Annotated in this window: 51 protein-coding genes and 1 pseudogene (2 of these 52 cut by a window edge); 30 read left to right on the forward strand and 22 right to left on the reverse strand. The window is 73.3% G+C overall.

Annotation, left to right across the window (positions count from 1 at the left end; all coding sequences use genetic code 11):
* On the forward strand, positions 1-1,024 hold the 3' portion of the coding sequence (gene gdhA / locus ACIP98_RS01980) for an NADP-specific glutamate dehydrogenase (protein WP_319660341.1). 323 nt of this gene lie to the left of the window's left edge; only the last 1,024 of its 1,347 coding nucleotides appear in the window; the start codon falls outside the window, past its left edge; its stop codon occupies positions 1,022-1,024.
* 64 nt (positions 1,025-1,088) lie between these two features.
* Here gdhA and ACIP98_RS01985 read toward each other — a convergent pair whose 3' ends face one another.
* Positions 1,089-1,613, reverse strand: a complete 525-nt coding sequence (locus ACIP98_RS01985) for a TerD family protein (RefSeq protein WP_319660342.1) — start codon at positions 1,611-1,613, stop codon at positions 1,089-1,091.
* Between the two features lie 185 nt (positions 1,614-1,798).
* On the reverse strand, positions 1,799-4,210 hold the full coding sequence (locus ACIP98_RS01990; protein WP_401973212.1) for a SpoIIE family protein phosphatase: 2,412 nt from the start codon (positions 4,208-4,210) through the stop codon (positions 1,799-1,801).
* A gap of 179 nt (positions 4,211-4,389) precedes the next feature.
* Here ACIP98_RS01990 and ACIP98_RS01995 point away from each other — a divergent pair, with 179 nt between their 5' ends.
* Genes ACIP98_RS01995 through ACIP98_RS02005 form a run of 3 tightly spaced genes read left to right on the forward strand, consistent with a single transcriptional unit; the run spans position 4,390 to position 6,547 of the window.
* Positions 4,390-4,923, forward strand: coding sequence for a SigE family RNA polymerase sigma factor (locus ACIP98_RS01995; RefSeq protein WP_319660344.1), 534 nt, complete (start codon positions 4,390-4,392; stop codon positions 4,921-4,923).
* On the forward strand, positions 4,901-5,716 hold the full coding sequence (locus ACIP98_RS02000; RefSeq protein ID WP_401973214.1) for a hypothetical protein: 816 nt from the start codon (positions 4,901-4,903) through the stop codon (positions 5,714-5,716). Before ACIP98_RS01995 ends, ACIP98_RS02000 begins: the two co-directional genes overlap by 23 nt.
* A gap of 45 nt (positions 5,717-5,761) precedes the next feature.
* Positions 5,762-6,547 (forward strand): hypothetical protein, encoded by a 786-nt coding sequence (locus tag ACIP98_RS02005; protein WP_319660346.1) that lies wholly within the window; start codon positions 5,762-5,764, stop codon positions 6,545-6,547.
* On the opposite strand, the gene ACIP98_RS02010 is transcribed toward ACIP98_RS02005, so the two are convergent.
* Positions 6,537-6,896: a hypothetical protein gene (locus ACIP98_RS02010; protein ID WP_319660347.1), complete on the reverse strand. Its 360-nt coding sequence runs from the start codon at positions 6,894-6,896 to the stop codon at positions 6,537-6,539. The two genes, ACIP98_RS02005 and ACIP98_RS02010, sit on opposite strands and share 11 nt — an antisense overlap.
* 145 nt (positions 6,897-7,041) lie before the next feature.
* Between ACIP98_RS02010 and ACIP98_RS02015 the strand changes: the two genes are divergently transcribed.
* On the forward strand, positions 7,042-7,944 hold the full coding sequence (locus tag ACIP98_RS02015; RefSeq protein ID WP_319660348.1) for a radical SAM protein: 903 nt from the start codon (positions 7,042-7,044) through the stop codon (positions 7,942-7,944).
* Complete coding sequence (locus ACIP98_RS02020) at positions 7,941-8,363, forward strand: NUDIX domain-containing protein (RefSeq protein WP_319660349.1); 423 nt, start codon at positions 7,941-7,943, stop codon at positions 8,361-8,363. Before ACIP98_RS02015 ends, ACIP98_RS02020 begins: the two co-directional genes overlap by 4 nt.
* A gap of 32 nt (positions 8,364-8,395) precedes the next feature.
* Here ACIP98_RS02020 and ACIP98_RS02025 read toward each other — a convergent pair whose 3' ends face one another.
* The 3 genes from ACIP98_RS02025 to ACIP98_RS02035 are packed head-to-tail and all read right to left on the reverse strand — an operon-like array spanning position 8,396 to position 11,235.
* Positions 8,396-10,147 carry a hypothetical protein gene (locus ACIP98_RS02025; RefSeq protein ID WP_319660350.1) on the reverse strand — a complete coding sequence of 584 codons (1,752 nt, stop codon included), beginning with the start codon at positions 10,145-10,147 and terminating at the stop codon, positions 8,396-8,398.
* The gene (locus ACIP98_RS02030; protein WP_401973217.1) at positions 10,144-10,938 is read right to left on the reverse strand and encodes a serine protease; all 795 of its coding nucleotides are present in this window, start codon (positions 10,936-10,938) and stop codon (positions 10,144-10,146) included. Before ACIP98_RS02030 ends, ACIP98_RS02025 begins: the two co-directional genes overlap by 4 nt.
* Positions 10,939-10,941: 3 nt before the next feature.
* Complete coding sequence (locus ACIP98_RS02035; protein WP_319660352.1) at positions 10,942-11,235, reverse strand: CU044_2847 family protein; 294 nt, start codon at positions 11,233-11,235, stop codon at positions 10,942-10,944.
* Positions 11,236-11,611: 376 nt separating this feature from the next.
* Between ACIP98_RS02035 and rho the strand changes: the two genes are divergently transcribed.
* The 3 genes from rho to ACIP98_RS02050 all read left to right on the forward strand — a co-directional run bounded on the left by rho (position 11,612) and on the right by ACIP98_RS02050 (position 13,962).
* A complete protein-coding gene (gene rho / locus ACIP98_RS02040; RefSeq protein ID WP_319660353.1) occupies positions 11,612-12,775 on the forward strand; it encodes a transcription termination factor Rho in 1,164 nt (387 codons plus the stop codon).
* A 20-nt stretch (positions 12,776-12,795) separates the two neighbouring features.
* Entirely contained in the window at positions 12,796-13,464 is a 669-nt protein-coding gene (locus tag ACIP98_RS02045) for a histone deacetylase (RefSeq protein ID WP_401973219.1), read from the forward strand.
* 99 nt (positions 13,465-13,563) lie between these two features.
* Positions 13,564-13,962, forward strand: coding sequence for an STAS domain-containing protein (locus tag ACIP98_RS02050; protein WP_401973221.1), 399 nt, complete (start codon positions 13,564-13,566; stop codon positions 13,960-13,962).
* Here the strand turns inward: ACIP98_RS02050 and ACIP98_RS02055 are convergent.
* Together ACIP98_RS02055 and ACIP98_RS02060 are read right to left on the reverse strand one after the other, a co-directional pair.
* A complete protein-coding gene (locus ACIP98_RS02055; RefSeq protein ID WP_319660355.1) occupies positions 13,864-14,850 on the reverse strand; it encodes a sigma-70 family RNA polymerase sigma factor in 987 nt (328 codons plus the stop codon). The genes ACIP98_RS02050 and ACIP98_RS02055 overlap by 99 nt on opposite strands.
* A gap of 117 nt (positions 14,851-14,967) precedes the next feature.
* The gene (locus tag ACIP98_RS02060; protein WP_401973433.1) at positions 14,968-17,415 is read right to left on the reverse strand and encodes a SpoIIE family protein phosphatase; all 2,448 of its coding nucleotides are present in this window, start codon (positions 17,413-17,415) and stop codon (positions 14,968-14,970) included.
* Positions 17,416-18,360: 945 nt separating this feature from the next.
* On the opposite strand from ACIP98_RS02060, the gene ACIP98_RS02065 reads away from it, so the two are divergent.
* From ACIP98_RS02065 to ACIP98_RS02100, 8 genes are all read left to right on the forward strand, one after another.
* The gene (locus ACIP98_RS02065; RefSeq protein ID WP_319660404.1) at positions 18,361-19,926 is read left to right on the forward strand and encodes an ATP-binding protein; all 1,566 of its coding nucleotides are present in this window, start codon (positions 18,361-18,363) and stop codon (positions 19,924-19,926) included.
* Positions 19,927-19,949: 23 nt separating this feature from the next.
* A complete protein-coding gene (locus tag ACIP98_RS02070; protein ID WP_319660405.1) occupies positions 19,950-20,336 on the forward strand; it encodes a roadblock/LC7 domain-containing protein in 387 nt (128 codons plus the stop codon).
* Positions 20,333-20,692, forward strand: coding sequence for a DUF742 domain-containing protein (locus tag ACIP98_RS02075; protein ID WP_319660357.1), 360 nt, complete (start codon positions 20,333-20,335; stop codon positions 20,690-20,692). Before ACIP98_RS02070 ends, ACIP98_RS02075 begins: the two co-directional genes overlap by 4 nt.
* Positions 20,673-21,299, forward strand: a complete 627-nt coding sequence (locus ACIP98_RS02080) for an ATP/GTP-binding protein (protein ID WP_319660358.1) — start codon at positions 20,673-20,675, stop codon at positions 21,297-21,299. Before ACIP98_RS02075 ends, ACIP98_RS02080 begins: the two co-directional genes overlap by 20 nt.
* The gene (locus ACIP98_RS02085) at positions 21,296-22,723 is read left to right on the forward strand and encodes a cytochrome P450 (protein WP_401973222.1); all 1,428 of its coding nucleotides are present in this window, start codon (positions 21,296-21,298) and stop codon (positions 22,721-22,723) included. The genes ACIP98_RS02080 and ACIP98_RS02085 overlap by 4 nt, the downstream gene beginning before the upstream one ends.
* Positions 22,724-23,045: 322 nt before the next feature.
* Positions 23,046-24,179, forward strand: a complete 1,134-nt coding sequence (locus tag ACIP98_RS02090; protein WP_401973223.1) for a selina-4(15),7(11)-diene synthase — start codon at positions 23,046-23,048, stop codon at positions 24,177-24,179.
* A 28-nt stretch (positions 24,180-24,207) separates the two neighbouring features.
* Positions 24,208-25,560 carry a cytochrome P450 gene (locus tag ACIP98_RS02095; protein ID WP_319660361.1) on the forward strand — a complete coding sequence of 451 codons (1,353 nt, stop codon included), beginning with the start codon at positions 24,208-24,210 and terminating at the stop codon, positions 25,558-25,560.
* Between the two features lie 53 nt (positions 25,561-25,613).
* Entirely contained in the window at positions 25,614-26,048 is a 435-nt protein-coding gene (locus ACIP98_RS02100; RefSeq protein WP_319660362.1) for a GNAT family N-acetyltransferase, read from the forward strand.
* A 126-nt stretch (positions 26,049-26,174) separates the two neighbouring features.
* On the opposite strand, the gene ACIP98_RS02105 is transcribed toward ACIP98_RS02100, so the two are convergent.
* From ACIP98_RS02105 to ACIP98_RS02125, 5 genes are all read right to left on the reverse strand, one after another.
* Positions 26,175-26,666 carry an RrF2 family transcriptional regulator gene (locus tag ACIP98_RS02105; protein WP_401973226.1) on the reverse strand — a complete coding sequence of 164 codons (492 nt, stop codon included), beginning with the start codon at positions 26,664-26,666 and terminating at the stop codon, positions 26,175-26,177.
* A gap of 78 nt (positions 26,667-26,744) precedes the next feature.
* Positions 26,745-28,031 carry a S8 family peptidase gene (locus ACIP98_RS02110; protein WP_401973228.1) on the reverse strand — a complete coding sequence of 429 codons (1,287 nt, stop codon included), beginning with the start codon at positions 28,029-28,031 and terminating at the stop codon, positions 26,745-26,747.
* Between the two features lie 50 nt (positions 28,032-28,081).
* Complete coding sequence (locus tag ACIP98_RS02115; protein ID WP_401973229.1) at positions 28,082-29,287, reverse strand: glycosyltransferase 87 family protein; 1,206 nt, start codon at positions 29,285-29,287, stop codon at positions 28,082-28,084.
* 14 nt (positions 29,288-29,301) lie between these two features.
* Positions 29,302-30,636, reverse strand: a complete 1,335-nt coding sequence (mptB, locus tag ACIP98_RS02120; protein ID WP_319660365.1) for a polyprenol phosphomannose-dependent alpha 1,6 mannosyltransferase MptB — start codon at positions 30,634-30,636, stop codon at positions 29,302-29,304.
* 203 nt (positions 30,637-30,839) lie between these two features.
* The gene (locus ACIP98_RS02125) at positions 30,840-31,646 is read right to left on the reverse strand and encodes an alpha/beta hydrolase (protein ID WP_319660366.1); all 807 of its coding nucleotides are present in this window, start codon (positions 31,644-31,646) and stop codon (positions 30,840-30,842) included.
* Positions 31,647-31,732: 86 nt separating this feature from the next.
* On the opposite strand from ACIP98_RS02125, the gene ACIP98_RS02130 reads away from it, so the two are divergent.
* Positions 31,733-32,863 (forward strand): DUF2786 domain-containing protein, encoded by a 1,131-nt coding sequence (locus ACIP98_RS02130; RefSeq protein WP_401973231.1) that lies wholly within the window; start codon positions 31,733-31,735, stop codon positions 32,861-32,863.
* 214 nt (positions 32,864-33,077) lie between these two features.
* Positions 33,078-33,821: a class I SAM-dependent methyltransferase gene (locus tag ACIP98_RS02135; protein ID WP_401973232.1), complete on the forward strand. Its 744-nt coding sequence runs from the start codon at positions 33,078-33,080 to the stop codon at positions 33,819-33,821.
* Here the strand turns inward: ACIP98_RS02135 and ACIP98_RS02140 are convergent.
* Together ACIP98_RS02140 and ACIP98_RS02145 are read right to left on the reverse strand one after the other, a co-directional pair.
* Complete coding sequence (locus tag ACIP98_RS02140; protein ID WP_319660369.1) at positions 33,818-34,333, reverse strand: pyridoxamine 5'-phosphate oxidase family protein; 516 nt, start codon at positions 34,331-34,333, stop codon at positions 33,818-33,820. The genes ACIP98_RS02135 and ACIP98_RS02140 overlap by 4 nt on opposite strands.
* Positions 34,334-34,351: 18 nt before the next feature.
* Positions 34,352-35,878 carry a von Willebrand factor type A domain-containing protein gene (locus tag ACIP98_RS02145; RefSeq protein WP_401973234.1) on the reverse strand — a complete coding sequence of 509 codons (1,527 nt, stop codon included), beginning with the start codon at positions 35,876-35,878 and terminating at the stop codon, positions 34,352-34,354.
* 886 nt (positions 35,879-36,764) lie between these two features.
* Between ACIP98_RS02145 and ACIP98_RS02150 the strand changes: the two genes are divergently transcribed.
* Both ACIP98_RS02150 and ACIP98_RS02155 read left to right on the forward strand, forming a co-directional pair.
* A complete protein-coding gene (locus tag ACIP98_RS02150) occupies positions 36,765-37,664 on the forward strand; it encodes an alpha/beta fold hydrolase (RefSeq protein ID WP_401973236.1) in 900 nt (299 codons plus the stop codon).
* Positions 37,665-37,713: 49 nt separating this feature from the next.
* Positions 37,714-38,778 carry a metal-dependent hydrolase gene (locus tag ACIP98_RS02155; protein ID WP_401973435.1) on the forward strand — a complete coding sequence of 355 codons (1,065 nt, stop codon included), beginning with the start codon at positions 37,714-37,716 and terminating at the stop codon, positions 38,776-38,778.
* A gap of 14 nt (positions 38,779-38,792) precedes the next feature.
* On the opposite strand, the gene ACIP98_RS02160 is transcribed toward ACIP98_RS02155, so the two are convergent.
* Positions 38,793-39,821 (reverse strand): rod shape-determining protein, encoded by a 1,029-nt coding sequence (locus tag ACIP98_RS02160; protein WP_319660374.1) that lies wholly within the window; start codon positions 39,819-39,821, stop codon positions 38,793-38,795.
* A gap of 130 nt (positions 39,822-39,951) precedes the next feature.
* A pseudogene (locus ACIP98_RS02165) lies at positions 39,952-40,287 on the reverse strand (PP2C family protein-serine/threonine phosphatase); the annotation flags it as partial.
* 243 nt (positions 40,288-40,530) lie between these two features.
* On the opposite strand from ACIP98_RS02165, the gene ACIP98_RS02170 reads away from it, so the two are divergent.
* From ACIP98_RS02170 to ACIP98_RS02180, 3 genes are all read left to right on the forward strand, one after another.
* Positions 40,531-41,610, forward strand: coding sequence for a M23 family metallopeptidase (locus ACIP98_RS02170; protein ID WP_401973237.1), 1,080 nt, complete (start codon positions 40,531-40,533; stop codon positions 41,608-41,610).
* Positions 41,611-41,724: 114 nt separating this feature from the next.
* The gene (locus ACIP98_RS02175; RefSeq protein WP_401973239.1) at positions 41,725-43,404 is read left to right on the forward strand and encodes a hypothetical protein; all 1,680 of its coding nucleotides are present in this window, start codon (positions 41,725-41,727) and stop codon (positions 43,402-43,404) included.
* Complete coding sequence (locus ACIP98_RS02180; protein ID WP_401973240.1) at positions 43,394-45,049, forward strand: carboxypeptidase-like regulatory domain-containing protein; 1,656 nt, start codon at positions 43,394-43,396, stop codon at positions 45,047-45,049. The genes ACIP98_RS02175 and ACIP98_RS02180 overlap by 11 nt, the downstream gene beginning before the upstream one ends.
* Positions 45,050-45,099: 50 nt before the next feature.
* Here the strand turns inward: ACIP98_RS02180 and ACIP98_RS02185 are convergent, their stop codons facing one another.
* The 3 genes from ACIP98_RS02185 to leuE are packed head-to-tail and all read right to left on the reverse strand — an operon-like array spanning position 45,100 to position 48,250.
* Positions 45,100-46,098: a cation diffusion facilitator family transporter gene (locus ACIP98_RS02185; RefSeq protein WP_401973241.1), complete on the reverse strand. Its 999-nt coding sequence runs from the start codon at positions 46,096-46,098 to the stop codon at positions 45,100-45,102.
* 28 nt (positions 46,099-46,126) lie between these two features.
* Positions 46,127-47,530, reverse strand: coding sequence for a glutamate decarboxylase (locus ACIP98_RS02190; RefSeq protein ID WP_319660380.1), 1,404 nt, complete (start codon positions 47,528-47,530; stop codon positions 46,127-46,129).
* Positions 47,531-47,575: 45 nt separating this feature from the next.
* Positions 47,576-48,250, reverse strand: coding sequence for a leucine efflux protein LeuE (leuE, locus tag ACIP98_RS02195; RefSeq protein ID WP_401973243.1), 675 nt, complete (start codon positions 48,248-48,250; stop codon positions 47,576-47,578).
* Positions 48,251-48,304: 54 nt separating this feature from the next.
* On the opposite strand from leuE, the gene ACIP98_RS02200 reads away from it, so the two are divergent.
* Positions 48,305-49,078 carry a MerR family transcriptional regulator gene (locus ACIP98_RS02200; RefSeq protein ID WP_319660382.1) on the forward strand — a complete coding sequence of 258 codons (774 nt, stop codon included), beginning with the start codon at positions 48,305-48,307 and terminating at the stop codon, positions 49,076-49,078.
* On the opposite strand, the gene ACIP98_RS02205 is transcribed toward ACIP98_RS02200, so the two are convergent.
* A complete protein-coding gene (locus ACIP98_RS02205; RefSeq protein WP_319660383.1) occupies positions 49,059-49,430 on the reverse strand; it encodes a YbjQ family protein in 372 nt (123 codons plus the stop codon). The genes ACIP98_RS02200 and ACIP98_RS02205 overlap by 20 nt on opposite strands.
* A 215-nt stretch (positions 49,431-49,645) precedes the next feature.
* Between ACIP98_RS02205 and ACIP98_RS02210 the strand changes: the two genes are divergently transcribed.
* The 3 genes from ACIP98_RS02210 (at position 49,646) to ACIP98_RS02220 (ending at position 53,727) form a co-directional block, all read left to right on the forward strand.
* Entirely contained in the window at positions 49,646-50,377 is a 732-nt protein-coding gene (locus ACIP98_RS02210; RefSeq protein WP_319660384.1) for a VTT domain-containing protein, read from the forward strand.
* Between the two features lie 131 nt (positions 50,378-50,508).
* Entirely contained in the window at positions 50,509-52,107 is a 1,599-nt protein-coding gene (locus tag ACIP98_RS02215) for a threonine/serine exporter family protein (protein WP_319660385.1), read from the forward strand.
* A gap of 162 nt (positions 52,108-52,269) precedes the next feature.
* Positions 52,270-53,727 (forward strand): wax ester/triacylglycerol synthase family O-acyltransferase, encoded by a 1,458-nt coding sequence (locus ACIP98_RS02220; protein WP_401973245.1) that lies wholly within the window; start codon positions 52,270-52,272, stop codon positions 53,725-53,727.
* 61 nt (positions 53,728-53,788) lie between these two features.
* On the opposite strand, the gene ACIP98_RS02225 is transcribed toward ACIP98_RS02220, so the two are convergent.
* Entirely contained in the window at positions 53,789-54,283 is a 495-nt protein-coding gene (locus ACIP98_RS02225) for an inorganic diphosphatase (RefSeq protein WP_319139054.1), read from the reverse strand.
* 85 nt (positions 54,284-54,368) lie between these two features.
* Between ACIP98_RS02225 and dacB the strand changes: the two genes are divergently transcribed.
* The gene (dacB, locus tag ACIP98_RS02230; RefSeq protein ID WP_401973247.1) at positions 54,369-55,841 is read left to right on the forward strand and encodes a D-alanyl-D-alanine carboxypeptidase/D-alanyl-D-alanine-endopeptidase; all 1,473 of its coding nucleotides are present in this window, start codon (positions 54,369-54,371) and stop codon (positions 55,839-55,841) included.
* A gap of 54 nt (positions 55,842-55,895) precedes the next feature.
* Positions 55,896-56,621, forward strand: partial view of a zinc-dependent metalloprotease gene (locus ACIP98_RS02235; RefSeq protein ID WP_319662905.1) — the 5' portion only. Its footprint extends 447 nt past the window's final position; 726 of the gene's 1,173 nt are visible here — the first part of the coding sequence; it begins with the start codon at positions 55,896-55,898; its stop codon lies off the right edge, out of view.

The following is a 56,621-nucleotide window of genomic DNA, read 5'->3' on the forward strand; positions in this document are numbered from 1 at the left end:
CCTGGGCTTCGAGCAGATCTTCAAGAACGCGCTCACCGGCCTGGCGATCGGCGGCGGCAAGGGCGGCTCGGACTTCGACCCCAAGGGCCGCTCCGAGGGCGAGATCATGCGTTTCTGCCAGTCGTTCATGACCGAGCTCTACCGTCACCTCGGCGAGCACACCGACGTCCCCGCCGGGGACATCGGCGTCGGTGGCCGGGAGATCGGCTACCTCTTCGGCCAGTACAAGCGGATCACCAACCGTTTCGAGGCGGGCGTCCTCACGGGCAAGGGCATCGGCTGGGGCGGTTCCCACGCGCGCACCGAGGCCACCGGGTACGGCGCGGTGTTCTTCGCCAAGGAGATGCTGGCGACCCGCGGCCAGGGCTTCGAGGGCCGCAAGGTGGTCGTCTCGGGTTCGGGCAACGTCGCGGTGTACGCGATCGAGAAGGTGCGCGCCCTCGGCGGCACGGTGGTGGCCTGCTCGGACTCCTCGGGCTACGTCGTCGACGAGGACGGCATCGACCTGGAGTTGCTGAAGGAGGTCAAGGAGGTGCGCCGCGGCCGGCTCTCCTCCTACGCGGAGGCGAAGCCGAAGGCGCGCTGGTCGGAGCGCGGTTCGGTCTTCGAGGTGCCCTGCGACGTGGCCCTGCCGTGCGCGACGCAGAACGAACTGGCCGGGCAGGACGCCGGCGCGCTGGTCAAGAACGGGGTCGTGGCCGTCGCCGAGGGCGCGAACATGCCGTGCACGCCCGAGGCGATCGAGACCTTCCGCGAGGCCGGGGTGCTCTTCGGGCCGGGCAAGGCCGCCAACGCCGGCGGTGTGGCGACCTCCGCGCTGGAGATGCAGCAGAACGCCTCCCGTGACGTGTGGACCTTCGCGCAGACCGAGGCCCGGCTGGCCTCCGTCATGCAGTCCGTGCACGCCGAGTGCCGTGCCACCGCCGAGACGTACGGCGGCAGCGGGGACGACTACGTGCTGGGCGCCAACATCGAGGGGTTCCTGCGGGTGGCCGAGGCGATGACCGCGCAGGGCGTCGTCTGACGGTCTGTCCGAACACGAAGGCCCGCCGGCGCGGCGGGCCTTCGCGTGCGTGCGGGGCCGGGGTTCAGGGCGCGCCCATCTCCCGGGCGAACGAGCCGGGGTCGGTGTCGTAGCCGCGGACGGCCGGGTGGAAGTGCCACTCGCCCGAGCCGGCCCGGACGAACTCGCCGAGTGCCGCGGCGGTGGAGCCCGCGACCTCGGAGAAGTCGGACGCCGCGAGGTCGGCGTAGCCCTCGACGACCCGCACGCGGGTGCCCGCGACGTCGCCGAAGGTGATCCGGCCGTCGTGCTGCTGGATGGCTATGCCGACGACGACGCGGCCGAACGCCGGTGAGAGCCGGTCGAATTCGAGGGTCATGACCTCGTCGTCGCCCAGGCCCTTGCCGTTCTTGCTGTCGCGGTTGAGCGTGATCGTGCCGTCCGGCGAGCGGCTGTCGAAGTGCACGAGGTAGGCCGGATCGCCGTGCGGGGACTTGGCGAGGTAGGTGGCGGCGACGATGTCGAGGTCGTGGGCGGGGGTGCCGAGCGGGCTGGGGTCCCATTTGAGACGGACCTCGACCTTGCTGACGCCCTTGTTGAGGGTGCTCACTGCTGTTCCTCCGTCGGTGCGGGGTGAATCGGCGGGCGGGGACGCCGAGTTCGAGTCTCCGACGGAACACCCCCGGTTCACAAGATCACCTGGTCGGGGGGCCGGCCGCGCGAGCACGGCGGCCTGGTGAGGCCGCCGCAAAGGTAAGTGACGATACGTCAGGCAGGTGGTGAGGTCTCCGGGGATCAGGCCGACGCGAGGGACTGCTCGGCCCAGAGGGTCTTTCCGGCGGGAGTGTGGCGCGTGCCCCAGCGGTCGGTGAGCTGGGCGACCAGCAGCAGACCCCGGCCGCCCTCGTCGGACAGCCGGGCCCGCCGCATGTGCGGGGTGGTTCCGCTGCCGTCCGAGACCTCGCAGATCAGGGAGCGGTGATCGCGGATCAGCCGCAGCTGGATGGGCGGTCCGCCGTACCGGATGGCGTTGGTGACCAGCTCGCTCACCACCAGTTCGGTGGTGAACACCACGTCGTCCAGGCCCCACGAGGCCAGCCGCTCGCTCACCCGCCGCCGGGCCTCCGCCACGTGGGCGGGGTCGCCCGACAGGTCCCAGGAGGCGACGTGGTTCCCGTCCAGGGCCCGGGTACGGGCCACCAGGAGGGCGATGTCGTCGATCCGCCGTTCGCCGATCGCCTCGCCGCCGCGCATCGCCGCCAGGACCCGGTCGCACAGGTCCTCCAGGGAGCCGGCGGGGGCGGCGAGCGCCCGGCGCAGCTGCTCCAGGCGCTGGTCGACGTCGCGGCCGCGGGAAGTCAGCAGGCCGTTGGTGAACAGGGCGAGCACCCCGCCCTCGGGGACGGCGATCTCGGCGGCCTCGAACGGCAGGCTGCCGAGGCCCAGCGGCGGCCCGGCGGGCAGGTCGACCACGGTCACGGTGCCGTCCGGGAGCGCCAGCAGGGGGGCGGGGTGGCCGGCGCGGGCCAGGGAGCACACCCGGGAGACCGGGTCGTAGACCGCGTACAGGCAGGTGGCGCCCACGTCGCCGGGGATGTCGCCGATGGCCTCGCGGGCCTCGGTGTTCACCGGGCACTCCTCCGTCTCCCGCTCGGACGCGGCGTGGGTCACGATGTCGTCCAGGTGGGTGAGCAGCTCCTCCGGCGGCAGGTCGATGTCGGCGAGGGTCCGCACGGCCGTCCGCAGCCCGCTCATGGTCGCCGAGGCGCTGATGCCGTGCCCGACGACGTCGCCCACGACCAGGCCCACCCGCGCGCCGGGCAGCGGGATCACGTCGAACCAGTCGCCGCCCGCCTCGCCGCCGGCCGGCAGGTAGCGGGCGGCGGCCTCCACGGCGCTCAGCCGGGGCGGGCCCTGCGGGAGCAGGCTGTGCTGCAGGGCGAGGGCGATGCTGTGCTCGCGGGCGTAGCGCCGGGCGTTGTCCACGTAGACCGCGGCCCGGGTGACCAGGTCGTCGGTGATCGTCAGATGGCTCGTGCGGAACCGTTCCGGGCTGCCGCCGTGGCGGACCAGGGTGACCGCGCCGAGCGTCGCGCCACGGGCCCGCACCGGCGCCGCGATGAGCGAGTGCGCCCCGTACTTGCGGACCAGTGCGGCGCGCGGCGGGTCCTGCTCCAGCCACTCGGTGATCGCGGGGTCGGCGAAGGAGCGCATCACGGGCCGGCCGGTGACCATGCACTCGGTGATGGGTGAGGTGACGGGGTGCAGGTGCATGCCGCCGGGCGAGAGCACCGTCTCGGGGACGGACCGGTGCGCCGCCCGGCGCAGCGCGACCGGACCCGACAGCACGGCCGGGGGCTGCTCGCCCCGGAACACCTCGTCCAGCAGGTCGACGCTGACGAAGTCGGCGAGCCGGGGCACGATGACCTCCGCCAGTTCCCGTGCCGTGCCCTCCACCTCCAGGCTCGCCCCGATCCGGGTCCTGGCCTCGGCGAGCAGCGCCAGCAGTTCCCGGGACTCGGTCTCCTGGGTGTGGTCGAAGGCGACCAGGCCCACGGCGCGCACCCGTCCGCCGGCGTCCTTCAGCGGGTAGATGTCCACGCCCCACACGTGCGCCCTGGTCTCGCCGGGCACCCGCGACGCGTAGTGCTCCATGTAGTCGGCCACGCCGGTCGCGGCGACCTTCCGGATGCGCTGCTCGTTCTCCTCGTAGGCCGGACCGTGCAGGAACTCGGTCAGCCGCAGCCCGCGCAGTTCCGCCTCGGAGCGGCCGGTGGCCCGTTCCAGGCCCGGGTTGACGCGCAGCACCCGGGCGTCGTCGTCGAAGACCACCAGGGCGTCGGGGTTCTGCTCGAACATCCACCGCATGAGGGTGGCGTGCGCGTACGGGCCGAGGTCAGGGGGCGCCTGCTCCGGCTCGTCCGCGGGCAGGGCCAGGAACAGGAAGCCCGCCCAGCGCTCGCCGTCCAGCAGCGGCACGACCCGGGCCCGGCCGTCCGCCGGCAGCGGCAGACCCCCGCCGACGAGCTCGTCCAGCGGCGCGCCGACCGCCTCCCGTGGTGTGTACCCGAACAGGCGCTGAGCTCCTGCGCTCCAGGACGTCACGCGGCCGTCGACGTCCGTCACGGCGATGGCGGCCGACTGGTCGAGGCGCGAGCCCGCCGGTCCCGGGGGCAGCGGACCCGCCGGCGTACCGGGTCTGTCCATGGCGTATACCTGACCCTCTGCCGCATGAACGGGCACTGTCCACCATTGCCCGCGCGCGGTGCGATGGCAAGGCGAACGGAACGATCTTCGTCCCTGAGGCAACCGAACAGGTGCCCCACCCGGTTGGGCGGGTGTGAGGCCGGAATCAGGGACAGGAATGCGATGGCGAGGACAGCACGGTGAGGGACGCGGGGCCGGACTTCGAGGAGTTCGTCACCGCGCGCGGGCCGAGGCTGCTCCGGGTCGCCTGGCTGCTGACGGGGGACGCCCACCTCGCGGAGGACCTGCTGCAGACGGTGCTGGCGAAGGTCTGGCCCAAATGGCGCGGGATAGCCGGCGAGAACCCCGAGGCGTATGTGCGCAAGGCGCTGGTCAACACGCATTCGTCGTGGTGGCAGCGGCGCTGGCGGGGCGAGGTGCCGCACGGCGAGGTGCCGGCCGGTGCGTCGGCGGGCGACCCCTTCGCCTCCGTCGACCTGGAGCAGTCGCTGGCGGCCGTGGTACGGCGGCTGCCGCCGCGGCAGCGGGCCGTGGTGGTGCTGCGCTACTTCGAGGACCTGAGCGTGGAGGAGACCGCCGCGGTGCTGGGCTGCCGGCCCGGCACCGTCAAGAGCCAGGCGGCCAAGGCGCTGAGCATGCTGCGCACGGAAATCGCGGCGGTGCCCGGCCTGACGGAAGGGGGTGAGCGGCATGCGCAACGGGACTTCGCGTGATCGCGAGCAGGAACCGGGCGCCGAGGACGAGTGGGAGCTGAGCGTGCTCCTGGAGCGGACCGTGCCGCAGCCCCTCGCCCCCACCGACCGGATGGCCCAGGTCAGGCGCCGGGTGCAGCGGCGCAGGCGGCGCCGGATGGCGGCGCTGTCCACGGCCGCGGTGGCGGCCGTCGGCGTGGGGGCGCTCACGGTGACCGGCCTGACCGGGGGCGCCGCCGACCCGCACCGGCGGACGGTCGCGACGCCCGCCGCCGCGGGGACCGCCACGTCCGCGGCCACGCCGCCGCCCACGTCCACGTCCATGCCGTCGGCCGGCACGGACGGGGACGCGTACACGACCGTCCACCTCAAGGACCTGTACGGGCTGACGCTCCGGCTGCCGCGCGGCTGGAAGGGCTTCACCACCCTCGACCAGGACGCGATGATGATCGGCTTCGTGTCGCAGCAGCCCATGCACCAGCAGGCCTCCTGCGGGACCACCCCCGACCTGGGGTACTCGGCCTGCCCGCCGGTCGGAACATTGGGCAGGGGCGCGGCGCTGATCTACATCCACAAGACGATGTACACGAAGACGGACGGCAAGGCCGGGTTCGACGTCGTGGAACCGGGTGCGCCCGGCAAGGGCTGCCAGGTCCTCCACGGCGACGCCGAGATGCAGGCGTGGGGCGGAATCCCCACGACGAAGGACCGGCCCCTGCTGCTCAACGTCGACGTCTGCCTGCGAGAGCCGTCCCAGGACACCGTCGCGGCGATCCGCAAGGCCCTCGAGACGGCGCGGTTCCCCCAGGGCTGATCGCCCTTCCCCCCACCACTTCGTTCACCCCGAAAGGCCTGGCCAATGCCCAACCGCGTGCCGCGCGGCGGTGCCCGCTCCGCGATATCCCTGCTCGCCGCTGTCGCGGCCGTCGCCGCCGGAGCGGGACTGCTCGCCGGCTGCGGGACGCCGACCGCCGCGGTCTCGCCGGCGGCGCTGCCCGTGGCGGCCTCCGCCTCGCCGGCCGTGCCATCCGCCACGCCGACGCCGACGCCGGTCGACACCACTGTGCCGGGCCTGGGCCCGCGCACCCTGAAGGCCGTCCCGGCCGGCGCCCGCCAGGTCGTCGTGGTCACCGGCGCGGGCAGGAACTCCTCCGTCTCCCACGTCGTGGTCCACGAACGCCGGGCCGACGGCAGCTGGAGCGACGGCCCGACCTGGTCCGCCCACAACGCCCGCGACGGCTGGACCACCGACCACCACGTCGGCGACCTGCGCTCCCCCGCGGGCGTCTACGGACTCACCGACGCGGGCGGCCTGCTCCCCGATCCGGGCAGCAAGCTCCCCTACGACCACTCGACGGGGTTCTTCATCTCCGGCAAGGGCTTCAGGGGCGAGTCGCTGGCCGGCTCGTTCGACTACGTGGTCGCCATCAACTACAACCGGCAGCCCGGCACCACACCCCGCGACTGGACCCGCCCCCTGGGCGCCTCCCGCGGCGGCGGCATCTGGTTCCACGTCGACCACGGCGGCCCGACCCAGGCCTGCGTGAGCCTGCCCCGTCCCGACATGCGCGAGCTGCTGCGCACCCTGGACCCGGCCCTGCACCCCGTCGTCGTCATGGGCGACACCGACTGGCTCAGCCGCTGAGCCGCGCCGCGTGCCCGGCCTCGTCCTCCCGGACGGCGCTCGGGCCGGACGCCCGCACCTCCCACCGCGTGTCCGGGGCCGGCTCCCGGCCCAGCGTGCCCGCCGCCAGCGCTGCCTCGATCCGGGCCCGCACCTCCGCCTCGTCCGCCGGCTCCGCCGCGAACAGCACGCGCAGCCGCACGCCCTCGTCCTCCCCGGGCGACACCGCCGTGTGATGCGCCGCGAGCGGGCACGGCCCCTCGTGCTCCCAGCCACCGCACAACGCCACGGTGATCGCGCCCCCGGGCGCCCTCTCGTCCCCACCGGGCCCCAGAACCACGACCGCTTCATGGGCGAATGCCTCGCGCATGGGCCCAGTATGGGCCGGGGGCGGGTGCATGTAACACCCTTGTCAATGCCGCGCCGCGACTCCCCGCTGCGGTTACAGTGGCCGCGAAATCACTGCCCGGCGAGCGGAGCGGCCGGGTCTGCCGAGGGCAGGAGAGCGCCGAGCCATGCCAGCATCCCCCCTGAGGCTTCCGGCGTACGTGGACTTCCGCCCGCTCGGCAGGTGCAATCTGAGCTGCCCCTTCTGTTTCGGGCCGCGCCATGAGGTGCCGACGATGTCCCGGCAGGACGCCTTCCGCGTCGCGGACGTGCTCAGGGAAGCGGGCGTGCGGGGCATCGTGGTGTCGGGGGGCGAGCCGACGCTGCTGCCCTATCTGGCGGAACTCCTGGCCGAGCTGGGCCGCGCGGACCATCCCTCGGGCACGGACGCTCCCCGCGTGGTGCTCTCGACGAACGGTCTGGCGCGACTGCCCGTCATGCGCCGTGTCCTGCCGCACCTGTCGTGGATCGCCCTGCCGCTGGAGTCCGCCGACGCCCGCGAGCACGCCGCCCTGCGCACCGGCGTCGCCCCGCACCGGGAGCGGGTGCTGGCGCTGCTGAAAGAGGTGCGCCGGAGTTACGACGTGAAGGTGAAGCTGGGCACGGTCATCACCCGGCGCAATCTGGGCGGTGCGCCGGACGTGCTGCGGCTGATCGAGGACGACGACTGCCTGCCGGACGTGTGGAAGATCTACCAGATGTCCGAGACCAACTACGGCGCCGACAACAGCGACTGGCTGTCGGTCTCCGAGTGGGACTTCGAGGAGGCGCTGTCGCGGTGCGAGAAGGCCGCGGCGGACCGCGGGGTGACGCTGGAGGTGTACCGCAACAAGACCCGCAGCGGCAGCTACCTCTTCGTCGATCCCGACTGCCGGGTTGTGGTGATCAAGGACGGGGCGGAGCACCGGATCGGCCACCTCTTCGAGGAGAGGGAGGCCGTCGCACGGGGTATCGGTGAGATGGTGGAGTCCGACAGCAACGCGGACAACTTCACCCGGACCTACCCGGACCTGCCCGGAGGCGTGACGTGAGCGGAATCGCGGAACCGACGGTGCGTGTGGGCGTGCAGACGATCCTGCGGCGCGAGGGCGCGATCCTGCTCGGGCTGCGCGTGAACACCTTCGGGCACGGCACGTGGGGGCTGCCCGGCGGCCACGTGGAGCTCGGCGAGACGCTCCTCGAGGCTGCCGCACGGGAGTTGAAGGAGGAGACGGGCGTCGCCGCGCTGGAGATGCGCGTCGCGCACGTCACCGACCCGGACCCGGTGGCCAACCACCACATGCAGATCGGCGTGGAGGTCCTGTCCTTCAGCGGCGAGCCCGTGGTGCGTGAGGCGCACCGCTGCGGCCGCTGGGAATTCTGGCCGCTGGACGCGTTGCCCGAGGCCCTGTTCGTGGGGTCGGCCGGTGTGCTGCGCGCCGCCCGGCGGGGTCTGTTCCACGTGCCGTAGCCCGTTCGCGGCGGACCTGCGCCCGCCGCCGCTCAGTCCGCTTCGCCCGCGGGCGGGGCGACGGGCTTGGCGGCGGTGTCGTCGGTGAGGGTGCTCAGGAGCATGCGCAGCCGCTGCTTGTGCTGGAACTCGTGTGCGCGGAACTGCTCCAGGGTGCTGGCCAGTTCCCATTGCGTCTCGAAGGTGTCCACGCTGAGCGCGTAGTAGCGGCTGACCTTGCCGAACTCGATCTCGAAAGCCCCCATGCCGCGTTGGGTGCGGTCCTCGGGATTGGCCGTCATGTAGGGCTCGAAGAAGCCGGCGTCGGAGGTGAGCAGGGTGGTGCCCGAGATGTCCATGGGGGTGAGCCGCAGTTCGATCCGGTCCCCGTAGACGGTGCGCAGCCGCTCGTACTCCTTGATGACCTTCCGGAACGTGCGCTTGTAGTAGTCGCTCGCCTCGATCAGCTCGATGACGTTCTCCGCGGTCGGCTTCTCCCAGGCCGCCTCGCGCTTGATGAAGACACCCAGGTTGTTCCAGGGGCTGCTGACGATGACGTGGAAGTGGACCCGGTTCTCCAGGGCCTGGACGATCACCGGCATGAAGCGCTGCGGCGAGTCGAGGAAGTACGAGGCGCCCGCGTGGGCGATCAGCCGGACGAGGTGCTTCTCCCTGGCGATCGCGCGCGATTTGGCGTGGTTGCGCTGCGTGTTGTTCCGCGGTGTGTACGTGGCGTCGATACGCTCCACCAGTTCGACGACCTGGGTGGAGTCCCCCCGCATCCGGGCCAGGTTGGACAGCGCGGCCTGCGTCTGGGGGTGGTCGCGGCCCAGCGTGGCCGAGGTCTGCTGGGCGACGGTCTCGAGTATCGACTCGGCGCGGGCGCGCCGTTCCTCGGAGGGGGCGGACAGGCCGGCGGCCTCGAACTCCGCGGCGGCCAGGTTGGCCAGGGCGGTGAGGGTCTGCGGGTGGTCCGCGCCCAGACCGGCCGAGATCCGCTGGGTCACGGTCTCCAGTACGTCCACCGCCCGCTCGGCGCGGTCGGTGTCCCGGGCGGCGCAGGCGGCGTCGAATTCGGCGCGGGCCAGGGTGGCCGCCGCCTCCAGGGAGCGCCGGTGGTCGGGGCCCGCGACGTCGAGCAGGACGCGGGTCCACCGCTCCAGTTCCTTCACGGCCGTCTCCAGCCGCTCCCCGCGGTCCGGCCCCCGGACCGCCCGGGCGGCACCGACCATGACCGAGGCGATGAGGAGACGGGTGTCCACCTGCGCGGCCTCGTCGGCCGGGCCCTGACGGTCGGCGGCCTCGCGCGCCTCGCCGGCCCAGCGGGCGGCCTGCCGCACGTCCCCCGTGCGCATGCTCACCACCGCCAGGTTCGTCAGCGCCTTGACCTCCTGCGGTCCGGCCGGCGCGCAGGTGCGGGCGGTGTCCAGCGCGGCGCCGAGGCTGTCCCGCGCGTCGTCGAGCCGTCCGTAGGCGGCCTGCAGGACGGCCAGGGCGTTCCAGTCGTCGGGGCGCACGGTCTCGCCCTGCTCCTCCGCGTCCGTCAACCGGTCGCGGGCCAGGTCGATCAGCGAGACGGCCGGGTCGTGCAGGGAGATCCGCCGGAGCAGAGCCGACAGCCGGATCAGCCGGGACGCGAAGCCGGCGGTGGATCCGTCGCCGTCGCCCTCCCCGTCCGCGCAGTCCTCGCTGTGCAGTTGGGTGACGTAGCCGAGCAGGGCGGTCTCGTGGTCCTGGCGGTGCGCCCCGTCGTCCTCTGCCGCGCGCACGGCTACGGCCAGGGCCTCGTCGAGGTTCTCGATCACGGGAAGACCTTGGTCGCGGGGAACGGCCCCATGGCCGTCACGTACTGGAGGTCCATGAGGTCGGGCGCCGCGGCCGGATCGTCGAGCTCGCTCCAGCGGGTCCGCTCCTCGATGGCGAAGGGCCCCTCGGCGGACCGGTCGCCGTCGGGGCGCAGCAGGTCCAGCAGGCGGACCAGTTGGAGTTCCGGGAAGCGCTTCATGGCCTCGGCGATCGTCGTCGCGTACAGAACGTTGGTGCTGTGCTCGGGCGGCCGCGGTTCGAGGAGCTGCTGGATGCGCTCCATCATCTGGACGGTGAGGATGCCGAGCACGGCGCGCGTCGGCGTGGGCCGGGTGACCGGCCCCCCGGAGTAGCCGGAGAAGTCGCCGAGCAACTGGTTGCAGCGGAGCTGGAGGACTCTGATCTCGGTGCTCGCGGCGGAGTCGAACGGACGCGACGGGTGGTCCACCACGCCGTTCAGGTACGGGTCGTTCTTCTCCGGCCGGTACGTACCCTCCCAATGGTCTCCCATCGCGGCTTTGTCGAAACACACCGCAGGCAGCGGTGGTGTCCCGGGAAGCCGCATCTCCAGCAGGGCGAGATCGGCGTCGGGCAGGCGCCGGTGCACCACGCCCGGCACTTCGCCGCCGTGCGCCGGCAGCAGGGTCAGACCGGGGACCTCACCGCCGTCCCCCTGCATGCCGTTGAGGCAGTGGGAGGCGGTGAGGACGAGTCGCCGGGTCAGCCGCACCCCGCCGCCGAGGCGCTTGCCCCGCTGGGAGATCGCCACCCAGTCCTCCTCGGGGTCCACTGGCTACTCCGTGCGTTCGACGGTCAGCTTGACCTCGAAGGACGCGGCCGCCGAGGCCTTGGAGACGATGATGCTGGTGTCGGCGGCCAGAGTGATGCCGAAGGTGACCTCCAGCGTGGAGACCTGCCATCCCGCGCGGGGCCGCATGCTCTCCAGGGAGTCCTGGACGATCTCGGACGCGGCGCTGATCGCCGCGCGGACCTGGGGCGTGTGCTCCGCGAGCGGCACGGTGGGACGGGTCCGGCCGCTGATCTGGCGGGTGCCGGAATGATCTATTTCCACGGTTTCGACGCGCACTGCTGACACATCCGCCACGGCTCCCCCTATGAACGCACGGCCGGCCGCATCGTCCGGCAGCCGAACGCGCGGACCATCAATTCTATCCGGGTAAGGATGAGTTGCGTGAGCCTGCGGCGAGGGAAGGGCCGGGGCGGATCGCTCCTCCCGCGATCCGGGCCGGGGTGCTACTCTCCGAATGGCACGGCTGTGCGCCCCCTGGTGGCGCCGGTGCTTCTCCCGCAGGACCGCGACACCGCGTGACCGCCTGTCGACGGCGTCCGCCTCCGCGTTCCCGCTCTCGCTTTCCCCGGGCCGACCGGCCCCTTCTGCTTCCGCGCCCGTCGCGGCGGTCCGTGCCGCCGTGTGCGCGATCCCTTCCACGTGAGGAATCCACATGACCACATCCATCACCACACCATCTCCCCAGGCCGCCGCGGCGGCGCCGTCCGACGGCGAGCGGCAGACGCCCGTCGCCGGGGTCCTCGACGTCGACGGCGGGCGGGGGTTCCTGCGCGTCGGCGGCTACGTGCCGGGGCCGCACGACGTGACCGTGCCGCCGGAGCGGATCAGGCGGTACGGGCTGCGCAAGGGCGACGCCGTCGAGGGCGCCGCCGCCGGGAGCGGGCGGGGACGGGCGCTCGCACGGGTCGACCGGGTCGGCGGACTGCCGGCCGAGGCGGCGCGCGGGCGCCGGCACTTCGCGGACCTGACGCCGCTGCACCCCTCGGAGCGGCTGCGGCTGGAGTCGCCCAAGGGCGGCCTGGCGACGCGGGTCCTGGACCTGCTGGCGCCCGTCGGCAAGGGGCAGCGCGGGCTGATCGTGGCGCCGCCGAAGACGGGGAAGACCATGCTGCTGCGCGCCGTCGCGGACGCGGTCGCCGACAACCACCCGGAGTGCCACCTGATGGTGGTGCTGCTGGACGAGCGGCCCGAGGAGGTCACCGAGATGCGGCGGTCGGTGCGGGGCGAGGTGATCGCCTCCACCTTCGACCGCACGCCCCGGCAGCACATCGCGGTGGCGGAGCTCGCGGTCGAGCGGGCCAGGCGGCTGGTCGAGGCGGGCCGGGACGTCGTGGTCCTGCTCGACTCGGTGACCCGGCTGTGCCGGGCGCACAACAACGCGGCGTCGTCGGGCGGCCGGACCCTGAGCGGCGGCGTGGACGCCGCCGCTCTGACCGGACCCAAGCGGCTGTTCGGGGCGGCGCGGGCGGCGGAGGAAGGCGGTTCGCTGACGATCCTGGCGACGGCGCTGGTCGAGACCGGGTCGCGGGCGGACGACTACTTCTTCGAGGAGCTCAAGGGCACCGGCAACATGGAACTGCGCCTGGACCGGGCCCTGGCCGACCGGCGGGTCTTCCCGGCGGTCGATGTGCACCCCTCCGGGACGCGCCGCGAGGAACTGCTCCTCTCACCGGCCGAGTTGGCCGCCTCCCACGGACTGCGGCGCGCGCTGCGCGGCGGTACCGGCTCGTTCGAGACGCTCCTCGCGCGGCTGCGGGAGACCCCGGACAACGCCGCGTTCCTGCGGCAGATCCGCGGCACGGTGCCGGCGGCCTGACGGCGGCGCATCATGGTGCCGTGACCGAACCCCGACGTGTGGACGCGCGGCGCGCCGCCGGGACGCGGACGGAGCCGCCGGGCCTCGTCTGGTACGCCTCGTACGGCTCCAACACCCACATGACCCGCCTGAACAGCTATCTGGCCGGCGGCTTCCCGCCCGGAGGCGGCCGGGACTACCCGGGCTGCCGGGACGCGCGGCCGCCGTTGCGGTCGCTGCCGCTGGAGCTGCCGGGGCGGATGTACTTCGCGACGCGGTCGCCCGTGTGGTCGGGCGGCCGGGCCTTCTACGACGACGGCGTGCCGGACGGCGTGGTCCTGGCGCGGGCCCATCTGGTGACGGCCGGTCAGTTCGCGGACATCGCGGCGCAGGAGATGTACCGCGCGCCGGGGCGGGACCTGGACCTGGCACCGGTGCTGGAGGCCGGCCGGGCGCACCTGGGCGACGGACGGTACGAGACGCTGCTGTACCCGGGAGAGGTGGACGGGCATCCGGTGCTCACCTTCACCGCGCCCTGGTCGCGGAGGGACGTCGCGCCCGTCCGGCCGTCGGGTCCCTATCTGCGGCACATCGCCGAGGGGCTCTTCGAGTCCGGGGCGTGGGACCTGCCCGGGATCACGGTCTACCTCGCGGCCTGCACGGGTGGCGCATGGGCGGCCGGGGAGATCGAGGCGCTGCTGCGACGGTGACGCGGGGCGGGGCGGAGGCTGAGCGGTGCAGGGCGGGCCGATGGATTCCGCCGGTGCGCACGGTCCTAACCGGTGAACGCCCGCCACAGGAGGTCGCCCATGGTCCAGCCCGTGCCCAGGCCCGACGACGGGCCCCCCGTGCTCGTGCTGCCCGCGACGGTGGCCCGGGAGGCGGTCCCGGGCTTGTGCGAGCGGCTGCGATGCCTGCTGGCAGGGCACCCGGGCGCCGCCACGGTGATCTGCGACGTGAGCGGACCGGCCGCCGACCCGGACATGGTGCTGATCGACGCGCTGGCCCGGCTGCAGCTCACCGCCCGCCGTCAGGGCGTCCGCGTCGTCCTGCGCGGAGCCGGGCGCCCGTTGCGGCAGCTGATCGCCCTGGTGGGGCTCGGCGGGACGCTAGGGCCGGCCGGCCTCCAGATGCGCGGGCAGACCGAAGAGCGGGAAGAGCCGCTGGGTGTCGAGGAAGGAGTTGAGCCCGGTGATCCGGCCCTGTGAGATCTCGATGACCTGCAGCGCCCACGGCTCGTGCCCGCCGTCCGCGCTCGGCCGGTACTGGGCGAAGCCGGGCATGCCGTTGGCGGCGACGGGCAGCAGCCGCGAGCCGCGGCAGCCGATGCCGTGGCCGGCCATCCAGGCCCTGATCTCCGCCGGGCCGAGCAGCCACAGCTCGTAGGGCGGCATGGACAGCGTGGCGTCCTCGTGCAGCAGCGAGGTGAGGGCGTCCAGGTCGTAGGACTCGAAGGCGGCCACATAGCGGGCCAGCAGCGCGCGCTGCTCCTCGTCGAGGGGTGCGGCCGGGTCGCCGGCGGCAGGAGCGGCCGAGGCGAGGGTGGCGCGGGCGCGCTGGAGGGCGCTGTTGACGGAGGCGACGGTGGTGTCGAGCAGTTCGGCGACCTCTGCGGCCTTCCAGGCCAGTACCTCGCGCAGGATGAGCACGGCCCGCTGCCGCGGGGCGAGGTGCTGCAGTGCGGCGACGAAGGCCAGCCGCACGGACTCGCGCCGGTCCGCGACGTCGGCCGGGTCGCCGTTCTCCGGCAGGACGCGCCCGTCGGGGGCCGGTGAGATCCAGGCGGTGTCCGGGAGCGCGCCGGGCAGCGGTCCTTCGGCGCTGCCGGGGGAGGCCAGGTCCATCGGCCGGGCCCGGCGCCCGGTGCCGCCGAGTGCGTCCAGGCACACGTTGGTGGCGATCCGGTACAGCCACGACCGCAGGCTGGAGCGGCCCTCGAAGCGGTCGTACGCGCGCCAGGCCCGCACCATGGTCTCCTGGACGGCGTCCTCGGCCTCGAAGAGGGAGCCGAGCATGCGGTAGCAGTAGCCGGTCAGTTCGGTGCGGTGGCGCTCCAGCTCCGTCGCCACGTCCGGTGGTGCAGCAAGGTCGCTCATGGGGCTTCTCCGCCTTCCGTCGCTTCGGGAACGCCCACGAGTCCACTTCAGCACACCCCACTGACAGCGGTCCCCGGCTTCAGCGATCCCGCCCCCGCCGCGCCCGCCGCGGCCCGCTCAGCCCGCGGCGGCGACCGGGAGCTCCTGCTCGGCCCAGATGAGCTTGCCGTCGCCGGTGTAGCGGGTGCCCCAGCGCCGGGTGAGCTGGGCGACCAGGAACAGGCCGCGGCCGGACTCGTCGGTGGTGCGGGCGTGGCGCAGCCGCGGCACGGTGTTGCTGCCGTCGTAGACCTCGCAGATCAGCACCGTGTGCCGGATGAGCCGCAGGCGGATCGGCCCCGACGCGTGCCGGATGGCGTTGGTGACCAGTTCGCTCACCACCAGTTCGGTGATCGGGGCCACCTCCTCCAGCCCCCAGGCAGCGAGTTGACGGACCGCCAGACCGCGGGCGCAGCTGACCACTTCGGGATCGCAGGGCAGGTCCCAGGTGGCGACCCGGCCGGGCCCGAGGGCCTGCGTGCGGGCGAGGAGCAGCGCGACGTCGTCCTCCGGCGGACCGGTGAGCAGCGAGCCGGTGATGGACGCGCACAGGTCCTCCAGCGGCAGGCCGGGCCGGTCGAGGGCGTGGGCGAGCTTGTCCAGGCCGATGTCGGGGTCCTCGCCGAAGGACGTGAACAGCCCGTTGGTGTAGAGGGCGAGGACGGTGCCCTCCGGCAGGTTCAGCTCCGCCGACTCGAAGGGCATCGCGCCCAGGCCCAGCGGTGGTCCGGGGGGCAGCTCGGGGAACATGACGGTGCCGTCGGGCGTCATCATCGCCGGCGGCGGGTGGCCCGCGCGGGCCGCGGTCAGCCGGGCGGTCACCGGGTCGTACACGGCGTACAGGCAGGTCGCGCCGAGTACGGCGGTGGCCACCGCGTCGTCGGCGCTGTCCTCCTCGGTGAGCCGGATGACCAGGTCGTCCAGGTGGGCCAGGAGTTCCTCGGGCGGCAGGTCCATGTCGGCCAGGGTGTGCACGGCCGTGCGCAGCCGCCCCATGGTCGCCGCCGCGTTGAGGCCGTGCCCGACGACGTCCCCCACGACGAGGGCCACCCGGGCCCCGGAGAGCGGGATGACGTCGAACCAGTCGCCCCCGACGCCGTCCTGGACGTCGGTGGGCAGATAGCGGGAGGCGACCTCCATGGCGGTGCCGCCGGTGAGCGCGTGGGGCAGCAGACTGCGCTGGAGCGCGAGGGCGGCCTCGTGCTCGCGGGTCCAGCGGCGGGCGTTGTCCACGCACACCGATGCGCGCGCCGCCAGTTCCTCGGCCAGCAGCAGGTCGTCCTGCTCGAAGGGTTCGGGCCGCCGGGCACGGAAGAAGGTGACCACGCCCAGGACGTTGCCGCGCGCCCGCAGCGGCACCCACATCGCCGTGCACATCCCGAACTCGCGGATCCTGGTCCGCCGGGCCGGGTCCGCAGTCAGCCAGGTCGCCTGGTCCACGTCGAAGTCGTGTCGCAGCAGGGACCGGGCCTCGGTCATGCAGCGTACGTACGGCGAGTCCTCCGGCGCCCGGATCGCCTCCCCGATCCGGGCCACGGCCTCCGGGGCGCCCTTGCGCACCGAGCTCAGCCCGGCGCGGCGCAGGGCGGTCGCCCGCAGCGCGAGGCCGCGCGGCGGCTCGTCGCCGCGCAGGACCCCCTCCAGCAGGTCCACGGTGACGAAGTCGGCGAGCCGGGGCACCGCCACGTCGGCCAGTTCCTGCGCGGTCCGGCCGATGTCGAGGGTGGTGCCGATGCAGGCGCCCGCCGTGTTGAGGAGGGCGAGGCGCTCGTGCGCCTTCGACCGGTCGGTGACGTCCATGGCCATGTAGCAGACGCCCGTCACACGGCCCTCGGAGTCCTCCAGGCGGCAGAACGAGGTCGAGTACACGTGCTCCTGGTGGGGCGCGGCCAGGGTCCAGCCCCGGTACTCGTAGTCGACCACCGGCCTGCCGGTGGCCAGCACCTTGCGCATGATCTTCTCGATGGGGGCGGTGTCGATGCCGGGCAGCGCGTCCCCCATCCGGCCGCCGATGCGCTGCTCGACGGGAACACCGCTGAAGCGCTCCAGGGTCTCGTTCATCCACACGAGGCGCAGTTCCGGGGTCAGGACGGCCATGCCGAGCGGGGACTGGGTCAGGAAGGCCTCCAGCACGGTGCCGCTGACCGCCCAGGAGGGGCTGTGGGCCAGGTCGATGCCGGACAGCAGCCAGCGTTCGCCGCCGTCGGTGCCGGACAGCGCCGACACGCGTACGCCCAGTTCCAGCCGCCGTCCGTCGCGGTGTCGGGCGGCCACCAGACCGCCCCAGCCGTCGCGGACCCGGCACTGCCGGGCGATGTCCGTGGCCCCGTCGGCGTGCAGGGGGTCGGCCAGCAGCGTCTCGGCAGGCCGGCCCACCACCTCGGCCGCCGGCCAGCCCAGCAGGCGTTCCGCCGCGGGCGTCCAGGCGGCCACCGCGCCGTCGGCGTCGACCACCATGGACGCGGCGAACCCCATGTCGAACGGCGCCGTCGCCGGGTCCGGCCCACCTTCCTTCGGGGTGACCATCACGGTGCCCCATTTCTGCGGAAACGTGTCTTTCATGCTAGGTCTTCGCGGCGGACGGGGCCTGCCGGGGCGTGGGGCGGTGTCGCGGCGGTCCGCCGCGCCAGGCGTACGGCGGGGTGGTCGCGGAGGGGAGCCCGGGCGGGCGGGGTGGCGTAGGCCGAGTGGTCGCCGTGCGCGTCGCTCACCGGACGACGTAATGATCACGTGTGGCGTTGGCGGTCGCCGCGCGGTCGTCCGGGGTCCGCATCCCACTGATTCCGGCCGGGCGCAAGTCCCCATCACTCTTACGGATGAAGCGGGGGAATGCCCGCGTGGCGGGCCCGGCGGCGGCGCGGGGGCGTGGGATGGGCGGCGTCGGCCCGGATCGGTCCGTCCGCGCGCGGGGCGGGGGCGGCCTCCAGCGGTCGGCTCCCCACGACCGGACCTCCGGGCCCGCGGGTCCGCAGGTCTGCGCCGGGCGGCCGGGACCGGCCGCCCGGGGGCTCCCTCGCGGCGTTCCGCTCCCTGGCCGGGCTGCCGCGGTCGCGGGCGCGTCACCTGCGGAAGTGCTGGTCGTGCGGGTGTGCGGCCGCGGTCCGCGGGGGGCTCCGGTCATCGCGACGTCCGGTCCCCGGTCCCGTCCGGCCGGTAGGGCGCCGCGGCCGGGATCCGTCACCGCCGGGACCGGCGGGTCCGGGGGCCGCGTGTGGCGTGATCGCCGCGGGGGGTTTGCGCGAGCGCTCCCCAGCCGGTATCGATACGTCAACCGGCATGTGTCATAGGCATCTTGACGGGGCATCGGCCACGATCGGAAGTGGCTATGCTACTTGCGGCTCAGCGTGTTGTAGTAATTACGCCTGGTCACGGCACTTGTGGCGATGTGTCCGGCGCTTGCGCACCGCCGCTGCCGAATCCGTGCTCGTGCTCGTGCTGTCGTCCCTGTCAAGCGATCACCTGAGGATGCTGATGGTTCGTGCTGGATCGTCCCCCGGAGACCGCCGGCCTGCCGCCACGTCCGCGTGGTTATTGCCGGCCGTCGTAGTCGCGGCGGTCACGGCCGTCGCCGTATGGACCGTCCCGGCCGGGGCGAGGGAGGCGGTCTTCTGGTGCGGTGTGACCGCCACCGTCGCCGTCGCCGTGCTGGCGGTCGAAGTCGCCCGCCGCGGAGCCCTCAACGAGGAACTGCGCGAGGAAGCCGCGCGGCAGAACGCCGAGTTGCAGTACCGGCTTTCCCAGCAGGAGGCCGAGACGCTGCGGCTGGCCCGCGAGCAGGTGCCCGCCGCGATGGCCCGCCTGCAGCGCGGCGACTTCATGGAGGACGTGCTCAAGGAGATCGAGACCCGGCCCGAGGGACTCACCCCCGAATTCCTGGGCGCGCATCAGGCGCTGATCCGCGCCACACTCGGAGCGGTCTCCGCGGAGGAGGACATCCGCGAGTCCTCGCAGCGCGCGTTCGTCAACATCGCCCGCCGCGTGCAGGCCATCGTCCACCAGCAGGCCAGTGACCTGCGGAACATGGAGGACCGGCACGGGCAGAGCCCCGAGGTCTTCGGCGACCTGCTCAAGCTCGACCACGGCACCGCGCTGATCGGCCGGCTCGCGGACAGCATCGCGGTCCTCGGCGGTGCCCGTCCCGGCCGCCAGTGGAGCAAGGCCGTACCGCTGTTCAGCGTGCTGCGCGGCGCGATGTCGCGGATCATCGACTACCAGCGCATCGAGCTGCACTCGGTCTCCGAGGTGGCGATCGTCGGCCCCGCCGTGGAGCCGCTGATCCACGCGGCCGCGGAGCTGCTGGACAATGCCACCCGCTACTCCCCGCCCCAGACCCGGGTGCACGTCACCGCGGTCGAGGTGCAGTCCGGTATCGCGATCGAGATCGAGGACGGCGGCGTCAGCCTCAGCGAGGAGGCCCGGCAGCGGGCCGAGCAGATGCTCGCCGAGGCCCAGGCGGGCATCGACCTCAACGGCCTGGGCGAGACCCCGCGGCTCGGCCTCGCGGTCGTCGGCCGGCTGTCCAAGGCGTACGGCTTCCAGGTCTCCCTGCGGACGTCGGCGTACGGCGGTGTCCGCGCGGTGCTGGTCGTACCGCAGGACCTGATCACGACGATGACCAACGCGACGGGGCTGGCCCACGGCATCGGTGCCACGTCCGGTCCTCGTCCGGTGCCGGCACCCCGCCCCGGGGGTTCGAGGACCGTTCCGGAGACCCGCCCGGCCACCGGTCCCCGCCGGTCGGAGACGGTGGAGACCGGGACCGTGTCGGCCGAGATGGCCGACGAGATCCCCGTCGTGCACGAGCGCACCGCGAACGGACTGCCGCAACGCCGCCGGCGCGCGACTCCCCCGGCTCCGGCCGCTCGTGCGGGGTCCGGGTCCGCCGCCGGTTCCGTCACCGCTTCCCATGCCAAGCCGCCGGCCGATGAGCCGGTGCAGCCGGGCATGTGGCTGGCCGCCTTCCAGAGCGGCGTGTCCGGTGAGACGCCGCCTGCCGCTCCCGTCAAGAGTGACGAGTCGTTAGATAAGGGTGAGTAGCCGTGATTCAGCAGCGGGCCAACATGGACTGGATGCTCAAGGACCTGGCGACCAGCGTTCCGCAGACCCGCCATGTGGTGGTGCTCTCGGCGGACGGTTTGCGCATGGCCCAGTGGGGGGCGGACACGGACACGGCCGACCGGCTCGCCGCCGCCTGCGCGGGACTGCAGAGCCTTGCGGCGGCCGTCGCCACCGAGTTCCCGCACGGTGACGGGCGCATGCGCCTGGTCGTGATCGAGATGTCGGGCGGCTTCTTCTACCTGATGGCGGCCGGGGCGGGGGCGTATCTCGCGGTGCTGGCGGACGAGGGCGTCGACGCCGGACTGATGGGGCAGCGTATGCGCGACCTCGTCGCCCGCATCGGCGAGCACCTCAGCAGCCCTCCCCGTAGTGACGGGCAGGCAGGATGAGTGAAGCGGATCAGGGATGGGAGGAAGGCAGCCCCGAGCGGCTCTACGTGATCACCCGGGGCCGCAGCGGGACGTCCGGCGGTTCCGCCCTCGACCTGGTCACGCTCGTCCGGTCGCGGACCGGGCCACCGCCGGGGATGCCCCCCGAACAGGCGGCGATCGTGCGGCTGTGCAGCTCACCGCTCTCGGTCGCGGAGATCTCCGCCTACCTGGGCCTGCCGGTGAGCGTGGTCACGGTGCTCCTGCTCGACCTCCTGGCCGAGAAGCGGGTCGAGGCGCGGTCGCCCATCCCCCCTGCCCAACTTCCCGATGTCGCTCTTATCGAGGCGGTGATACATGGACTTGAGAAGCTCTGACCCGCGGGTGGTCCCGGGACCGCGAAGCGAGGACGTACTCCCGGAATCCGCCGCCGCCGCGGTCAAGATAGTGATCGTCGGAGGCTTCGGGGTCGGCAAGACGACCCTGGTCGGCTCGGTCAGCGAGATCCGTCCGCTGACCACCGAGGAGACCATGACCCAGGCGGGTGTCGGCGTGGACGACATCGCCGGGGTCGAACGCAAGACGGCGACCACCGTCGCGATGGACTTCGGCCGGATCAGCATCAACAGGGAACTGGTGCTCTACCTCTTCGGCACGCCGGGCCAGCAGCGTTTCTGGTTCCTGTGGAACGGCCTGTTCGAGGGGGCCCTGGGCGCGGTGGTGCTGGTGGACACCCGCCGGCTGGAGGTCAGCTTCGACGTGATCGGCCGGCTGGAGGAGCGCGGAGTGCCCTTCGTCGTCGCGATCAACACCTTCCCCGAGGCGCCCCGCCATCCGGTCGACGACCTGCGGGCCGCGCTCGACCTGCCCGCGCACGTACCGATAGTCGACTGCGACGCCCGCAAGCGGGAGTCCAGCCGCGATGTGCTGATGACCTTGATGCGATACCTGCACTCCCTTGCCGTTACCACGGAGGCATCGTGACCACTCCACCCCCCGAATGCCCGGCCCACGCCGCGGGATTCGGCGCCGGCGGCGCGCGGCGGCTGTACGGCGCCGAGGCCGAGGCCGACCCGATGGGCGTGTACGAGAAGCTGCGCGCCGAGCACGGGGCGATCGCCCCGGTCCTGGTCCACGGGGACCTGCCCGCCTGGCTCGTGCTCGGCTACCGGGAGAACCTGGAGGTGCTGCGCACACCGTCGCGCTTCTCCTCCGACTCCCGGCGCTGGCACGCCTTCCAGGAGGGCAAGGTGCCGCCGGAGCACCCGATCGCCCCGACGGTCATGTGGCAGCCGCTGGTCAACTTCAACGACGGCGACGCCCAGAAGCGTCTGCGCGGTGCGGTCAGCCGGGGCCTGAGCCGGTTCAACCGGCACGGCATCCGGCGCCACGTCACCCGGGTGACGCACCAACTGGCCGACGAGTTCTGCGCGAAGGGCCGGGCGGACCTGGTCGGGCAGTTCGCGGAGCTTCTCCCGGTCCTGGTGCTCACCAACCTGCTGGGCCTGCCCGAACAGGACGGCCCGCGCCTGGCCGAGGCGTGCCGTGACCTCATGAAGGGCACGGAGACCTCGCTCGCCAGTTACGGCTACATCCTGGAGGCGCTGACCAAGCTGGTGGCGGAGAAGCACGCCTCGCCCGGCTACGACCTGGCCTCCTGGCTGATCGAGGACGAGGCGGAGCTCAGCGACGACGAGGTGGTGCAGCACCTGCGGCTGGTGCTGGTCGCGGCCAACGAGACCACGGCCAATCTGATCTCCGACATGATCAAGCTGGTGCTCACCGACCCGCGTTTCCGCGGGAACCTCTCCGGTGGCCACATGACGCTGCCGGACGGCCTGGAGCAGGTGCTCTGGGACCAGCCCCCGCTGTGGGTGATGCCCGGCCGGTACGCGACGGGCCCCATGGAGCTGGGCGGCCAGCACATCGAGGAGGGCGACATGCTCCTCCTCGGGCTCGCAGCCGGGAACACCGATCCGGCGATCCGCCCGGACCTCGCCGCCTCCATGCACGGCAACCGGTCCCACCTGGCCTTCGGCGGCGGTCCGCACGAGTGCCCGGGTCAGGACATCGGCCGTGCCATCGCCGAGACGGGCATCGATGTGCTGCTCGGCCGGCTGCCGGACCTGAACCTGGCCGTCGAGGAGGACGCGCTGGTCCGGGTCCCGTCCTGGACCTCCCGTCATCTGCTGGAGCTCCCGGTGGAGTTCACCCCGCGGAGGCCGCAGCGGGACGAGGACGCCGAGGGCGCTGCCGCCGCCTCGCGCCCGGTGGCCGAGCCGGAGGCCGTCCCCCGGCCCGCTCCGTCCCCGGTGCCGCAGCAGACGCTTCCGCCGCAGCCGGCCTTCCCGCCCCGCGCGCCGAGGCGCTCGTGGTGGCGGGTTCTCACGGGGTGGCTGAGGCGCTAGGCGATCGTCTCATTCTGTGACCCGCGCACGGCGGGCGCACGGGCGAATGCGCCCGTGCGCCCGCCGTGCGCTTGTCCGTGCTCGGCGCTGCCATGTCCCCTGGTCGTGACCGGGTCATGCGCCCGGCGCACATGAAGCGCACGCCCAGCGCAAGGAGGGGGTGCGCCAACTGCCGTTCGCATGGCGAGATTTCGCGCCTTGACGGGGTGGCGATATGCCGGGGTAATGGTCGCTGAAGCTGATCCACTCGCACTCCGCGCGGCCACGTGCCGTGCGGACCTTCGTGGTGGTCAGTGCGCGGACAACTGAGAGGTGATCGTCAGTGGGGCCTGACCTGGTAGTTCCACCGATCTACTCTCCCCTCAAGCCGGCGATCCACCCGCACCACGCGGCGATCGACGCACGGGCGGCAGCCTGGGCGGAGCAGTTCCGTATCGGCTCCGAGGAACTGCGCGGCCGGCTGGTGAAACACGACATCGGGACGTTCGCCGCGCGGGTCCTGCCCGAGGGCAGGGAGGAAGTCGTGGCCATCGCCGCGGACTTCATCATCTGGCTCTTCGGCGTGGACGACGGCTACTGCGAGGAGGGCGAGCTCGGCACCCGTCCCGGCGAACTCATGGGAGCGCTCTCCCGGCTGCTCCGCATCGCCCAGAACCCCGAAGTCCCCATGCTGGCCGAGGACCCGCTGGCGCAGGGCCTGCGCGACCTCCGGTACCGGATGGACCTGTACGGCACGCCGGGCCAGGTCGCCCGCTGGATCGACGCCCTGCGGGAGTACTTCTCCTCGGTCGTCTGGGAGGCGTCCTTCCGGAGCGCCGGCACCGTGCCCGATCTCAACGACTACACCCTGATGCGGATCTACGACGGCGCGACGTCCGTCATGATGCCGCTCCTGGAAATGGGGCAGGGTTACGAACTCCAGGCGCACGAGCGGGACCTCACGGCCGTGCGAGCGGCGGCGGAGATGGCGTACTTCATCATCTGCTGGGACAACGACGTCTTCTCCCACCACAAGGAGGCGCGGGCGGGCGGCTTCTACCTCAACGCCGTTCGTGTGCTGGAGGTGGAGCACGACATCCCGCGGGACGAGGCGTTGAGCATGGCCATCGCCCAGCGCGACCGCGTGATGAACCTCTTCCTGCGCACCGCCGAGTACCTGCAGACCTACGGCAGCCCTCAACTGCGCCAATTCCTCGACAGTCTCGGTCACTTCATCCGGGGGGCCGAGGACTGGGGAGTGAGCTCGATCCGCTACACCACACCCGACGATCCGGCGAACCTCCCCTCGACCTTCCGTGACACCCCGAGCGACGACAGCCCGGAGCCCCTGGACATCCCCGCGATCTCCTGGTGGTGGGACGTGCTGCCGGAGCAGGACGAGTCCCGTCCGTCACAGGGAATCGCACAGGCATCCGTCGACTCTTTCCTACACCCGATCGCACAGCGCACGGCATAGATTCCACGAAAGAAGAGGAGTTTTCGGGGTGAATGCTGAATTGCGCTCCGTCCCGCGCGCCCCTGGGCGGCTACCCCTGCTCGGCCATGTGTGGCCGCTGGCGCGTGACACGCTCGGCTTCGTCAAGTCCCTCCGGGACACCGGCGACCTGGTCCGGGTCGACGTCGGCACCATGTCGGTCTACTTCGTCAACAGCCCCGCGCTGGTCAACGAGCTCCTGGTCACCAAGGGGCGCAGCTTCGAGAAGGGCCGCTTCTTCGACCGCCTGAAGATCCTGGTGGGCGACGGCCTGGTCACCGCGGGCGGCGAGACCCATCGCAGGCACCGCAAGCTGATGCAGCCGATGTTCCACCGGTCCCGGATCGCCGGCTATGCCGAGATCATGAACGCCCAGGCGCTGGCGCTCGCCGAGTCGTGGCGGCCGGGCGAGACCGTGGCGGTGGAGCGGGAGATGGCCGCCCTCGTGGTCAACACCCTCTCGGGGACGATGTTCTCCACCGACATCGGCAAGCCGGCGGTCGACGCCATCCGCGTGCACCTGCCGGTCATCGTCAACACCCTGCTGCTGCGCACCGCCTCGCCCAGCTTCCTCGACCGGGTGCCGATCCCCGCGAACCGGCGCTTCGACGCGGCGGCGGGTCAGCTGCTGCGGGTCATCGACGACGTCGTGGCCGCGGCCCGCACCGCCGGCGACACCGACCGTCCCGACCTGCTGTCGACGCTGCTCGCGGCGCGGGACGCGGACACCGGGGAGTCGCTCACGGACGTGGAGGTGCGGGACGAGCTCAGCACCATCTTGTTCGCCGGCGCGGAGAACACCGCGACGACGCTCACCTGGGCCTTCCACGAGATAGCCCGGCACCCCGAGGTGGAGGAGCGCCTCCTGGACGAGATCGCCGCCGTGTCGGGCGGCGGCCCCGTCACCGTGGACGCCGTAGCGAAGTACGAGTACCTGCCGCGGGTGATCAACGAGGTGGTCCGGCTGCACGGCGTCACCCTGCTCATGCGCCGTTCCGTCGAACCGGTGGAACTCGGCGGGGTGCTGCTTCCCGCGGGCACCGAGATCGCGTTCAGCCTCTACGCGCTGCACCGCGATCCGCGTTCGTTCCCGGACCCGGAGCGCTTCGACCCGGACCGATGGCTGCCGGAGCGCAGCGCGGACCGGCCGCGCGGCGCGTTCGTCCCGTTCGGCAGCGGCACCCGCAAGTGCATCGGGGACTCGTTCGCGTGGATGCAGATGATCGTCTCGCTGGCCACGCTCCTCTCCCACCGCCGCCTGCGCCCCACCGGCCACTTCGCCCGCGAGGTGGCCGCCGCCGTGCCCCACCCCGACCGCCTTCCGATGGTCGTCGAGGCACGGCACGCCACGGAGGCGCCTTAGCACAGAAGCTCGTGGCCCGCCGGGTGTCCGTCAGGCCCTCTTAGGATCTGCGCATGGAGCTGACATTCGTGGATGTACGGCCCGGCGATCCGGACATGACGGCCGAGGTGGGCCCGCTCATACGGACGTTGAGGCCCGCTCTGACCGCCGACGGTTTCGCCGCCTTCGCCGGTGAGGCGCATGCGCAGGGCCTGGTCTTCACCGCTGCACGCGACGACCTGGGGCGGTACCTCGCCGTCGCGACGCACCGCGTGCTCGCCACCAGCCGGGGCCGCACTCTCTTCGTGGACGACCTGGTGACCGCCCTCGACGCACGTCGGGCCGGGGTGGGGGCCCGGCTGCTGGAGGATCTGGAGATCAGAGCCCGCAAGGCGGGCTGCGAGCGCATCGAGCTCCACTCGGGCGTGACCAACCACGGCGCGCACCGCTTCTTCCACACGTGCCGGATGGCGATCACCGCCCTGCACTTCACCCGCGACCTGACCTGACCCTCGCCCCCCGACCCCGTCTCCGCCGGCGAGCCCCGGAGGCCACGGCCCCGGCACCCCACGAAACGCGCGCCGGGGTGCCGGACCGCGCCGGGCACCCGGGAGGGCGGGCGCAGCGAGCGGGCGTCAGGCCCGAGCCTCCCGCAGCCAGCCGCGAGTGCGTTCCGGGGCCTGGGGGGCGACGGCCTCGACGGAGACCTTGAGGTCGGCGAGGGTCTGGCCGGCCAGTTCCCGCCGCCAGGCGAGATCCGCGCGGGACATGGTCTGGTGCACCAGACACGGCTGGCGGAAGTCGTCACCGAGCATCCGGCCGTGGCCGGGGGTTTGCCGGCGGATGTCGGTGCACTGGAAGGCCGGGTCGCGTCCCTCGATGGCTGTGACCACGTCCAGGACGGTGATCTCCTCCGGCCGCCGGGCGAGCCGGAAGCCGCCGCGCGGCCCGGGGGTGGACGAGACGATGCCCTCGCGGGCCAGCGCCTGGAGCTGTTTGTTGAGGTACGCCGTGGGCAGTTCGTAGAAGGCGGCGAGCCGGGCCGCCGTGACGGCCTCCTCGGGACCGGCCCAGGCCAGGTTGAGGCAGCAGTGCAGTGCCCACTCCACGCCCTCGTTCATCCGCATGTTCTCGATGCTACATGTCCAGAACCCACGATCACGGACATATGGAGTCCAGGATTCCGCGACCTCGGCGGACCTCGCTCACAGATCGCCGGTGAAGGCCAGCAGCGTCGGCGTCCCCCAGGGGGCACCGGCCGACGCGTTGGGGGTGGCCTGGGCGATGAGCCACTTCTTCACGACGTCGAAGGGCGCGTCCCCGTACGTGTCCTTGTAGAGCGCGGCGATCCCGGTCACGTGGGGGGCGGCCATCGACGTGCCGCTCATCAGGGCGTACGACCCGTCGGGCCAGGCGGAGGCGATGTCCACGCCGGGCGCGGTGAGGTTGACGCAGCTGCCGAAGTTGCTGAAGGACGCCAGGTGGTCGGCCCGGTCGGTGGCGGCCACGGTGAACGCCTCGGTCGCGCTGGCGGGGGAGATCACGCAGGAGTTGATGTCGTCGTTGCCCGCCGCGACGACCGGGAAGACCCCGGCACGGGCCAGGCCGTCCAGGGCGTCGTTCATCGCGGGCGAGTACATGCCGCCCAGCGACACGTTGGCCACGGCGGGCTTCACCGCGTTCCGCGCCAGCCAGTTGATACCCGCGATGATCCCCGAGTTGGGTCCCGCGGCGTCGCAGTCGAGGACCCGGACGGAGACCAGGTGGACCGCGCGGGCGATGCCGGCGTGCGCGCCGCCGACCGTGCCCGCGACGTGCGTGCCGTGACCGGCGCAGTCCTCGCCGTCCAGGCCGTCGTCGACCTCGTCGATGCCGGGTGTGGCGCGGCCGCCGAACTCCTCGTGCGCGAAGTCGATGCCGCTGTCGATGATGTAGGCCGTCACCTTGGAGCCGGTGGCCCTCACGGTGAAGCCGTGCGTGTGGGGGGTGCGGTGGGAGATGCGCTCCAGGCCCCAGAAGATGCCGGGCGCGGCGAGTTCGGCGTCCGTGGCGCCCGGACCGTCGGTCCCGTGCCCGTCGTGCGCGCCCGGGCGCGGGAGCAGCCGCCGCGGCGAGCCGGCCCGGTCCTCCGGGGCGAGGGTGACCTTGGTGTCCTGCTCGACCTTGCGGACCTGGGGGAGCGCCCGCACCTGCGCCAACTGCGGCTCGGTCAGCGGCGCGGAGAAGCCGACCATCGCGTCCTGGTACAGGTGGTGCGGGGTGATCCCGGCGTCGCGCGCGACGCCCGCGGGGTCGCTGCCGGGGACCAGGGTGACGATGTACTCGCCGGGGATGGCGTTCGGCGCGCTCGCGCCCAGCAGCGGGGCGAGGACGGGCAGCGGGGCCGGCGCCCGCACGGGTGCGGCGGCCGCCATGGGCAGCACACACACGGCACTGAGGGCGCTCACGCACGCGGCGGTCATGGTCAACGTCCGGCGCAGGGACACACGCATGCGTGAACTCCTCGGTCGTCATCAGGGGGGCCGCGTGAGCCGTCGGGCCGTCAGCCGGCCCGCTCTCCCACCCTGTCAGCCAAGATCGGACCGGTGCGCGCCCGGCTACGCCATCCGTGCCGGGGTGCCAGCAGCAGTCCCATGGCGATCCAGACGTACGCGCTGCCGCCGACGAGCGAGCCCACGCCGCCCCGGCCCGGGTCGTCCAGCCAGAGCCACACGATGCTGCTGCACAGGATCACGTACGCACCGGCCGCCACCGCCACCCGGGCCCGGGTCCGCACCCGCAGCGCCTCGCCCGCCAGCACGGCGAGCGCGGGGATCATCCACACCAGGTGGTGCACCCAGGTCACCGGGCTGACCAGGCAGGCCGCGACACCGGTCAGCGCCACGCCGTGCGTGACGTCGGCGCGCCGCACCTTGTACGCCCACACCGCCAGCACGGCCACCACCGCGACCGCCCACACCCATTCCGGCGCGTCGAGCCGGGCCAGGGTGCCGCGCAGCGACTGGTTGCCGGCGTACGAGAGCGAGCCGACGCGGTCGGTGTCCCACAGCGCCCTCGTCCAGAACGTACGGGACGCGCCCGGCGCGGTCAGCGCGGCGAACAGGGTCGCCGCGGAGGCCGTGACCGCCGCCGTGAGACCGGCCCGGCGGTGCCCGGCGAGCAGCAGCCAGCCGATGAACAGGGCCGGGGTCAGTTTGACGGCGGCGGCCAGGCCCGTGGTGTACCCGGCCCAACGGCTGCCGCGGCGCAGCAGTTCGGCGTCGAGCAGCACCAGCGCGAGCAGCGCGAGGTTGACCTGCCCGAAGGTGAAGGTGTCCCGGACCGGTTCGAGCAGCGACAGCAGGCAGCCCGCCAGCACCATCGCGTACCAGTACGGCCAGCCCTGGCGGCGGATCAGCGGTCCGGCCGTCCACTGCAGCACCAGCAGCCCGGCGACGATGTTGAGGGTGGCCGCCAGCACCACGGTGGTCGGCCAGTCGACCCAGGCCATCGGCAGCATGCACAGCGCGGCGAACGGCGGATAGGTGAAGCCGTACACGGTGCCCGGCCGCAGGTAGGCGTAGAGCGCGCCGCCGTCGTGCACCCAGGAGTTGACCGCCCCGTGGTAGACGGCCACGTCGAACCAGTGCCGGTGCAGCGGCACCGTGACCAGGAAGACGGCGGTCGCGGTCACCGCCAGGACGGCGCTCACCACGCGTCGCGTGCCGGGCGATCCGAGGGAGCCGAGTGCGCGAGGGGGACGGGGCATGGAGGTCCTGACGTTCATGGGGCCGGGGCCGGGCGGGTCGGCCGGAGCAGCCGCACGAGATGGAGCAGGACGATCGGCAGCAGGGCCGCGGCGGCTCCCGCGGTCGCCAGGACCACCTGGTGCACGGTGGCCGGGAAGCCGTTGGGGAGCACCGCCAGGGCCAGGACCGCGCTGCCGACGGCGGCCGTCCGGCGTACCCGCCCGTCAGGCGCGGCCACGGCGAGCGGCACGAGCCCCCACAGCAGGTACCAGGGGCGTATCGCGGGGCCGAGCAGGGCCACCGCGAGCAGGCTCAGGCCGAGCGCGTACACCGGGCCCAGCCGCCGGCGGAACAGCCACACCGCCCCGATCGCCAGCGCGACGGCGACCAGGCTCAGCACCCGCCAGGTGTGCGGGGTGCCCATGAAGCGGGCCATCGTGTTGACCAGCGACCAGTTGGAGGCGGAGGCGGGCGTGGACAGGGCGCCTATCCAGCCGTACCCCACGCCGGTCACCGCCGTGATGCCGACCGTCGTGGCCCCGGCGACCGCCGCCACGCCGGCGCCCGTGCGGGCCAACCGCCAGCGTCCTTCCAGGTGTTCCGCCCACAGCGTCGCCACGACCAGCAGTCCCAGCGCGGCCGGGGCCTTCACCAGCGCGGCCAGCGTCACCAGCACCGCCGCGACCACCGGCCGCCGCGCCAGCGCGGCGCCGAGACCGGCGCCCAGCAGGCCGAGCATCACCGCGTCGTTGTGCGCGCCGGCCACGAGGTGCAGCAGCACCAGGGGGTTGAGCGCCCCCAGCCACACCGCCTGCGCGGGGTCGGCGCCGCAGCGCCGGGCGAGCCGCGGCAACTGCGTCGCCAGCAGCGCCACTCCGAGCAGCGCCAGCGCCCGCATCCCGGTGATGCCGGCGTGCGCGCTCAGCCGTGCGAGCGCCAGGAAGGCGGGACCGTACGGTGCGGGGGTGTCCCGCCAGATGGCCGGCACCTCGGCCGCCGCCGCGCCGCCGAGCACGCTCGGCCCGTACGTGTAGGCGTCGATGCCCTTGCTGACCATCGCGCCCTGCGCCAGGTAGCTGTAGACGTCCCTGCTGAACAACGGCGGTGCCAGCAGCAGCGGCGCGGCCCACACGGCGAACGTCGTCAGCAGGCTCCGTGTCGTCGGCGGCCGCGGCCCGCGCACCAGCCGGCCCAGCTGCCACCACGCCGCGATCAGCAGCCCGAGCCCGAAGTAGGCCACCAGCAGCCCGATCGCCGCCTCGCCTCGCGGCAGCGCGATCCCGTCCCGAACGGGCAGCGCCCCTGCGGCCCTTCCGCCGACGGCCAGCGCGACCGTCCCGGCGAGTCCGAGGGCCGTGGTGCGAGTCACCACCGCACGATCGCATCGCCGGGTGACCGTCGAACGACGCGCGAGCGACGGGCGAGTGACCGATCATCCCGGGGCCGGTCGCGGATGCGGTGGGTCCGAGTGCGGGTGTGTGCCCTGGGGGGCGCGGGATACGGCGCGATCGGCCTCCGCGGACCCGCGCCCGAGGGCGCCGGGCTTCCCACGGAGCGCCCGGTACCGCGGCGTCAGCCGAGGCGCGCCGCGGCCTCCGCGATGATCGACGCGACGCGGGCGGGCTGTTCGACGAGGACGCCGTGGCCCGCGCGGGGGACGGGGACCAGGGTGATGGTGGGGCAGGCGTCCAGGTCACGGCGCTCGCCGTCGGTGAGGCCGATGTCGTCCGCGTCGCCGCGGACGACCCAGACGGGCAGGGCGGTGGCGCACAGCCGGGGGACGAGCGAGCCGTGCCGGTCCAGGTGGTCGTAGTAGTGGCGCAGCGCGCGGTGGCAGAAGGCGGGGTCGTTGTCGGCCAGGACCGCGGCGAGGGTGTCGCGGCGTCCGGGCGGCAGGCCGTCCCGCGCGGCCCGCGGGAAGAGCCGCAGCGCGACCGCCCAGGCCGCCCCGCCCAGTCCCGGGACCCGGCCGAGGCGGTCCAGCAGCGCGAACTCCCGGGCCTCGTCGTCCCGCGAGAAGCTGGGGGAGAGCAGCACGAGCGGCCCGGCGAAGGCGCCGGTGACCGCCATCTCGATGGCCACCGTGGAGCCGAGGCCCTGCCCGACGACGAGGTCGCAGTCCCGTTCGGCGGCGAGCCGGCCGAGCAGGCGGGCGTAGTTCTCCACGGAGACGTCCTCCGGTGCCGGGGTGCGCCCGAAGCCGGGGAGGGTGACGGCGGTCATGCCGAGGCGCGCGTCCGCGATCGCCGGTTCGGCCATGACGTCGGCGTAGAACTCGGCGGTGCACATGCCGCCGGGCAGCAGCAGCGCCCTGTGCCGGGCGTCGGCCGGTCCGGCGGTCCGGATGTCCCAGTCCGCGGGGCGGGTCTCGGTGCTCACGGGGCCCCACCCTGGTGCCGCCGCCCTGGTCGCGCGACCACCGTGCTCCGTACGCGGCGTGTCGCCGGGATGCGATCCTGGACGGCGTGCGGGACGTGACGACGGTGGTACGGGAGGCGTTCGCGGGCGCCGTGGGGGCGGCCGGCGAGGACGCCGAGTTCGCGGTGGACGCGGGGGCGTCGGCGCTGGCGGCGGCGGGCTGGGAGCAGGCCGGTCCGGCGGTGGTGGCCGCGGCGGACGATCTGCTGAGCGGCTGCCGGGCCCGCGGCTGGGGGGACCCGGACCTGGTGCGGATGGCCCGCCGGGAGCTGGGCCCCGAGCACGTGCGGCTCGCGGAGCGGCTGCTCGCCGCGGACGGAGGGCCGCGGACGGAGGCGGCCGCCCTGCTGACGGGGTACGCCCGCGAGGAGCGGATGGACCGCTTCGGGGCGGCGACCGCCGTGCTGGAACTCGTCCGCCTGCTCGGCCGTCTCCCCCGGATCACCCCGCTGACCGCCGCGCCGCCGCGGCCCTCGGCGGGGGGCGGCGCGGGCTCCAAGCTGGGGCGCATCCGGGCGCTGCTGGCGAAGGCCGAGTCGACCCCGTACCCGGAGGAGGCCGAGGCGCTCAGCGCCAAGGCGCAGCATCTGATGGCCCGCTACAGCGTCGACGAGGCCCTGGTGGCGGGGACCGCCCCCGGCGACGGGCCCGGCGCGCGGCGCGTCGGCGTGGACCGGCCGTACGAGGCCCCCAAGGCGCTGCTCCTGGACGCCGTCGCGGCGGCGAACCGGTGCCGGGCGGTGTGGTCGGCGGAGTTCGGCTTCTCGACGGTGGTCGGGTACGAGGCCGATCTGGAGGCCGTGGAGGTGCTGTACACCTCGCTGCTGGTCCAGGCCGAGGCCGCGATGCTCCGCGGCGGCGCCCCGGCGGCGGGCGGCGGCACGACACGTCCCAAGGGCCGCAAGAACCTGTCCCGGAACTTCCGCGAGTCCTTCCTGATCGCCTACGCCGGCCGGATCGGGGACCGTCTCGCCACGGCCACCCGGGACGCCACGCGCGAGGCCGGCGAGGAGAGCGGCGCGGCAGCGGAGGTGCTGCCCGTGCTCGCGGCCCGCGAGGTCGCGGTGGGCCGGGCGGCCGACCAGATGTTCCCGCAGACCCGTTCGCAGCGGCTCAAGGGCCGCGACCGCGAGGGCTGGGAGCACGGCACGGCCGCGGCGGACGGCGCGCAGTTGTAAACGGGCCGGAAAGCCGCCCGCGCGCCGCCGGGAAAGGGCCCGCGGCGCCCCCTGGCGGGGGCGCGGACGGCCGTGCGCACCCGGTCCTGAGGGAGTCGCCGGCCGGGGCCGGGCCAGCCCCGCAGGCACCCGCACAGGCTCCCGCCATACCCGTCCTGAGCTGGGCTTTCGCGCCTCTCGCGGCTAGGCTGCGGACATCGCCGGAAGGGGTCTGATGGATCGCCATATCCGTACGGTCGAGGATGTGCTGGAGCTGCTGGACGGCCTGTTCGCGCCGGAGGCGGACCGCTGGACGGACGGCGCGGCCGACTGGTGGGACGGCTTCTACGCCGACCGCTCCAGGCCGGTGCCGTTCTTCGTGCCGAAGCCGGACGAGAACCTGGTCTCCTACCTCGACCGGGGCCTGCTCGCCCCCGGCGGCCGGGCCCTCGACCTCGGCTGCGGCCCCGGCCGCAACGCCCTGCACCTGGCGGCCCGGGGCTTCGCCGTGGACGCCGTCGACCTCTCGCCCGCGGCCGTCGCCTGGGGCGAGGACCGGGCCCGCGAGACCGGCACGCGGGGCGTGCGCTTCCACCGCGGCGACGCCTTCGCCCTGACCGCGGCCGGCGGCCCGCTGGAGGGCCCGTACGACCTGGTCCACGACTCGGGCTGCTTCCACCACCTTCCGCCGCACCGCCGCGTCAGCTACCTCGCCCTGCTCGACCGGGTCATCGCCCCCGGCGGCCACCTCGCCCTCACCTGCTTCGCCGCCGGCGGCATGGGCTCGGAGCTGCCGGACACCGACTTCTACCGGCAGGCCCGCCTGCACGGCGGGCTCGCCTACACCCCCGAGTCGCTGCGCGCGATCTTCTCCGGGCTCACCGAGGTCGAACTGCGCCGCATGCGCGACGAGCCGCTGGACTCCCCGCACTTCGGCGAGCCCTTCCTGTGGACCGCCCTGTTCCGGAACACGCCCTAGAACAGCCAGCGCGTCTGGCTGTACGTCGTCCCCCGTCCGTAGGCGAAGGCCGTCTTCGGCTCGACCTCGTAGACGAGCGCCTCGTTGCCGCTCTCCCCGCGGAACATCTCGTTTCGCACCTCGAAGCGCCACTCCTCCCCGTACTTGGCCTCGTACACCGCGGCGATCCGGCGCAGCTGGGTGTCACTGCGCACTCGCGCCGCCTCGCCCTCGACGACCACGTCCAGGCCCTCGCGCAGCGCGTTGTTGCCGGTGGTGATCACCACCTTCGCGTTGCGGGCGATGTTGCGCGCCTTGCGCTCGTCGGCACCGGTGCTGAAGTGCAGGGCGTCCTCGTGCCAGACCCCGATGAGCGGGGTGACGTGCGGACGCCCGTCGGGGCGCACGGTGGTCAGCCAGTAGATCTCGGCATCGGCCAGGAAGCGGCGCGCCTGGCTCCAGGTCGTCGGGTCGGCGCCGTCACTGCTGTAGCGGGCGTCGAGTTCGGCCTCGGGTTCCTTTTCTGCTGCCATGACTCCACTGATACTCCATCAGGCCGCGCGGAGCGCGTACGCGCGGTCGACGGACTCCGCCAGGTCGGCCACGGCCGGGTCCTCGGTGGTGTCGGCCAGGGCGCGAGCGCGGTCGGCGAGTTCGGCCAGCCCCGGAGCACCGGGCAGCTGCTCGTCACCGGTGGAGTACGTCCGCAGCGCGTCGGCGAAGTACGCGGCCACCGCGTCCACCCGCAGCCGCGGCGAGGTGGCGGGGTCCCACAGCGGAGCGGCCAGCCGGTCCGCCTCGATCGCCGCCGACTCCTCGTGCGGAGCGCGACTCGCGGGATCCAGCCAGCGCACGGTGGCGGTGGCGACGTGACCGCGGGCACCGGGCCTGAGCCGCACGGCGTACAACGCGGTCACGGTGTGCCCGGGTCCCACCTCGCCGCCGTCCACCGCGTCGTCGCGGAAGTCCTCGTCGGCCACGGCCCGGTCCTCGAAGCCGATCAGGCGGTACCGCTCCACCGTCTGCTCGTCGAAGGCGACCTGGGCCTTGGCGTCGCGGGCCCGCAGCTCCACATTGGCCGGCAGCTGGTCCACGAAGAGCGCGCGGGCCTCGCCCTCGGTCGAGACGTACGAGGTGTGGCCGTCGCCCTTGTCGGCCAGCTCCTCCATCAGCGCGTCGCCGTACTCGCTGCCGACCCCGACCCCGTACAGCGTCACGCCGTGCTCCCTGCGGGCCCGGTCGATCCGCTCCAGCAGGGCGTCCGGCTCCGTCTCGCCGGTGTTCGCCAGCGCGTCCGAGAGCAGCACGACCCGGTTCGTGACCCCCGCGCGGGCGCCCTCCAGCGCCACGTCGTAGCCGGCCCGCAGACCCGCCTCCAGATTGGTGGACTGCTCCGGCCGCAGCCCGTCGATCACCTCCCGCGCGTGCGCGCGGGCGCCGTCGGCGCCCAGCCGCGTCATCGGCAGCGCCACCCGCGCCCGCTCGCTGAACGTCACCACGGACAGCGAGTCGTCCCCGCGCAGCTCACCGACCGCCGAACGCAACGCCTTCTGCACGAGGTCGAGCCGGCCCGGCTCGGCCATCGAACCGGAGACGTCCACCACGAAGGTCAGCGCGGCGGGCTTGCGTGCCGCCTTGTCGGCGGGGCGCGTGGCCAGCCCGATCCGCAGCAGCGACCAGCGCGAGCCGGCCCCGGGGGTGCGGGCGCCGTCCGCGGTGACGGAGAAGCCGTCGCCGTCCGGGCTCGGGTAGTCCTGGCGGAAGCTGTTGACGAACTCCTCGTACCGCACGGCCGACGGTTCCGGCAGCTCCCCGTTGCCCAGCTGCCGCTTGGCGTAGCCGTACGAGGCGGTGTCCACGTCCAGTGCGAACGTCGACAACTCGTCCCGTGCGGGGGCGCGTTCGCCGTCCGGCGCCTGCGTGCCCTGCGCGACGCGCGCGGGGGCGGGGCGGGGCCCCGCGTCGTGGCTGTTCCCACGCGGGCCCACGGCGCCGCACCCGGCGAGTGTCGCTGTCGCGACGGTCACCGCGATTGCCGCCGTGACCGCCTTCGTGACCGTTCCCGCGGTTCGCCTCATGTGGGTCCCCTCCCCGTCCGGCTTCTGTGACTGTGACGTACGGGGCCTTCCCAGGGGGGCTTCGGTGGCGTTGCGGATCCGTCTCGTTCGCGCAACGCGCCGTTGGTTTTTTCCCCGCCCGCCCGCCCGTGTGCCCTGTGAAGTCTGGGCGCCCCGGCGCGCGTGCGGGGTGGGCCGGGTGCGGTGCCTCCGGGGCTGCACGTCCTGGACTGGGATATTTACGCGCGTTTCCAGCACTTGCTCATCCCGTCCCTGCCCGGATGGTGCGCACAAATATCCCGCAGCGTCCAGAACATCCACCCTCCCCCAGCCTCCGGCCGGGGGTGCCCCCAACTCCCCCGCCCCCTCCGTCTCGTATCGCGCCTGATCCCCGGTGGGGGGTGAGAAGGCGGTCCGGGGCGGCTGCGGTTGCCTGGATCCCCCCACCGGTGTGTGGGCGGTGACGGCTGGGCCCTTGGACGGCGCCGCGCCAACGGTGGCCCGAGCACGGTGCCGCCATCACCACCCTCCGGGGATCAGGCGCATGACGAGACGGAGGGGGCGGGGGAGTTGGGGGCACCCCCGGCCGGAGGCTGGGGGAGGGTGGGTGTTCTGGACTGTGGAGCATATGTGGGTGCATGACCCGGGGTGATCAGTTGAGGGTGCTTGAGGCACCTAAATGTGCTGTCCAGAATGGCCAGCCCCGGAGGCCCCGACCCCGGCACCCCACGAAACGCGCGCCGGGGTCACTGACTTCACAGGGCTGGGGGCACCCCCGGCCGAAGGTTGGGGGAGGGCGGGCGGGCGGGGAGAAAACCTACCCGGACCGCAAGCGCAGCGCACTGGTAGACAGGACGTCAACAAGCTGCCATCGTGAGGCCGGCGCACCGACCGAAGGGCGGCAAGCATGGCGCAGCGCTGGGTCACGGCCTCCGACGGCGTACGTCTGGCGGTGTACGAGCAGGGCGACCCCGCCGGGACCACCGTCCTGTGCGTGCACGGGTTTCCCGACGACCACGGGGTGTGGGACGGCGTCGCAACACGCCTGGCCGCCCGCGGTTTTCACGTCGTCACCTACGACGTGCGCGGCTCCGGCGCGTCCGGCGTGCCGCGCCGCACCCGCGCGTACCGGCTGCCGCAGCTCGCCGCCGACACCACCGCCGTGGCGGACGCGGTGAGCCCGCTTGCGCCGGTGCACCTGCTGACGCACGACTGGGGCTCCGTGCAGTGCTGGCACGCCGTCAGCACGCCCGAACTGGCGCACCGCTACGCCTCGATGACGTCCATCTCGGGCCCGGACCTCGACCACACCGGCCGCTGGTACCGGGCCCAGTTGCGCCGCCCGACCCCCGCGCGGCTGGGGAAGCTCGTGCGGCAGTCGCTGGCCTCGTGGTACGTGGGCTTCTTCCATCTGCCCGGTGTCGCCGAACTGGCGTGCCGCAGCGGCATCCTGGACGGTGTCACCAAGAGGCTGCGCCGCCTGGAGACCGGTGAGCCCCCGCAGGGGTACGGGCCGGGGCCGGCCGCCCGCAACCGGGCCGGGCTGAAGCTCTACCGGGCCAATGTGCTGCCCCGCGTGCTCCGTCCGCGGGTCCGGCACGCCGTCCTGCCGGCGCAGGTACTGGCCCCGTCCATGGACGTGTTCGTGCTGCCGCCGTGGCAGACGGAGATCACCGACTGGGCGCCCGGTGCCGAGATCCACCACGTGGACGGCGGCCACTGGCTGCCCAGCCACCGCCCCGGCCTCGTCGCCGAGTTCGTGGCGCGGCTGGTCGAGCGCGTCGAGGAGGAGGGGGCCGCCGCATGACCGCCGAGCCCGAGCACATCGTCCTCAGGCCCCGTGACGTGCGGTGGGAGTGGGACGGGGCTGCCGCTGCGCTACCTGGACGACGACGCCTTCCTCACGGTTCCTGACCGTCTTCCGGCAGGCGGTGCCGATGATCGCGGACGACCGGCTGCGCGAGGACGTCATCGGGTTCATCGGGCAGGAGGCGATGCACGCCCAGGCGCACCAGTCGCTGCTGGGCCGAGGACCCGCCGCGGCCTGCCTCGCACGCGGCGGGAGCCGCGCTCCACTGACGGGGTTCCCGCCCGTGTCCCCGTACGACCTGCGCGTCCCACCGCCCCGCCGGGCCGGCGGCTCGCGCCCCGAGCCGCTGCTCGCGCTGCTGGCCCGGATCACGCCGCTGCTGGTGCGCGGCAGCGCGCGGCGCGCGCCGCGGAAGCCGGTCGTGGTCGACCGCTCGCTCCCGCTGCGCGTCGCCGGCGTCACGGTGGAGGCCGAGGGCGTGGTCGCCCTGCGTCTGGTGCGGGCGGACGGCGGCACCGCGCCGCTGCCCGGCCGGCGGCCCGGTGCCGGTGACCCGGCCGACCCGGACGCCTACCGGGTGGCCGTCCGGCTCGTCCCGGACGGCGAGGGCGGGATCGGCATCACACCGATCCTGCCCATGGTGCGCGCCGCTGCCGCCGCGGGCGCGGACTGGCGGCGCCGGACCCCGCCCGGGTGCGGGTGCGCAGCGACGCGGAGGCCGGCGGTCCCCACCGCCGCCGGACTGCTGGCGGGCGCCGGGCCGGACACCGCCGTCTACTTCTGCGGGCCGCCCGCGCTCGTCCCGGCGCTGCACCTGGAGCGCTTCTCGCCGCCACCGATCACCGACGGCTCGGCGTTCGAGATCCAGCTCGGCCGGGGCGGGGCGCCCGTGACGGCCGACCGGTCCGCGCTGTCCGTGCTCGGCGCCGCGCGTCCGGACACGGCGTACTCCTGCCGTCAGGGCTTCTGCGGCACGTGCCGGGTGGGTGTCCTGTCCGGCGGCGACAGCGTGCGGCACCTCGGCAGCGCGGCGGCCCGCCGTACGCGGGACGCGATGCTCGTCTGCGTCTCCCGTGCCGAGGCGGGCGCGCGCCTGGTGCTGGACGTGTGACGGGCCCGGGCCGGCTAGGCCGACAGCGGGTCCATCGGCATGGGCAGGACCTCGCCCTCCATCATCGCCCCGAGCCCGCGCACCGCGCAGACGTCCGGGCGGTCCGCGATCGTCACGGGCATCCCGGTGGCCTGACGGAGCATCATGTCCAGGCCCGGCAGCAGGGCGCTGCCCCCGGCGAGCATGATGCCGCGGTCGGTGAGGTCGGCGACCAGGTCGGGCGGGCAGCGCCGCAGGACGGTGCCGATGCCGTCGACGAGGGCCGCCATGGGCATGCGGATGGCCCGGCGGACGCTCTCGATGTCGACGGTGACCGTGCGCGCGATGCCGCTGGCCACGTCCCGGCCCTGGACCTCGGTGCTCGGCGCGATCGGCCCCGGCGCGGACAGGATCTCGTGCAACGGCCGCACCGACTGGGTGGGCAGCACCAGTTCGTGCGCGTTGCGCACGTGCTGCACCACCACGTGGTCGATCGCGTCGCCGCCGACCGGGATGGTCTCGGCCGCGACGATGGCGCCCAGCGACAGGACCGCGATCTGCGTCGTGCCGGCCCCGCTGAGCATGATCATCGTCGCCTCGGGCTGCTCGACCGGCAGCCCGCAGCCGACCGCCGCGGCGATCACGGAGTCGACGAGTTCGACCCGTCGCGAACCGAGCCCGTACAGCGTCTCGATGGCCGCCCGCTGGGCCAGCGGCTTGCTGCTGTTGGGGGTGCACACCGCGGCGCGCAGCATCGGCTTGCGCCGCCACGCCTTGCGCAGCCGGCCGCCGAGCAGGTGCCGGAGCATGCGCTGGGCCATGTCGATGTCGACGACCATGCCGGCCTGGATGGGGCGGACGACGCGGATGTGGTCGGGGGTGCGCCCGGTCATCTGCTCGGCGAGCGATCCGACGGCGATGAGGGCCCCGCTGTGGGCGTTGACGGCGGCCACGCTGGGCTCGTCCACGACGAGTCCCTGTCCTTTGATGTAGACGCGGGTCCGTGAGGCGCCGAGATCGACGGCTACGGAGCAACGGCGCAACTGCGCGAGGCTGACGGTCACGGCAGGTCCTCCCCGAGGGAGCCGGTTCCCGGGACCGCCCCGGTGGCAGTCCCGTATGATCATCGTGACGGTATTGCCCCGATTTCGCCCGTAGTGTTGCGCCGCCCGGAGGACGCGTCCCTCCTGCGGCCTAGCGAACGATGCGTGCCGCGAGGACCGCGATGTCGTCCTCGGCGGGCTCGGAGACCAACAAGGACAGGATCCGGTCGACCAGGCCGCCCAGATCCCCGTCCGGGGGCAACCGCAACCGGGCGAGCCGTTCGAGGGACGCGTCGATGTCCTCGCCACGCCGCTCGACCAGGCCGTCGGTGTAGAGCAGCAGGACGTCGCCGCGCCCGCACCGGCCCGAGACGATCTCGTAGCCGCCGTGCCCGGTGCCCAGCGGAGGGCCGACCGGCACCCGGATCAGCTCCACTGAGCCGTCCGGGCGGATCAGGGCGGGCGGCAGGTGCCCGGCGGATGCCCACGCCCGCCGGCGTGCCGTCCAGCACCTGCCGCAGAACCTCGAGGTCCAGTGGTGACCAGCCGCCGGGCCCCTGTCACGCGCTCACCCGGGTCATCCTCCCGTCCGCCGAGTGCGCCCGTACCCGTGATCCGGCGGTCGGCCGTTCGGCGCACGCCCGGATGCGATCACCCCGGCGGGTGGCTATGGGCCCCGGCGGGGCGTGTCGCCGGAGTGCCGCGCGCGGCCGGCCGCACGATCGGCCCGATGCGATGCAAGGCGGTGGCCGCGGTGCTGTGCCTGCTGCTGGCGATGCCCCTCGCGCTGCGGGGGACGGCCGTGGCGACGACAGCGCCGGCGGCGACGGACCGGCCCGCGGACAGCCCCGGAGTGCACCGGCTGTACGCGGAGGCCGAACGCGCCGTGGAGCGGTACCAGGCGGTGGAGCTGGCGACCGAGCGCAAGCGCGCCGAGCTGCGCGGGCTGCGGGCGACGACCCGGGGGGAGCGCCGCCGGCTGCGGCTGCTGCGGGACCGGGTCGGGGCCATGGCCCGTACCGAGTACCGCAACGCGGGACTGAGCCCGTCGGCGCGGCTGCTGCTGTCGGGGAGCCCGGACCGCCTGCTGGAGGACGTCACCCTGGTCCGCCAGGGCGAGCACGCCGAGGCCGCGCTGCTGACCGCGCACCGGGTCGCACAGCGCCGGCTGGCCGAGGACACGGCGGCCGTGACCGCCGCGCTGGAGGCGCTGGACCGCCAGGCCCGGCGGCAGGCCGAACTCCGGCGGAGCATCCAGGAGAAGCTGGTGCGCGCCGGTGCCGGGCTCGCCGCCCGCTACCTCGCCCTGCTGGGCGGCGACGTCCCCGACCGCTGCCCGCACATCGACCCCGGTGACGTTCCGGTCCAGGCCGCCGCCCGCCGCGGCGTCGCGCGCTGGGTGAGCCCGGTGGCCCACTACCGGCTGTCCGCCGGTTTCGACGACGCCGGCTCCCACTGGGCGCACCGGCACACCGGCCAGGACTTCGCGGTCGCCTCCGGCACCCCGGTCCGCGCGGTCGGCGACGGCACCGTGGTGGCGGCCGGCTGCGGCGACGGCTTCGGCAACCAGATCGTCGTCCGGCACGACGACGGCTACTGCACGCACTACGCCCACCTGTCCGTCATCGAGACCGCGCCGGGCCGCCGGGTGCGCGCCGGTCAGCTCATCGGGCTGTCCGGCAGTTCGGGCAACTCCACAGGCCCCCACCTGCACTTCGAGGTCCGCGTCACCCCGCAGATGGGCTCGGCCGTCCCCCCGCTCCCCTGGCTGGCCCGGCACGGCGTCCGGGTGCCCGGCCCGGACGGCTGAACTCCCGGCACCCCACCCCCACTCGTCACAGCTGTCGCACAGGTCCGTTACTGTTCGGCCTCCGGCGTGCGATCTTGCCGCCGCCGGTTCTTTCTGACCTGTGGGGGGTCCTGCATGCGCACATCCCGCGCACATCGGCCTGCCGTCATCCGTAGCGGAGCCGTACTTCTTCTCACCGCCGGCCTCGCGGCCGGACCGCTGGCCGCCGCGCCGGCCTTCGCCGAGGGGGAGACCGTCCGCGGTCTGTCCACTGGCGACGACGGCACACTCGCCGTCGGCCTCGACACCAGCGAGGCACTGTGGGTCAAGGTGAGCGTCCGGGAGTCCGCCGCGGCGGACGCCGCGGTGCTCGCCTCGACCGACGACCTGACCTGGTCCTGGCAGCGCGGCTGGTCCACCGTCAAGCCGCTCGCCCTGCCCGAGGGCAAGGCGTACGGGGACTATCCGGTGGACGTCGACTACCGCCTGCCCGGCGGCACCGTCCAGCACTGGACCGGTGCCGAGCACGGTACGGCGGGCCAGTTCGACTACCGGCTGCACACCGGGGTCGGCAAGCTCGGCTACGACCGTGACAGCACCGACTTCGACCACCGAACGGCGGTGCTCAGCGGCACCGTCACCACCTTCGACCCGGCGACCGGGACGACCGGTCCGGCCGCGCCCGGCACGCAGGTACGGGTGAACTGGACCGCCCGTGTCGGGGTGGACGCCAAGTCCGGCTCGGCGACGGCCACCTCCGGCACCGACGGCGCCTTCTCGGTGAGCGTGACGCCCGGCGGTGCGGTCACCTCCGGCAGCGCCGTCGTCCTCGGCAGGGCCGACACCGACCCGGCGGCCGCGGTCGCGCTGCCCGAACTGTCGGCCCGCGCCGTGCAGTACCGGATCAGCGCCGACCCGTCGGCCAAGCGGGTCCACAAAGGCAGCACGTTCACGATGCGGGGTACCGTCCAGCGCCTGACCGACCAGGGGTGGAAGCCCTTCGCCGGTGCTCCCCTGGTCACCACCCCGCAGCCCCCGGACGTGTACCGCTACAGCGTGCCCGGCCTGATGGGCACGGGCACCGTGGACGCCTCGGGGAACTTCGCGTTCCCGGTGACGGCGACCAAGAGCACCTGGCACTACACCTACGTCAGGCCGTCGGAGTACCTCGCCGACTTCGCGTACGCCGAGCACTTTGTGAACGTGCCCACGGCCGGCACCTACTCGGGCGTCAGCATGTCGCTGGACGCCTACGGGAAGGTCACCGCCAAGGGCACTCTGAAGGGCTCCTGCTGGAACGCCAAGGTCTGGCTGCAGTACTCCAAGGACGGCCGCACCGGCTGGAAGTCCCTCACGTCGGTCCAGGCGAGCGACAACGGCACGGGCAAGTGCTCCTTCTCGATGGGCGCCTGGGGCTACACGGACGGTTACTACCGCGTCTACCACTCCGAGTCGGACGGGATGCTCGCGGTGGCGTCGGCCACCAAGCGCCTGCACCGCACGGTGACCCGGATCGTGTCCTTCGACATGACGCCGAACAGCCCGCGTCTGGGCGGGGCGTTGAAGGCCAAGGGCACGCTGCAGTACCTGTCGGGCGGCAAGTGGAGGGCGTACAAGGGCGGGAAGATCGTCATCGTCCTCAAGCCCAAGGGCGAAAGCTCCTGGTACTGGACGGTGAAGGGGAAGACCGACGCGGCGGGCCACTTCAGCCTCGGCACCAAGGCGTACGCCGACGCCACGTGGGGCGCGTACCTGGAGGCGGACTCCACGCACTTCTACAGCGAGTCGAAGACGGAGTACATCAATGCCCGTTGAGTCCCGGCGCCTTCTCGCGCTGATCGCCTCGGTGGCCGCGCTCTCCGGCGGGCTCGCCGTCGCCCCTGCCCTCGCCGCCGACGCCGGCCCGCTCGGCATCGGCGTGGCGCGGACGGTCGACACGCAGCGCGGGTCCTTCACCGTGCCGGTGTGGACCGACGCCCCCGGCGGCACGGTCACCTCGGTCACGGCGACCGTGCGCGACGGTGACGCGGTCGTGGTGGACGGTCTGCGGCTCGCCGGTTCCGGTGAGCAGTGGTCCGTGCCCTCCGACGCCGTGCTGAAGCTGACCGAGGACGGCGGCGTCATGCCGCACCTCGGCCGGTACGCGATCGACGTCACCGCCACCGACGACCAGGGCGACACCGTCGTCCGCACGGGTGCCGGCACCCTGGACTTCACCCTGCGGCCCGTCCTCACCACCGCTTTGACCCGGACGCTGCTCGACAGGGACCACCGCACGGCGGGCGTCACCGGCACCCTCCTCGGGGTGCAGCCCGGCAGCGGCGACGAGGTGCCCCTGGAGGGCGCCACGGTCGGTGTGACCCGCACCTACTACTCCGTGGACGGACGCCCCGACAGCACCGGGCAGGCCGTCACCGGGGCGGACGGCTCCTTCGTCTCACCGGAGTTCCCCGTCGTCACCTGGGCAGGGCTGTCCGCCGCGTTCTCCGCGGACGACGCGCAGGTGCACGGCACCGCCCAGTCGGCCGCCGGGAACCCGCAGATGCAGCAGACGAACGTGGTCGTCACCGCCAAGGCCGACCGCACCCGCGCGGTGTCCGGCCAGGCGGTGACCATCAGCGGCACCGTCAAGGACACTACGGGCACCCCGGTCGCCGGGGCGTCCGTGCGACTGGCGCTCGGCGCGGCGCAGCCGGTCACGGTCGTCACCGGCGCCACGGGTTCCTTCAGCGGCAAGGTGGTCGCGGCCCGCGGGCAGAACGACTGGGGCGGCTGGTCCGCCGCCGAGGACGACCCCTACCTGACCGCCTCCGCGGCCGCCAGTGGCTCGATCCTCCTCCCGGCGGATTCCGTCTTCACCGAGGTGACCTCGAGGATCGGCGCCGACGTCAAGGTGACCGTGTCGGCCCGGCTGTTCGCGGCGTACGACCGCGTGACGAGCATCTACGACCACCAGTTCGTCCACCTGGAGTACTCCAAGGACGGCAAGTCGGGCTGGAAGGACCTCGGCACCGGGTACGCGCCGGACAACGGCGGCACGGTCACCATCAGCAAGTGGGGCTACCTCGACGGCTACTACCGTCTGCACCACTACACCTCGGACCAGCTGGCCGAGACCGCCAGCAAGCCCGTCCGGCTGACCCGCACCAACACGCGGCTGTACTCGATGAAGGCGTCCTCCACGAAGGTCAAGAAGGGGGCCGCGGTCACCTTCACCGGCACCCTGAAGGAGTACGTCTCCGGCACCTGGCGGCCGTACAGGAGCGGGCACGTCGAGCTGTTCTTCCAGAAGAAGGGCTCGACGAAGTGGACGTACATCTCCTCGGGCACCACGAACTCGACGGGCAAGGCCACCCTCAAGGGCAAGCCGGCCTCCGACGGCAAGTGGCTGATCCAGTACTTCGGTGACGCGAAGCACTTCGACAGCGACGGGACCGCGGTCTTCGTCGACGTGCGGTAACGCCCGCACCACCACGAGGGCACGAGGGCGGGGACCGGCCGGGCGACCGGTCAGTCCCCGCCCTCGTGCCGTGACGCCTCGGTGCGCAGCGACCGGCCCAGCTCGTGCGCCTCGCGGCGGTCCTCCGCGGTGGCGTCGGTGACGTCCAGGAAGATCTGGTCCAGCTCGGGGAACTCCTCGGCGAGCGTCTTCTTGATCCGGACGGCGGCCTCCTCGACCGTCTCGCTGTCGATGCCCCCGGTCAGGTCGACCCGGGCGGCCAGCAGCACCGAGTCGACGCCGAGCCGCATCGTCAGCAGCGCGGTCACGGTGTCGATCTCTGGCTGCCGCCCGAGCAGTTCGTGCGCCCGCTGCCGCAGCCGCGGGTCGGCGGCCTCGCCGATGAGGGTGTCGCGGCAGTCCTTGCCGAGCCGGTAGGCCACGAACATCAGCAGCACGGCGATGCCCAGGGACGCCCACGCCTCCCACTGCCGCCCGCCGGTGGCCCAGTGCAGCCCCACGCCCGCCAGAGCCAGCAGGACGCCGAGCACCGCCGCGCTGTCCTCGGCGATCACCGTGCGCAAGGTGGGGTCGTCGCCCTCGCGCAGCTCGGTGCGGAAGGCGCGACCGTGCTCGCGTGCCCCGCCCCGTACTTGGAGCAGCGCCTTGACCAGGGACGACCCCTCGGCGATGAGGGAGACCACGAGCACGGTGGTGGCGATCAGGAAGGCCTTGAGGGTGTGCGGCTCGTGTTCGTGGAAGGCGGTGATGCCCTGGTAGAAGGAGAAGCAGCCGCCCATGACGAAGATGCCGACGGCGGCGAGCAGCGACCAGAACCAGCGCTCCTTGCCGTAGCCGAAGGGGTGCTGCGCGTCGGGCTCGCGCCGGCTGCGGCGCAGCGCGGCGAGCAGGAAGATCTCGTTGAGGGTGTCGGCGACCGAGTGCGCCGCCTCGGACAGCAGTGCCGGCGATGTGCTGAGGAGGCCTCCGACCGCCTTCGCCGCGGCGATCACCAGGTTCGCGGCGAGCGCGACGAAGACGGTGCCCTTGGTCTGAGTGTCCTTGCCCATGGGGTGCGTCTGCCCGGGGCGGGGCGACTCAGTGGTGGAAGGCCGTGGGCGCCGTGCCGGGCGGGTGCAGGGGGTGCTCCTGCTCGCGCAGCTGGGGCAGGTAGCGCTCCAGGTCGGCGAGGAAGAGGTCCGCGAGGTCCTCGGAGAAGCCGTTGCGGACCACGATCCTCAGCACCGCCAGGTCCTCGCGGTCGGCGGGGAAGGTGTAGGCGGGCACCTGCCAGCCGCGTTCCCGCATCCGCCGGGAGACGTCGAAGACGTCGAAGGCGGTGACGTGGTCGGCGGTGGTGAGGGCGAACACCGGCAGCTGGTCGCCCCGGGTGATCAGCCGGAAGTCGCCGTACTCCTCGATCCGCGAGGCCAGGTACGTGGCCACGTCGCGGGCGGTCTGCTGGACGACGCGGTAGCCGTCGCGGCCCAGCCGCAGGAAGGTGTAGTACTGCGCGGCGACCTGCGATCCGGGCCGGGAGAAGTTCAGGGCGAAGGTCGGCATGTCGCCGCCGAGGTAGTTGACCCGGAAGACCAGCTCCTCGGGGAGTGCCTCGGTGTCCCGCCACAACGCCCAGCCCACGCCCGGGTAGACCAGCCCGTACTTGTGGCCGGAGGTGTTGATCGACGCCACCCGCGGCAGCCGGAAGTCCCAGACCAGGTCCTCGTCGAGGAACGGCGCGACCATGGCGCCGGAGGCCCCGTCGACGTGCACGGGGATGTCCAGGCCGGTGCGCTCCTGGAGGCCGTCCAGGGCCGCGCAGATCTCCGCCACCGGTTCGTAGGAGCCGTCGAAGGTGGAGCCCAGGACGGCGACGACGCCGATGGTGTTCTCGTCGCACCGTGCCAGGGCCGATTCCGCGTCCAGGTGGAGCCGGTCGCCCTCGACGGGCACCGTGCGCGCCTCGATCTCCCAGAAGTTGCAGAACTTCTCCCAGCAGACCTGCACGTTGACGCCCATGACCAGGTTGGGCCGGGCCTGCGCCGGATAGCGGTCGCCCTGGCGCTTCATCCAGCGCCGCTTGAGCGCCATCCCGGCGAGCATGCAGGCCTCGGAGGAGCCGGTGGTGGAGCAGCCGACGGCCTTCTCCGGGTCCGGCGCGTTCCACAGGTTGGCGAGCATCGACACGCAGCGCCGCTCCAGTTCGGCCGTGCGCGGGTACTCGTCCTTGTCGATCATGTTTTTGTCGAAGCACTCGGCCATCAGCACCTGGGCCTCGCGCTCCATCCAGGTGGTGACGAAGGTGGCCAGGTTCAGCCGGGCGTTCCCGTCGAGCATCAGCTCGTCGTGGACCAGCTGGTACGCCGTCGCGGGCGGCATGGGGCCGTCCGGGAGCTGGTGCTTGGGCGGCGCGGTGCGCATGCCCGCGACCGGATCGGCCCCCGCGTAGAAGGGGTTGACGGCGAGTTTCGGCAGACCCTCGGCACCCTTGTGCAGCGACATAGCGCTCACACTAAGCGCGACGCGGCGCCTCGGCAGGTCGAGCCGTCAGACCGAGGAGGCCATCGAGAGCTTCGCCGCGAAGCCCAGGAACAGCGCCGCCGCGCCCGAGGTCAGCCCGGCCGCGAGCCGCCTGCGGCGGCGGAACTGGGCGGCCAGGTGGGTGCCGCCGAATATCAGCAGGGTCAGGTAGCTGAAGCTGAAGACCTGGGCGATCGCGCCCAGCGCCAGGAAGGACAGCGCCGGATGGGCGTACCCGGGGTCGACGAACTGCACGAAGAAGGAGATGAAGAACAGGATCGCTTTCGGGTTGAGCAGGCTGATCACCAGCGCCCGCCGGAACGGCTGCTCGGTCTGCGCGGGCCTCTCGACCACGACGGCGGCGACCGGCACCGGCTCCTGCTCCGGCTCGCCGGGACGCGCCCGCCACATCCCCCAGGCGGCCCGCGCCATGCCGAACGCGATCCACGCCAGGTAGCCGGCGCCCGCGTACTTCACGACGCCGAAGAGCACCGGGTTGGTGGTGAGCAGGCCCGCCACCCCGGCCGCCGAGGCGGTCATCAGCACCGTGTCGCCGAGGAAGACGCCCAGCGCCGCGCGGTAGGCGGTACGGACCCCGCGCCGCGCCGCGACGGAGAGGGTGTAGAGGGAGTTGGGCCCCGGCAGCAGCACGATCAGTACGGTGCCCAGCACGTAGGTCGACAGGTCGGTGATACCCAGCATGGGCACCAATATGGCACTTGCGCCTCACGTGGCGTGAGGCCGGAGGGTGTGGTCATGAACACGAGCACGGGCTACTCGGTCGGGCAGGTGGCGGATTTCGCCGGCGTGACCGTCCGCACGCTGCACCATTACGACGAGATCGGGCTGCTGTCGCCCGGCGACCGCAGCCACGCGGGCCACCGCCGCTACGGCGACGCCGACCTCGACCGGCTGCAGCAGATCCTCTTCTACCGGGAGCTCGGCTTTCCCCTGGACCAGGTGGCGGTCCTCCTCGACGACCCGGCCGCGGACCCGCGGGAGCACCTGCGGCGGCAGCACACCCTGCTGACCGAGCGGATCGGGAAGCTGACGGAGATGGCCGACGCCGTCCAACGAGCCATGGAGGCACGCACGATGGGCATCAACCTCACGCCCGAGGAGAAGTTCGAGGTCTTCGGCGACTACGACCCCGACCAGCACGCCGAGGAGACCCGGCAGCGCTGGGGGAACACCGCGGCGTACGAGCAGTCGCAGCGCCGCGCCGCCTCGTACACCAAGGACGACTGGCTGCGGATCAAGGCCGAGCAGGACGACTGGGGCGGCAGGCTCGTGGCGCTCCGCGAGTCCGGCGCCCCGGCCGACGGCGAGGCCGCGATGGACCTGGCCGAGGAGCACCGGCGCTTCATCGTGGACCACTACTACGACTGCACGTACGAGATCCACACCGGTCTCGCCGGGATGTACCTGGCCGACCCGCGCTTCAACGCCTTCTACGAGGCGATCGCGCCGGGCACCGCCCAGTACGTGCACGACGCGATCGTCGCCAACGCTAGGCGGGTTCGGGGGTGATGACCGCCGCCGTGCCGTAGGCGCACACCTCGGTGCCGACGTCGGCGGCCTCGCTGACGTCGAAGCGCATCGTCAGCACGGCGTTCGCGCCGCGTGCCCGCGCCTGCTCGACCAGCCGCTCCATCGCCTGGGTGCGGGTCTGCGCCAGGGTCTTGGTGAGCCCCTTCAGCTCGCCGCCGACCAGGGACTTCAGGCCCGCGCCGATCTGGCTGCCCAGATGGCGGGAGCGGACGGTGAGGCCGAAGACCTCACCGATCACCCGCTCCACCCGGAAGCCGGGGACGTCGTTCGTGGTGACCACCAGGACGTCGGACCCCTGCCGCTGTCCGCCGCCGTACTCGTCGATATCCATGGGGGCATCGTGCGCGGCGATCGCCGTCCCGCGCGGGACGCACGCCGGGCCGCCGCGGAAAGGGGATGCTTCCCGCCGGTTCCCCCCCGAAGGCGGTGATTCCGTCGGCGGCGGGCGATGTGCGGTGCCGCACCGCGGAACGCGTGGGGTGACCGTGGCCGGCCGTTCGCGTACGGGGAACGGTTCGGTCGCGACCGCGTTGATACTTTTGGCGCGTGACGACTATCGCCCTGGGCCCGCAATGGCTCGACCCCGATTACCTCATCTCGTCCGCGGGCCTCATCGGCCTGCTGGCGATCGTGTTCGCCGAGTCGGGTCTGCTCATCGGGTTCTTCCTGCCCGGTGACTCCCTGCTGTTCACCGGTGGCCTGCTGGTGGCCGGCGGCAAGCTGGACTGGCCGATCTGGGCCGTCTGCCTGCTCGTCGTGCTCGCCGCCATCGCCGGTGACCAGGTCGGCTACCTCTTCGGCCGCAAGGTCGGCCCCTCGCTCTTCCGCCGCCCGAACTCCAAGCTGTTCAAGCAGGAGAACATCGAGAAGGCGCACGAGTTCTTCGAGAAGTACGGCGCGAAGTCGATCGTCCTGGCCCGTTTCGTGCCGATCGTGCGTACGTTCACGCCCATCGTGGCCGGCGTCAGCCGGATGAACTACCGCACCTTCGTCACCTACAACATCGTCGGCGGCACCCTGTGGGGCGCGGGGGTGACGCTGCTCGGCTACTGGCTCGGGCAGATCGCGTTCGTGCGCGGGCACATCGAGCTGATCCTGGTCGCGATCGTCCTGGTCTCGGTCGTCCCGATCGCCATCGAGTTCCTGCGGGCCCGCTCCGCGGCGAAGAAGGCCCCGCCGCGGCCGGAGTCCCCGGCCGACGGCGCCGGGCCGATGCAGCCGCCCGTCCAGAACCCCACCGCCTCCGGCGGCGGGCGCCACCGTGCGAACCGGCGTTAACGTCCGGGGTCAGGGGCAGTCAAGCAGTCGAACCACTGTGCCTGGGGGAGGGTGGCGACACCCTCCCCCAGCCACGCCCGGCCCGGGAGCACGCCGAGAGCCGAGAGCCGAAAGCCGAGAGGAGGAACGCCGTGGCGCACCCGGAGGAGCCCGAGCAGCCGACCGGCGGCTCGGAATTCACCCCGCCGCTCGGGGTCGAGCTGCCCAAGCCGGAACCGCGGGGTTCCGCCTTCACGCGCCCCAGGACCTCCCCGCAGCTGTCGCACCCTGCGTTCACGCCCCCCGAGGGGGTCCCGGTGGTCAGCCTCTCCAAGGAGGCCCCCTGGCCGGACCGGATGCGGACGATGCTGCGCATGCCGCTCGGCGAGCGCCCGGCGCCGGAGCAGCCCACCGTGCAGCCGGAGGCAGGCACGGGGCCCGCCGTGCCGCGCGTGCTCGACCTGACACTGCGCATCGGGGAACTGCTGCTCGCCGGCGGCGAGGGTGCGGAGGACGTCGAGGCCGCGATGCTGGGCGTGGCCCACGCGTACGGGCTCGGCCGGGTGGAGCCGACCGTGACCTTCACGCTGCTGAGCATCTCGTACCAGCCCTCGCTGGTGGACCCGCCGGCCACGGCCAACCGCACGGTGCGCCGCCGGGCCACCGACTACACGCGCCTCGCGGCCGTCTTCCGGCTGATCAACGACATCACCGCGGCCGACCTGACCCTCGAGGACGCCTACCGACGTCTCGGGCTGATCCGGCGCAACCGCCACCCCTACCCCGGCTGGCTGCTGACGGCCGCCGCGGGGATGCTCGCCGGCGCGGCGAGCCTCCTGGTGGGCGGCGGCGGCCCGGTGGTCTTCGCGGTCGCCGCCCTCGGGGCCGTGCTGGGCGACCGGCTGGCCTGGCTGTGCGCGGGACGCGGCCTGCCGGAGTTCTACCAGTTCGTCGCGGCGGCCATGCCGGCCGCCGCGCTGGGTGTGCTCATCGCCCGCTTCGGCCATGTGCTGCCCGGCACGAGCACGCTGCAGGCCTCCTCCGTCATCACCGGTGGCCTGTTCGCGCTGATCCCGGGGAGGGCCCTGGTGGCCGCCGTGCAGGACGGCCTGACCGGCTTCTACATCACCGCCTCGGCCCGGCTGCTGGAGGTGATGTACCTCTTCACCGGCATCGTCATCGGCGTGACCCTGATCCTGTACGCCGGGGTCAGCCTGGGCGCGCAGCTGGACCCGGACCAGGCGCTGCGCGCGTACGAGAACCCTCCGCTGCAACTGGTGGCGGCGATGGTGCTGAGCCTGGCCTTCGCGGTGCTGCTGCAGTGCGAGCGCGGAGTGCTGGCGCTGGCCGCGCTCAACGGCGGTGTCGCCTGGACGGTCTACGCGGCGCTGCACCAGGAGTCCGTCGGCATCGGGATGTCGCCGGTGGCCGCGACCGCCGTCGCCGCCGGCCTGGTGGGCCTGTTCGGGCAGATGCTCTCCCGCTACCGCTTCGCCTCCGCGCTGCCGTACGTGACGGCCGCGATCGGGCCGCTGCTGCCCGGTTCGGCGACGTACTACGGACTCCTCGGGCTCACCCGGGGCCATTTGGACCAGGGTTTCGCCTCGCTCACCAAGGCCGCCGCGCTGGCGCTCGCGGTGGCCATCGGAGTGAACCTCGGCGGCGAGATCGCGCGGCTCTTCCTGAGGCTGCCCGGGGGCGCTGACCAGGCACGACGCCGCGCGGCGGCGAAGCGCACGCGCGGATTCTGAGCTCTGCGGACCCCCGGACGGCCGTTCCTGATGATGCGTCGGGAAATCTGATGTTAACTGTCCGTATCGTGGTCGTAGTTGACTGTAATCATTCCCAGGCGTTTCACTGCGTACGTGGGTGTCCGATCCGGGGCAAAACCGAACTTTCGGAGGCGAGGAGCCTTGGCTGACGAGCTGTTGAGCCCGCTGGATCTCGCCTTCTGGAATCTCGACTCACCCGGCCACCCCATGTACCTGGGCGCCGTCGCCGTCTTCGAACGCGACCCGGGGCACCCGGTCGACGCCGAGGGCCTCGCGGCCCTGATCACCGCGCGCGCCGAGAACGCGCCGCGCATGCGCCAGCGCGTGCGCGACGTCTGGTACGGCGTCGGCGGCGCCGCCTGGGCCCCCGACGAGCACTTCGACGCCCGGCGGCACGTGCACGCCGTCCGGCGCGCCGACACCTCCGCGGCCGTCGCGGAGCTGATGTCCCGTCCGATGGACCGCGCGCACCCGCCGTGGGAGGTGTACGTCATCGAGGGGGTGCCCGACGCGCCCGTCTGCGTACTCGTCAAACTCCACCATGCGCTCGCCGACGGTCTGCGCGCCGTGGAGTTCGGGGCGGTCCTGCTCGACCAGGGCGCACGGCCGGCCGCCCCGGCGCCGCGCGCCGCGGCGGCACCGGCCGCTGCCGCCGCCCCCGTGCCGCCCGCGCCCCGCCGGCCGGCCGGTCTGCACCTGCCCGCGCTGCCGGGACTGCCCGGCCTGACCGGACTGCCGGGTCTCTCAGGGCTCCCCGACCCGCGGCAGATGGTCGCCTCCCTGCCGTCGCGGGTGCGCGAGGCGGGCCGGGCGCTGGGCATCGGCTCGGCGGTGCTGCGCGCCTCTCTCGACCCCGGCGGACCGGCCGCGCTCGGTGCCGCCCCCCGGCACGGCGGCGCGCCGCGCCGCTTCGCCGGCGCCTCGCTCGACGTGGACGACATGCACCGGGTCCGCAAGACCAGCGGCGGCACCGTCAACGACGTGGTCATGGCCGTCGTCGCCGGTGCCCTGCGGCGCTGGATGGAGTCGCGCGGCGACGACCCGGACGGCCCCGGCCCGCGCGCCCTGATCCCGGTGGCGCGCCGCCGCCGCAAGGGCGTGCGCGGCGGCCGGGGCAACCGCATCTCCGGCTACCTGCTGCGGCTGCCGGTCGGCGAGGCCGACCCGCTGGCCCGGCTGCGCGGTGTCCGCGAGGGCATGGACCGCAACAAGGCCGCCGGGCCGGACACCGGCCCCGGGGCGGTGGCGCTGCTCGCCGACAGCGTGCCGCCGCTCGCGCACCGCTTCGCGGCGCCGCTGCTGGCCGCCTCCGCGCGTCTGCTGTTCGACGTGCTGGTCACCAACGTGCCGATGCTCGACGTGCCGCTGACGCTGGGCGGCTGCCGGATGACCGAACTCCATCCGATCGCCCCGCTCGCCCGCGGCCAGTCGCTGGCGGTGGCCATCTCGACCTACCGGGGCCGGGTCCACATCGGGCTCTTCGCGGACGCCGCCGCCGTGCCCGACGCGGACGCGCTGGCCGCCGCGCTGCACGGCTCCCTGGCCGAACTGCTGGCGGCCTGCGGTGAGGGCGAGGACGGTCCGCGGCCGCAGCCCTGAGCACGCACGAGGGCGGCGCGCCCCCGGCAGGGAGCGCGCCGCCCTCGGCGGTCGCACGGCGTCAGTGGCCGCCGTGCTCCTTCAGGCGCTTGTAGGACGCCTCGATCTCGGCCTCGGCCTCGGCGCGGCCGACCCAGTTGGCGCCCTCGACGGACTTGCCGGGCTCCAGGTCCTTGTAGACCTCGAAGAAGTGCTGGATCTCCAGGCGGTCGAACTCCGAGACGTGGTGGATGTCCCGCAGGTGCTCCACGCGCGGGTCGGACGCCGGCACGCACAGCAGCTTGTCGTCGCCGCCGGCCTCGTCCGTCATGCGGAACATGCCGATCGCGCGGCAGCGCACGAGCACGCCGGGGAAGGTCGGCTCGTCCAGCAGGACGAGGGCGTCCAGCGGGTCGCCGTCCTCGCCGAGGGTGTTCTCCACGAAGCCGTAGTCCGCCGGGTAGACCGTCGAGGTGAACAGGTGCCTGTCCAGGCGGATACGACCGGTCTCGTGGTCCACTTCGTACTTGTTCCGGGAACCCTTCGGGATCTCGATCGTGACGTCGAACTCGAGCACAGCCTGTCCTCCATGATCAGCACATACTTCTGGTGATTAAGTGTCTCCCACGCTTGTGTGTGGTCGCGAAAGGGGCTGGTCCGGGGTGCCCGTCTCCAAGAACTGGCAGGTGGTGGCGGGGTCGACCGCCGCCGGCCTCGCCGTGGCGCTGACAGCGGTGGCCCTCGCGGGACCGTGGGAGTCAGGCCAGCGTACGGCCGAACGGGTGAGGGCCGCCTCCCGGGAGGAGAAGCCGGCCGGGGCCGGCGGGGCGGGGCGACCGTCCCAAGGGCCCTCCGGGGGCCGCAAGGGGGCCTCCGCGCCGGTTCCGGCGCCCCGGGTGCTCGCCGCCGCCGTGGGCCCGCGGGGAGCCCTGCCGCCAGGCGGCAGCGGCCTCGCCGGCCGGCTCGCCCCGCTGCTCAAGGACCGGGCGCTCGGGCCGCTGACCACCGGCGCGGTCGTCGACGCGGCCACCGGGGAGGGCGTCTGGGGCCACCGCGAGGGCACCGCGGCCGTGCCCGCCTCCACCACCAAGATCGCCACGGCGGTCGCCGCGCTGTCGCTGCTCGGACCCGACCACCGGCTCACCACCGGTGTCGTCGCGGACGGCGACGACCGCGTCGTCCTGGTGGGCGGCGGCGATCCCACCCTCACGGCCCGCAAGTCCGCCGGGGGCGGCTATGCGGCGGCCTCGCTGCGCGCCCTCGCCGACGGCACCGCCCGCGCCCTCAAGGCCCGCGGCACACGCACCGTGCGGCTGTCGTACGACACGTCGCTCTACAGCGGGCCCACGGTGCATCCCATCGGGCACAACGACAACATCGCCCCGGTCGACGCCCTCATGGCGGACGAGGGCCGCGCCGACGTCAAGAGCTGGAAGGGCCCGGTGGCCCGGGTCTGGGACCCCGCGGCCAAGGCGGCGGCCACCTTCGCGGGGATGCTCCGCGACCGGGGCGTGAAGGTCACCGGAGCGGTGGACCGGCGCTCGGCCCCCGAGGGGCACGCCGCCGACCGGCTGGCCGTGGTGCGTTCGGCGCCGCTGTCCGACCTGGTCGAGCGGATGCTCACCAACAGCGACAACGACATCGCCGAGGCCCTGGCCCGGCACACCGCCCTCGCCGCCGGTCTGCCCGGCTCCTTCAGCGGCGGCGCCAAGGGCATCTCCTCCGCGCTGCGCGAGCTGGGGGTCCCGCTGAAGGGCGCCCGTTTCAACGACGGCAGCGGTCTGAACCGGGCCGACCGGCTCACCGCCGACCAGCTCGCCAGGCTCCTGGTGCTGGCCGGCGACCCCGAGTACCCCGAACTGCGGCCCACCCTGACGGGCCTGCCGGTCGCCCACTTCACCGGCTCCCTGAAGGAACGCTTCACCTCGGACGACGCCGGCGGCGGCCTGGGCGTCATCCGCGCCAAGACCGGCACCCTCACCGGGGTCAACGCGCTGGCCGGAACCGTGGTGAACGCCGACGGCCGGCTCGTCACCTTCGCCTTCCTCACCAACGGCACCACCAGCCCCGCGTCGGCCATGCGCGCCCTGGACCGGCTCGCCTCGGCGGTGGCCCAATGCGGTTGCCACGGTTGACCCGACACCCCGCGAACGCTCCCGAGCGCGGGGGACAGCACGTACCGTGAAGGAATGACGAGCATCGGTGGTGCGGAGATGGTCGACTGGAATCTCGCGGTCGCGACCGCGACCCGCTTCGTGCGGCCCGGACCCGAGGTCAGCCGGGACGAGGCGCGCGCGGTGGTCGCGGAGCTGCGGGGGTACGCGAAGGAGTCGGAGGCCCACGTACGGGCGTTCACGCGGATGTTCGGGGACCAGGAGCCCACGGACGCCGGCACGCCCGTGCTGATCGTGGACCGCCCAGGATGGATCAAGGCCAATGTGGCCGGCTTCCGCGAGGTGCTGAAGCCGCTGCTGGACAAGATGCAGGCCCGCAAGCCGGGCGGCCCCGGCGGCGCCGTGCTCGGCACCGTCGGCGGCAAGGTGACCGGTGTCGAGGTCGGGATGCTGCTGAGCTTCCTGGCCTCGCGTGTCCTCGGCCAGTACGAGACGTTCGCCCCGGCGTCCCGCGACATGCCGGCCGGCCCGGCGGTGCCGGGACCGGGCGAGCCGCGGACCGGGCGGCTGCTGCTGGTGGCCCCCAACATCGTCCACGTGGAGCGCGAACTCGACGTGGACCCGCACGACTTCAGGCTCTGGGTGTGCCTGCACGAGGAGACCCACCGCACGCAGTTCACGGCCGTCCCGTGGCTGCGCGACCACATCGAGCAGGAGGTCCAGGCCTTCCTCGGCGAGACCGAGATCGACCCCTCCACGCTGATCGAGCGGCTGCGCGAGGCGTTCCAGTCCTTCTCCGGC

It is taken from the genome of Streptomyces sp. NPDC088354 (assembly GCF_044753585.1).
In the GTDB taxonomy this organism is placed as follows: Bacteria; Actinomycetota; Actinomycetes; order Streptomycetales; family Streptomycetaceae; genus Actinacidiphila.

Bases quoted from the DNA above. Each gene is read 5' to 3' on its own strand.
- ACIP98_RS02065 (WP_319660404.1), top strand. From the start codon at position 18,361: ATGGTTCGTGCTGGATCGTCCCCCGGAGACCGCCGGCCTGCCGCCACG.
- ACIP98_RS02000 (WP_401973214.1), top strand. From the start codon at position 4,901: ATGCGCAACGGGACTTCGCGTGATCGCGAGCAGGAACCGGGCGCCGAG.
- ACIP98_RS02180 (WP_401973240.1), top strand. From the start codon at position 43,394: ATGCCCGTTGAGTCCCGGCGCCTTCTCGCGCTGATCGCCTCGGTGGCC.
- ACIP98_RS02080 (WP_319660358.1), top strand. From the start codon at position 20,673: ATGGACTTGAGAAGCTCTGACCCGCGGGTGGTCCCGGGACCGCGAAGC.
- ACIP98_RS02055 (WP_319660355.1), bottom strand. From the start codon at position 14,850: ATGAGCGACCTTGCTGCACCACCGGACGTGGCGACGGAGCTGGAGCGC.
- ACIP98_RS02150 (WP_401973236.1), top strand. From the start codon at position 36,765: ATGGCGCAGCGCTGGGTCACGGCCTCCGACGGCGTACGTCTGGCGGTG.
- ACIP98_RS02115 (WP_401973229.1), bottom strand. From the start codon at position 29,287: ATGCCCCGTCCCCCTCGCGCACTCGGCTCCCTCGGATCGCCCGGCACG.
- ACIP98_RS02005 (WP_319660346.1), top strand. From the start codon at position 5,762: ATGCCCAACCGCGTGCCGCGCGGCGGTGCCCGCTCCGCGATATCCCTG.
- ACIP98_RS02200 (WP_319660382.1), top strand. From the start codon at position 48,305: ATGAACACGAGCACGGGCTACTCGGTCGGGCAGGTGGCGGATTTCGCC.
- ACIP98_RS02145 (WP_401973234.1), bottom strand. From the start codon at position 35,878: ATGAGGCGAACCGCGGGAACGGTCACGAAGGCGGTCACGGCGGCAATC.
- ACIP98_RS02140 (WP_319660369.1), bottom strand. From the start codon at position 34,333: ATGGCAGCAGAAAAGGAACCCGAGGCCGAACTCGACGCCCGCTACAGC.
- ACIP98_RS02185 (WP_401973241.1), bottom strand. From the start codon at position 46,098: ATGGGCAAGGACACTCAGACCAAGGGCACCGTCTTCGTCGCGCTCGCC.
- ACIP98_RS02070 (WP_319660405.1), top strand. From the start codon at position 19,950: ATGGACTGGATGCTCAAGGACCTGGCGACCAGCGTTCCGCAGACCCGC.
- ACIP98_RS02175 (WP_401973239.1), top strand. From the start codon at position 41,725: ATGCGCACATCCCGCGCACATCGGCCTGCCGTCATCCGTAGCGGAGCC.
- leuE (WP_401973243.1), bottom strand. From the start codon at position 48,250: ATGCTGGGTATCACCGACCTGTCGACCTACGTGCTGGGCACCGTACTG.
- rho (WP_319660353.1), top strand. From the start codon at position 11,612: ATGACCACATCCATCACCACACCATCTCCCCAGGCCGCCGCGGCGGCG.
- ACIP98_RS02010 (WP_319660347.1), bottom strand. From the start codon at position 6,896: ATGCGCGAGGCATTCGCCCATGAAGCGGTCGTGGTTCTGGGGCCCGGT.
- ACIP98_RS02135 (WP_401973232.1), top strand. From the start codon at position 33,078: ATGGATCGCCATATCCGTACGGTCGAGGATGTGCTGGAGCTGCTGGAC.
- ACIP98_RS02100 (WP_319660362.1), top strand. From the start codon at position 25,614: ATGGAGCTGACATTCGTGGATGTACGGCCCGGCGATCCGGACATGACG.
- ACIP98_RS01990 (WP_401973212.1), bottom strand. From the start codon at position 4,210: ATGGACAGACCCGGTACGCCGGCGGGTCCGCTGCCCCCGGGACCGGCG.
- ACIP98_RS02190 (WP_319660380.1), bottom strand. From the start codon at position 47,530: ATGTCGCTGCACAAGGGTGCCGAGGGTCTGCCGAAACTCGCCGTCAAC.
- ACIP98_RS02205 (WP_319660383.1), bottom strand. From the start codon at position 49,430: ATGGATATCGACGAGTACGGCGGCGGACAGCGGCAGGGGTCCGACGTC.
- ACIP98_RS02050 (WP_401973221.1), top strand. From the start codon at position 13,564: ATGGTCCAGCCCGTGCCCAGGCCCGACGACGGGCCCCCCGTGCTCGTG.
- ACIP98_RS02060 (WP_401973433.1), bottom strand. From the start codon at position 17,415: ATGGTCACCCCGAAGGAAGGTGGGCCGGACCCGGCGACGGCGCCGTTC.
- ACIP98_RS02170 (WP_401973237.1), top strand. From the start codon at position 40,531: ATGCGATGCAAGGCGGTGGCCGCGGTGCTGTGCCTGCTGCTGGCGATG.
- ACIP98_RS02075 (WP_319660357.1), top strand. From the start codon at position 20,333: ATGAGTGAAGCGGATCAGGGATGGGAGGAAGGCAGCCCCGAGCGGCTC.
- ACIP98_RS02015 (WP_319660348.1), top strand. From the start codon at position 7,042: ATGCCAGCATCCCCCCTGAGGCTTCCGGCGTACGTGGACTTCCGCCCG.
- ACIP98_RS02105 (WP_401973226.1), bottom strand. From the start codon at position 26,666: ATGCGGATGAACGAGGGCGTGGAGTGGGCACTGCACTGCTGCCTCAAC.
- ACIP98_RS02110 (WP_401973228.1), bottom strand. From the start codon at position 28,031: ATGCGTGTGTCCCTGCGCCGGACGTTGACCATGACCGCCGCGTGCGTG.